Annotated in this window: 49 protein-coding genes (2 of these 49 only partly in view); 19 read left to right on the forward strand and 30 right to left on the reverse strand. The window is 43.8% G+C overall.

Annotated elements, in window-relative coordinates:
* From C0V77_RS09790 to C0V77_RS09820, 7 genes are all read right to left on the reverse strand, one after another.
* A protein-coding gene (locus tag C0V77_RS09790) for an MFS transporter (RefSeq protein WP_101726165.1) crosses the window boundary here: on the reverse strand, positions 1–390 show its 5' end (the start). Its footprint begins 930 nt before the window's first position; only the first 390 of its 1,320 coding nucleotides appear in the window; its start codon is at positions 388–390; its stop codon lies off the left edge, out of view.
* Positions 391–474: 84 nt separating this feature from the next.
* Positions 475–1,230 (reverse strand): LamB/YcsF family protein, encoded by a 756-nt coding sequence (locus C0V77_RS09795; protein WP_101726166.1) that lies wholly within the window; start codon positions 1,228–1,230, stop codon positions 475–477.
* A gap of 250 nt (positions 1,231–1,480) precedes the next feature.
* On the reverse strand, positions 1,481–2,449 hold the full coding sequence (locus tag C0V77_RS09800) for a biotin-dependent carboxyltransferase family protein (RefSeq protein WP_101726167.1): 969 nt from the start codon (positions 2,447–2,449) through the stop codon (positions 1,481–1,483).
* A 355-nt stretch (positions 2,450–2,804) separates the two neighbouring features.
* The gene (gene pxpB / locus C0V77_RS09805) at positions 2,805–3,479 is read right to left on the reverse strand and encodes a 5-oxoprolinase subunit PxpB (RefSeq protein ID WP_143706051.1); all 675 of its coding nucleotides are present in this window, start codon (positions 3,477–3,479) and stop codon (positions 2,805–2,807) included.
* Positions 3,480–3,577: 98 nt separating this feature from the next.
* The gene (locus tag C0V77_RS09810) at positions 3,578–5,590 is read right to left on the reverse strand and encodes a thioredoxin domain-containing protein (protein WP_101726169.1); all 2,013 of its coding nucleotides are present in this window, start codon (positions 5,588–5,590) and stop codon (positions 3,578–3,580) included.
* Positions 5,591–5,599: 9 nt separating this feature from the next.
* The gene (locus C0V77_RS09815; RefSeq protein WP_101726170.1) at positions 5,600–7,252 is read right to left on the reverse strand and encodes a T9SS type A sorting domain-containing protein; all 1,653 of its coding nucleotides are present in this window, start codon (positions 7,250–7,252) and stop codon (positions 5,600–5,602) included.
* A gap of 20 nt (positions 7,253–7,272) precedes the next feature.
* Positions 7,273–7,947, reverse strand: a complete 675-nt coding sequence (locus C0V77_RS09820; RefSeq protein WP_101726171.1) for an NUDIX hydrolase — start codon at positions 7,945–7,947, stop codon at positions 7,273–7,275.
* Between the two features lie 172 nt (positions 7,948–8,119).
* Here C0V77_RS09820 and C0V77_RS09825 point away from each other — a divergent pair, with 172 nt between their 5' ends.
* From C0V77_RS09825 to C0V77_RS09840, 4 genes are all read left to right on the forward strand, one after another.
* Positions 8,120–9,406 carry a hemolysin family protein gene (locus C0V77_RS09825; RefSeq protein ID WP_101726172.1) on the forward strand — a complete coding sequence of 429 codons (1,287 nt, stop codon included), beginning with the start codon at positions 8,120–8,122 and terminating at the stop codon, positions 9,404–9,406.
* Between the two features lie 284 nt (positions 9,407–9,690).
* Positions 9,691–10,320: an orotate phosphoribosyltransferase gene (gene pyrE, locus C0V77_RS09830; protein ID WP_101726173.1), complete on the forward strand. Its 630-nt coding sequence runs from the start codon at positions 9,691–9,693 to the stop codon at positions 10,318–10,320.
* 95 nt (positions 10,321–10,415) lie between these two features.
* Positions 10,416–11,312 (forward strand): hypothetical protein, encoded by an 897-nt coding sequence (locus C0V77_RS09835; RefSeq protein WP_143706053.1) that lies wholly within the window; start codon positions 10,416–10,418, stop codon positions 11,310–11,312.
* A 3-nt stretch (positions 11,313–11,315) separates the two neighbouring features.
* A complete protein-coding gene (locus C0V77_RS09840) occupies positions 11,316–12,167 on the forward strand; it encodes a sulfotransferase domain-containing protein (RefSeq protein WP_101726175.1) in 852 nt (283 codons plus the stop codon).
* Between the two features lie 463 nt (positions 12,168–12,630).
* Here the strand turns inward: C0V77_RS09840 and C0V77_RS23065 are convergent, their stop codons facing one another.
* Complete coding sequence (locus C0V77_RS23065) at positions 12,631–12,774, reverse strand: hypothetical protein (RefSeq protein WP_158237921.1); 144 nt, start codon at positions 12,772–12,774, stop codon at positions 12,631–12,633.
* A gap of 205 nt (positions 12,775–12,979) precedes the next feature.
* On the reverse strand, positions 12,980–14,863 hold the full coding sequence (locus C0V77_RS09845) for an asparagine synthase-related protein (RefSeq protein WP_101726176.1): 1,884 nt from the start codon (positions 14,861–14,863) through the stop codon (positions 12,980–12,982).
* 573 nt (positions 14,864–15,436) lie between these two features.
* Here C0V77_RS09845 and C0V77_RS09850 point away from each other — a divergent pair.
* From C0V77_RS09850 to C0V77_RS09860, 3 genes are all read left to right on the forward strand, one after another.
* The gene (locus tag C0V77_RS09850) at positions 15,437–16,096 is read left to right on the forward strand and encodes a hypothetical protein (RefSeq protein ID WP_101726177.1); all 660 of its coding nucleotides are present in this window, start codon (positions 15,437–15,439) and stop codon (positions 16,094–16,096) included.
* Complete coding sequence (locus tag C0V77_RS09855; protein WP_101726178.1) at positions 16,063–16,848, forward strand: sensor histidine kinase; 786 nt, start codon at positions 16,063–16,065, stop codon at positions 16,846–16,848. The genes C0V77_RS09850 and C0V77_RS09855 overlap by 34 nt, the downstream gene beginning before the upstream one ends.
* Positions 16,849–16,946: 98 nt before the next feature.
* Positions 16,947–17,621: a response regulator transcription factor gene (locus tag C0V77_RS09860; RefSeq protein WP_101726179.1), complete on the forward strand. Its 675-nt coding sequence runs from the start codon at positions 16,947–16,949 to the stop codon at positions 17,619–17,621.
* Between the two features lie 97 nt (positions 17,622–17,718).
* Here the strand turns inward: C0V77_RS09860 and C0V77_RS09865 are convergent, their stop codons facing one another.
* The 4 genes from C0V77_RS09865 to bla all read right to left on the reverse strand — a co-directional run bounded on the left by C0V77_RS09865 (position 17,719) and on the right by bla (position 22,527).
* Positions 17,719–18,816, reverse strand: a complete 1,098-nt coding sequence (locus C0V77_RS09865) for an acyl-CoA desaturase (RefSeq protein ID WP_101726180.1) — start codon at positions 18,814–18,816, stop codon at positions 17,719–17,721.
* Between the two features lie 129 nt (positions 18,817–18,945).
* Positions 18,946–19,962 (reverse strand): zinc-binding alcohol dehydrogenase family protein, encoded by a 1,017-nt coding sequence (locus tag C0V77_RS09870; RefSeq protein WP_101726181.1) that lies wholly within the window; start codon positions 19,960–19,962, stop codon positions 18,946–18,948.
* A gap of 242 nt (positions 19,963–20,204) precedes the next feature.
* Positions 20,205–21,572 carry an FGGY-family carbohydrate kinase gene (locus C0V77_RS09875; protein ID WP_173830534.1) on the reverse strand — a complete coding sequence of 456 codons (1,368 nt, stop codon included), beginning with the start codon at positions 21,570–21,572 and terminating at the stop codon, positions 20,205–20,207.
* Positions 21,573–21,774: 202 nt separating this feature from the next.
* Positions 21,775–22,527: a subclass B1 metallo-beta-lactamase gene (bla, locus tag C0V77_RS09880; protein ID WP_101726182.1), complete on the reverse strand. Its 753-nt coding sequence runs from the start codon at positions 22,525–22,527 to the stop codon at positions 21,775–21,777.
* A gap of 417 nt (positions 22,528–22,944) precedes the next feature.
* On the opposite strand from bla, the gene C0V77_RS09890 reads away from it, so the two are divergent.
* On the forward strand, positions 22,945–23,313 hold the full coding sequence (locus C0V77_RS09890; protein WP_101726184.1) for a hypothetical protein: 369 nt from the start codon (positions 22,945–22,947) through the stop codon (positions 23,311–23,313).
* A 100-nt stretch (positions 23,314–23,413) separates the two neighbouring features.
* On the opposite strand, the gene C0V77_RS09895 is transcribed toward C0V77_RS09890, so the two are convergent.
* The 3 genes from C0V77_RS09895 to C0V77_RS09905 all read right to left on the reverse strand — a co-directional run bounded on the left by C0V77_RS09895 (position 23,414) and on the right by C0V77_RS09905 (position 25,092).
* Positions 23,414–23,758 (reverse strand): arsenate reductase ArsC, encoded by a 345-nt coding sequence (locus C0V77_RS09895; protein WP_101726185.1) that lies wholly within the window; start codon positions 23,756–23,758, stop codon positions 23,414–23,416.
* 92 nt (positions 23,759–23,850) lie between these two features.
* Positions 23,851–24,696 carry an arsenite methyltransferase gene (locus C0V77_RS09900; RefSeq protein WP_101726293.1) on the reverse strand — a complete coding sequence of 282 codons (846 nt, stop codon included), beginning with the start codon at positions 24,694–24,696 and terminating at the stop codon, positions 23,851–23,853.
* Between the two features lie 60 nt (positions 24,697–24,756).
* Positions 24,757–25,092, reverse strand: coding sequence for a helix-turn-helix transcriptional regulator (locus C0V77_RS09905; protein WP_101726186.1), 336 nt, complete (start codon positions 25,090–25,092; stop codon positions 24,757–24,759).
* 293 nt (positions 25,093–25,385) lie between these two features.
* Here C0V77_RS09905 and C0V77_RS09910 point away from each other — a divergent pair, with 293 nt between their 5' ends.
* The 4 genes from C0V77_RS09910 to C0V77_RS09925 all read left to right on the forward strand — a co-directional run bounded on the left by C0V77_RS09910 (position 25,386) and on the right by C0V77_RS09925 (position 29,080).
* Complete coding sequence (locus C0V77_RS09910; RefSeq protein ID WP_101726294.1) at positions 25,386–26,315, forward strand: oxidoreductase; 930 nt, start codon at positions 25,386–25,388, stop codon at positions 26,313–26,315.
* A complete protein-coding gene (locus tag C0V77_RS09915; RefSeq protein WP_101726187.1) occupies positions 26,316–27,233 on the forward strand; it encodes an AraC family transcriptional regulator in 918 nt (305 codons plus the stop codon).
* A 247-nt stretch (positions 27,234–27,480) separates the two neighbouring features.
* Complete coding sequence (locus tag C0V77_RS09920) at positions 27,481–28,461, forward strand: glycosyltransferase (RefSeq protein WP_101726188.1); 981 nt, start codon at positions 27,481–27,483, stop codon at positions 28,459–28,461.
* 244 nt (positions 28,462–28,705) lie between these two features.
* Entirely contained in the window at positions 28,706–29,080 is a 375-nt protein-coding gene (locus tag C0V77_RS09925) for a DUF1573 domain-containing protein (RefSeq protein ID WP_101726189.1), read from the forward strand.
* Positions 29,081–29,860: 780 nt separating this feature from the next.
* Here C0V77_RS09925 and C0V77_RS09930 read toward each other — a convergent pair.
* Positions 29,861–32,713: an outer membrane beta-barrel protein gene (locus tag C0V77_RS09930; RefSeq protein WP_101726190.1), complete on the reverse strand. Its 2,853-nt coding sequence runs from the start codon at positions 32,711–32,713 to the stop codon at positions 29,861–29,863.
* Positions 32,714–33,025: 312 nt separating this feature from the next.
* Here C0V77_RS09930 and C0V77_RS09940 point away from each other — a divergent pair, with 312 nt between their 5' ends.
* Together C0V77_RS09940 and C0V77_RS09945 are read left to right on the forward strand one after the other, a co-directional pair.
* Positions 33,026–33,745: a prolyl oligopeptidase family serine peptidase gene (locus C0V77_RS09940; protein ID WP_229236251.1), complete on the forward strand. Its 720-nt coding sequence runs from the start codon at positions 33,026–33,028 to the stop codon at positions 33,743–33,745.
* A 152-nt stretch (positions 33,746–33,897) separates the two neighbouring features.
* A complete protein-coding gene (locus tag C0V77_RS09945) occupies positions 33,898–34,161 on the forward strand; it encodes a hypothetical protein (protein WP_101726193.1) in 264 nt (87 codons plus the stop codon).
* 80 nt (positions 34,162–34,241) lie between these two features.
* Here the strand turns inward: C0V77_RS09945 and C0V77_RS09950 are convergent, their stop codons facing one another.
* From C0V77_RS09950 to C0V77_RS09960, 3 genes are all read right to left on the reverse strand, one after another.
* Positions 34,242–35,219, reverse strand: coding sequence for a hypothetical protein (locus C0V77_RS09950; RefSeq protein WP_101726194.1), 978 nt, complete (start codon positions 35,217–35,219; stop codon positions 34,242–34,244).
* An 86-nt stretch (positions 35,220–35,305) separates the two neighbouring features.
* Complete coding sequence (locus C0V77_RS09955; RefSeq protein ID WP_101726295.1) at positions 35,306–35,725, reverse strand: VOC family protein; 420 nt, start codon at positions 35,723–35,725, stop codon at positions 35,306–35,308.
* A gap of 99 nt (positions 35,726–35,824) precedes the next feature.
* Positions 35,825–37,540 (reverse strand): DNA polymerase/3'-5' exonuclease PolX, encoded by a 1,716-nt coding sequence (locus C0V77_RS09960; RefSeq protein ID WP_101726195.1) that lies wholly within the window; start codon positions 37,538–37,540, stop codon positions 35,825–35,827.
* A gap of 138 nt (positions 37,541–37,678) precedes the next feature.
* Between C0V77_RS09960 and C0V77_RS09965 the strand changes: the two genes are divergently transcribed.
* On the forward strand, positions 37,679–38,071 hold the full coding sequence (locus C0V77_RS09965; RefSeq protein WP_101726196.1) for a DUF2141 domain-containing protein: 393 nt from the start codon (positions 37,679–37,681) through the stop codon (positions 38,069–38,071).
* Between the two features lie 126 nt (positions 38,072–38,197).
* On the opposite strand, the gene C0V77_RS09970 is transcribed toward C0V77_RS09965, so the two are convergent.
* Together C0V77_RS09970 and C0V77_RS09975 are read right to left on the reverse strand one after the other, a co-directional pair.
* Positions 38,198–38,992, reverse strand: coding sequence for a thymidylate synthase (locus C0V77_RS09970; protein ID WP_101726197.1), 795 nt, complete (start codon positions 38,990–38,992; stop codon positions 38,198–38,200).
* 631 nt (positions 38,993–39,623) lie between these two features.
* Positions 39,624–41,966: an acyl-CoA dehydrogenase gene (locus C0V77_RS09975; protein WP_229236252.1), complete on the reverse strand. Its 2,343-nt coding sequence runs from the start codon at positions 41,964–41,966 to the stop codon at positions 39,624–39,626.
* A gap of 293 nt (positions 41,967–42,259) precedes the next feature.
* On the opposite strand from C0V77_RS09975, the gene C0V77_RS09985 reads away from it, so the two are divergent.
* On the forward strand, positions 42,260–43,093 hold the full coding sequence (locus C0V77_RS09985) for a hypothetical protein (RefSeq protein ID WP_101726200.1): 834 nt from the start codon (positions 42,260–42,262) through the stop codon (positions 43,091–43,093).
* Here the strand turns inward: C0V77_RS09985 and C0V77_RS09990 are convergent.
* Genes C0V77_RS09990 through C0V77_RS10000 form a run of 3 tightly spaced genes read right to left on the reverse strand, consistent with a single transcriptional unit; the run spans position 43,081 to position 44,413 of the window.
* Positions 43,081–43,560, reverse strand: a complete 480-nt coding sequence (locus tag C0V77_RS09990; protein ID WP_101726201.1) for a YdeI/OmpD-associated family protein — start codon at positions 43,558–43,560, stop codon at positions 43,081–43,083. The two genes, C0V77_RS09985 and C0V77_RS09990, sit on opposite strands and share 13 nt — an antisense overlap.
* 2 nt (positions 43,561–43,562) lie before the next feature.
* Positions 43,563–43,973: a TfoX/Sxy family protein gene (locus C0V77_RS09995; RefSeq protein WP_101726202.1), complete on the reverse strand. Its 411-nt coding sequence runs from the start codon at positions 43,971–43,973 to the stop codon at positions 43,563–43,565.
* 17 nt (positions 43,974–43,990) lie between these two features.
* Complete coding sequence (locus tag C0V77_RS10000; RefSeq protein ID WP_101726203.1) at positions 43,991–44,413, reverse strand: OsmC family protein; 423 nt, start codon at positions 44,411–44,413, stop codon at positions 43,991–43,993.
* A 657-nt stretch (positions 44,414–45,070) separates the two neighbouring features.
* On the opposite strand from C0V77_RS10000, the gene gatA reads away from it, so the two are divergent.
* On the forward strand, positions 45,071–46,495 hold the full coding sequence (gene gatA / locus C0V77_RS10005) for an Asp-tRNA(Asn)/Glu-tRNA(Gln) amidotransferase subunit GatA (RefSeq protein ID WP_101726204.1): 1,425 nt from the start codon (positions 45,071–45,073) through the stop codon (positions 46,493–46,495).
* Between the two features lie 270 nt (positions 46,496–46,765).
* Entirely contained in the window at positions 46,766–48,289 is a 1,524-nt protein-coding gene (locus tag C0V77_RS10010) for a lytic transglycosylase domain-containing protein (RefSeq protein WP_101726205.1), read from the forward strand.
* Between the two features lie 144 nt (positions 48,290–48,433).
* Here the strand turns inward: C0V77_RS10010 and C0V77_RS10015 are convergent, their stop codons facing one another.
* From C0V77_RS10015 to C0V77_RS10025, 3 genes are all read right to left on the reverse strand, one after another.
* On the reverse strand, positions 48,434–48,712 hold the full coding sequence (locus tag C0V77_RS10015) for a hypothetical protein (RefSeq protein WP_101726206.1): 279 nt from the start codon (positions 48,710–48,712) through the stop codon (positions 48,434–48,436).
* A 431-nt stretch (positions 48,713–49,143) separates the two neighbouring features.
* Complete coding sequence (gene mutS / locus C0V77_RS10020; protein WP_101726207.1) at positions 49,144–51,771, reverse strand: DNA mismatch repair protein MutS; 2,628 nt, start codon at positions 51,769–51,771, stop codon at positions 49,144–49,146.
* Between the two features lie 338 nt (positions 51,772–52,109).
* Positions 52,110–54,047 carry an ATP-dependent endonuclease gene (locus C0V77_RS10025; RefSeq protein WP_101726208.1) on the reverse strand — a complete coding sequence of 646 codons (1,938 nt, stop codon included), beginning with the start codon at positions 54,045–54,047 and terminating at the stop codon, positions 52,110–52,112.
* A 295-nt stretch (positions 54,048–54,342) separates the two neighbouring features.
* Between C0V77_RS10025 and C0V77_RS10035 the strand changes: the two genes are divergently transcribed.
* Positions 54,343–55,158: a tetratricopeptide repeat protein gene (locus C0V77_RS10035; RefSeq protein ID WP_158237923.1), complete on the forward strand. Its 816-nt coding sequence runs from the start codon at positions 54,343–54,345 to the stop codon at positions 55,156–55,158.
* Between the two features lie 389 nt (positions 55,159–55,547).
* Here the strand turns inward: C0V77_RS10035 and C0V77_RS10040 are convergent, their stop codons facing one another.
* Positions 55,548–56,879: a c-type cytochrome gene (locus tag C0V77_RS10040; protein ID WP_101726211.1), complete on the reverse strand. Its 1,332-nt coding sequence runs from the start codon at positions 56,877–56,879 to the stop codon at positions 55,548–55,550.
* A gap of 50 nt (positions 56,880–56,929) precedes the next feature.
* A protein-coding gene (locus C0V77_RS10045; protein ID WP_101726212.1) for a cytochrome c crosses the window boundary here: on the reverse strand, positions 56,930–57,671 show its 3' portion. 689 nt of this gene lie beyond the right edge of the window; only the last 742 of its 1,431 coding nucleotides appear in the window; the start codon falls outside the window, past its right edge — the gene reads right to left on this strand; its stop codon occupies positions 56,930–56,932.

Raw genomic sequence — 57,671 nt, forward strand, 5'->3', positions numbered from 1 at the left:
AAGCCCAAAGGCAATGACCACCCAGTTGACGTTGTCGCGGGTAAAGAAAAAGAAGTAGGCACAACTGGCAGCCCCCAGATAACAGAATAGTTTCATAAAAAACTTACGCCGCCCGCTCGAGTCGGCCAGTGGAGTAAGTATGGGGTTCAGCAAAACCAGCAGTAAAGTGGCTACTGATATGGTATAAGAATAGAGAACGGAGTTCTGTACATGAAAGCCAAAGAAATTAACCTCGTCGTTGATGATGTTACCCAATGAATCTTTAACAGACGTGGTAGCCAGAAAGTACATCGGAAAAACAACGGTAATAATAACAAGGTTATGCACCGAGTTGGCCCAGTCGTACATGGTCCAGGCGGTTAGCACTTTCTTCTGATTCTTTTGAAACATTGCTTAGGTAAGTGTTTGGTTTAGGGAAAACAGGCACGAATTAGCAAATAATTATTTAATTTTTTAAATCTATGCAATAAATTTTCAGATAGCCCGTATCTGAATCCCCTCCATTTTCAATCTTTCATTCAAAGCACGGGCAAACGCTACTGCATGCGTGCCATCACCATGTACACAAATGGTGTCGGCTTTTATGGGTATCGCCCGGCCTTCAGTCGAAACAACCATGCCTTCTTTTATCATCCTGATTACCTGCGTAACGGCTGTTTCGGTATCTTCAATGAGTGCATTGGCATGAGTCCGTGGGGTCAGGCTGCCGTCGTGCTGATAAGTACGGTCGGCGAAGACTTCTGAGGCCGTTTGCAGGCCTGCTTTCTCAGCTTCACTTATCAGCAGGCTGCCTGAAAGACCGTATAAAATCAGTTCAGGGTCGCTGTCGATTGTGGCTTGGGCTATGGCCTGTGCCAGCGCAGCATCTTTGGCTGCCATGTTATATAAAGCACCGTGCGGTTTTACATGGTGCAATGTACCCCCCAAAGCCCTGGTTACATGAAGCATGGCGCCTATCTGATAGAGGCAGATATCATAGACTTCCTGCGGACTGAGTTGCATATTGCGCCTGCCAAAGCCTTGCAAATCGGGGAAGCCGGGGTGCGCGCCTATGGCTACACCTTTATTGAGCGCCAGCTCTGCAGTTTTGCGCATTGTGGTGGCATCGCCCGCATGGAAACCACAGGCAATATTGGCCGACGATATATAGTTCATCAGGGTTTCGTCGTTGCCCATTGTCCAGGTGCCGAACGACTCGCCCATGTCGCAGTTGAGGTCTATGGTTGGCATTTTGTTGGGTTATAAATATGGCACGTTGAATGGCGTAGAGCCGCATTGAAATGCGGCTTCAGTGGTATTTCCATTCCAATTAAACCATTTTCAGAATCAGTTTACTATCAATTAGACAATACTCATATTCTACGACGAGCCGCATGCAATGCGGCTCTACCAGATTCAACGAATTATTAATATCTAATCCCTCATGCTTCGTTTCACCGACTAAATTCAGCGGCTAATTAAACAAAGGAATAATTTGTGTTTATATGCCGACTGAAGTCGGCAGTTTTGAGTAAAAGTAATACATTGTCGCCTTCAATTTCCTAATCTCCTTCTCTCTCAAAATTAATAATTCTTCGGCTTCTTTGGGTGATATAAACTGAAAACGGATATTATCTTTTGGGCCGCATTGCGCCAGCATAGGTAAATCTACTGAAACTACATTACCCACACGGGGGTAACCGCCGGTTGTCTGGTGGTCGGCCATCAGAATTATCAATTGTCCGTCGGGCAATAGTTGCACCGTTCCGAAATCAACTGCTGATGAAACCAGTTCTATTTTTTCTGATAATTGTAAAGTTTCCCCCATCAACCGGTAGCCCATCCGATTAGATTGTTGGCTGATAGTGAAAGTTTGGTCTTTCAGCAATGTTTTGCTTTCGCCAGTCAATAAAGCATATTCGTTTCCTTTGATGAGCCTGATCATGGGCGATGCCCCGTAGGGTGGCCGGACACTTTGACCCAAATAGGGTAAAAAGGCCGTTGGATTGGTAGAAGATAATGCAAATCTTTGTCGCGAACGTATGGTATTGAAATCCAGCAGGCTATTTGTGCTTTTGCTGCCCAGCCATGTTTGGGCATGAATGCCCTCTTTAACAGCCAGGTAGGCGCGCTGGCCGTTGATTCTCTTTCTGAATTTCAGCGTGTTTCCGGCGGGTATCTGTATGGCTTGCCAGTTATTGATTGGGCTTATGCCACCATTTTCGTTCGACAGATAAGGTGCAAAATCTGCTCCGCCAATGGCTATGACGGCGGCTCCTTCAAATAGTATTTCCGGTGCAGGGAAATGGAATTCTATTACTGCTTCGTTTTCATCATTACCCAGTAGGATATTGAGCAGACGTGCGGCGGTTTTGTCCATTGCACCGTTGGGGTTAATGCCGCTGTAACGGTAGGCGTTACGGCCGGTATCCTGAATTGTGCTTAATATGCCGGGTTTTAGGAATTGCATTCTGGTTATTCTTGAATTAGTTTTTTTGGCTTTCTATCATTGAGGCTTATTGCCAAATAAAAATACTATAAGTTTTATAAACCCGGGTTGTTACTTTTTTTACCTGAAAAAAAGTAACGCAAAAAAGCAGGCATCATTTAACTCGCACAATTAAAAATCCTTCAGACTACTTACATTCTCATCAATTCTTCCTCGATTTTTAATCGTGCACAGACAAGAAATGATGTTTTAAGGTTATTCATTTTTAGTCGTTATTCTTTTCCTCTGTGAAACTCTGTGTTTAACTCTGGTAACTCCGTGGTAAAACTTTTATTGTGGCTAAAAATGCGGCGAACAGGATGTTCGCGCCACAAGTTTAAATTACCCTCACAAACCTAACTAAATCTCCGGCTTTTAAAAGGGTGGGTGGTTGCGCGTTCATATCGAACAAGGGGGTATTGGTATGGCCGATGAGCTGCCAGCCTCCCGGGCTTGCCAATGGATAAATGCCTGTTTGCCGGCCTGCAATGCCTACGCTGCCTGCGGGTACGCTGGTGCGGGGCGATGCCCTCCTGGGTGTAGCAATGCGGGCATCCATGCCACCCAGATAAGCAAAACCGGGCAGAAAACCCATCATATATACACGGTAAGTGGCGGCGCTGTGTATCTGTATCACTTCTTCAATGCTTAGTTGGTGATGTTCTGCCACAAATGCAATGTCTTCACCATTATATATTACCGGAATTTCTATCAGGTTGGGGCTTGTGCTTGTAGCAATATTGAGCTTGTTCAGAGCTTCTACCAGATAGTTTTCAACTAATGCATAAGCTGTTGGGGAATCGGCGTAAGCATTTCTTACCTGAATAACATCATAAAATACTGTCAATGAGGCATAAGCCGGAACGGCCTCTGAAAAACCAACAAATGGGTTTTCTTTACAATAATCTAACAGTTGGGCCACACGTGTATTGACCGCCTCGTCTATTACAGAACCGAAGTCGATAGTGATTGACGAATCACTAAGTGAGAATATTCTATAGGGTTGCTCCAAAAGGTTTAGTTTAAACACGCTCCAACTATGAGGAGAGAGGCTTTTAACTCCCTCCCTATTGTTGGGGAGGGTTGGGACGGTCGCCCGCTGGCGTGGGGTCATTTCAACAATTCCAATGCCTTGCTGATGTTATCTGTGGGCAGTTGGCAGGTTTTATCAAAGCAAACGTAAATCATGGTTCGTCCGTCCTGCGCTGTGCGGCCTTGCAGCAGAGGCAGGCCAGACCCCTCGGCAGTACCTGCAAACACCTTATTAGGGTTGTAGGTCTGGTCTAACAGGGCTCTTATGCCTTGCGCATCTGGCCCAACAATGGCCACTTCGGCGGTTGGCTTTACCAATTGGGTGGCCAATGTAGCCCAGTTGGTGAGCCACTGGGTATCGGTCAGCACCAGTTTTTTCATTTTGGCCAGCATCAGGCGGGCTATATCCACAAAATCGCGGCGGTCGAGCAGGATACCCAGGTTATACAGGTTGCCGGCCATTATAGAATTAGAGGCCGGTATTACGTTATCAAAGAGTTCTTTTTTGCGGGCTATCAGTTGTTCTCCCTGGCTGTCGGTAAAATAGAAAAACTGGTCTTCGGCGTCATAAAAATTGGCAATTACGTAATCAGTCAGCATTTCGGCTTCATGCAGCCACTGCTCGTCGAATGTTACCTGATACAAAGCCGTGTAGGCTTCTATTACGCTGGCGTAGTCTTCCAGATATGCAATAATGGTAGCCTTGCCGTTTTTATAATTATGCCACAGGCCCCTACCCTCGCGGCCGTCTTCGGTTTGTACAACCACACTCATTTTTGTTTGAATAAAATGCGCATTGACCAGTGCCAGGGTTAAAAACGCGGGGTCGTTGATGTATCGGTAGGCATCAACCAGCCCCTTGAGCATCAGTCCGTTCCACGAGCAGAGAATCTTGTCGTCGAGACCCGGTCGCACGCGCTTGCTGCGTTCTTCCAGCAAGGTGGCAAACATTTTATCCCATTGGGTATTGTCAACACCCCACAGGCGGTCTTCCAGATGCAGAATATTGTTGCCGTGTTCCCAGTTGCCTTCTTCGGTTATATTAAAAGCTTCATTAAATTCTGCCGATTTTTCAGCCAGCAGGTAATCAATTTCCTGCTTTTTCCAGATGTAAAATTTCCCTTCTTCGCCTTCGCTGTCGGCATCCAGCGCCGAGTAAAAGCCTCCTTCGGGGCTGGTCATTTCGCGTTGCAGCCAGTTGATGGTCTGGGTAACACGTTCTTTGTACAGGTGGTCACGGGTGAGTGCGTAGGCCTCGGCATAGAGCGACACCAACTGACCGTTGTCGTAGAGCATTTTCTCAAAATGCGGCACTTTCCAGTCGGCATCGGTCGAATACCGCGTCCATCCGCCACCCAGTATATCATAAATGCCTCCAAGCGCCAGCCTGTCAAGCGTCAGGTTCAGGTGCTGCAAGGCTCTTTCATCTTTAGTAAGCTGATAATAACGCAACATAAATTTCCAGATGCTGGGCATCGGAAACTTCGGCGCGCGATTCATGCCGCCGCGTTCGTAGTCGAAATTAGCGCGCATCCGGTTAAAAACAGCTACCAGCTCTTCTTCGCTGAAACTCAGTTCTTCATCTGCCTGTAAACCATATTTTTCCGACTCGCTGAAAAGCATATTCTGTGTAAATCCATCGGCCGACTCCTGTAATTTTTCGTAGTTTTCGTCAAAGGCACGCTTAATGCCCACTACCAGATTAGCCCAGTTTTGCGGCGGAAAATACGTTCCACCATAAAAAGGCCGCGCATTGGGCATCAGAAAAACATTGAGCGGCCAGCCACCCTGCAAGCCCATGGCCTGTAAGGCCTCCATATAAATGGCGTCTACATCGGGGCGTTCTTCGCGGTCTACTTTTATGCACACCAGATGGGCATTCATTAAATCGGCAATCTGCTGGTTTTCGAACGATTCACGCTCCATTACATGGCACCAGTGGCAAGCCGAATAGCCGATACTTACCAGTATGGGTTTGTTTTCGGCCTGGGCTTTTTGCAAGGCTGCTTCACCCCAGGGGTACCATTCAACCGGATTATGAGCGTGCTGTAATAGATAGGGGCTAGTTTCGTGAATCAGTTGATTAGGCATAAAATTGCATTATTTTTTTATGAATTTGGTGGATAAGTTCATGGCTCGTATCAGGTACGTACCTGCAGGCAGGTGGTTGATTTTCAGGGTTTTGATGTTTTGCCCCTGCTGTAGGCCGATGTTTTCTTCATAAATGGTTTTGCCTGCGGCGTTGGTCATGCTGATGCGCGTGGTTTGCGGTTGCGGGCTGTTCAGGCTGAGGTGCAGTTCTTCTTCTGTCGGGTTTGGAAAAACCTTCAGAGCATTGGGCAATTGGCCGGGTTCCTGGCCCAGCAGGCTCATATCAAACCTGCATAGAAAAACCTCGTACCCTTTTAGTGGTATAAACAACTTCTGGTTGTTGTAGGTGGCCTCTACCATTACGGCATCGTTGTCGTCTTTGGCGTAAGGGTTGTGCGCCACCACCAGCAAATGGTTATTTTTTACCACCGCCCGCCAGATAGGCTTGCGGCTGTCAACGTAGGCATGAGCCGGTTGAGGTATTACCAGCTGATAGTTGCCCGTAAACATCTCTTTATAAGCCGACAAGCGGTGCAGGCCTTTAATAAAATACTCGTAGGCAGCAAAGTTTTCGTTGTTGGCAAACAGGTTGGGGTCGTCCCACAGCCAGAGGCCACTGGCACCGGAGAAAAACGGAAAAATGGCTGTAGCTTCGGCCATAAACGGTTTTATGAACTTCCGAGCTGCATTGGTTACGTAACTGTAACGCAGCCAAACAAACGGAATGATGCGTTTATCGGGCGCCCAGGCGCGGTTTACCTCTATCTGAAAAAGCAGGTAGGCCAGGTAGTCGGGCGCCAGCGGGTGCGGGTAGTCATAATAATAATAGGCGGACGGCGCCAGGAAATCCTGCCGGGCCAGCACATCGCCGCCCAGGGTATTCCGGTTGAAATCGTACATCAGGTAATTGAGCAGGCCGGGGTCGGTTGTCCATTTCTGCCAGCTATTACCGGGTATGTTAATGTAGGTATTCAGAATGGGGGTATCTGAATACCCCGCTATGCTGGCCTGTTTATTGTTTTTGGTAAACAAAAAGGCCTCGGCATACAAGGCCTGCAAATCTTTTTTGTATTGGGTTATAAAGGCGTTATTGTCAAGGCTCCGGTAAGCAACGGGGGTTGTGGGGTGGTTTTTCAGAATCAGAATAGAATCGTTGCTTTTGATTTGCCGTTCAATATCCGGCACCAGCAGGTCTACTTCAGGCATGGTACTCAGTTCGTGCTGCCATCTGCCCTTGTAGCCGTCCAGGTTGTTATTCCAGGGGCTGCGCAAGGCCCACCAGGGTTGGTCTGCGCCGTTAAAGGCTACGCCATACCATACCAGCGCTCTTTGATGTTTAGGCAGGGTGGCGTCGGCGTTTTCAAAAGTTGCCAGATGGCTAAACCCATATCTGAGCGGAAGCCGCTGCGCGTCGCCAAAGCGGGGGCCGCCATACACCAGCGTAAAAGGCAGGGTAAATTCGGGGAATTTCTGCCAGTCGATTATGCGGTTCTGAGCTGTGGGGCTGAACGGCGCCTCAACGGCATTGCAGATTTGTGCGAACGAACGGAAAGCGAATAGCTGCAAGGCAGCAAACAGGAAAAACCATTGCGCCCGTTTGTTCCAACCATATAGCAGAGACAAACGGTAGCGTGGCCAATTCTTGTTGTTGCTGTGTATCATGTAAACATAACCGCGAAAAACTATTGCTTGTTCAATTCATCAAAAACATAACGGATAGAACTGTAAGAATTGAGCAGGGCTTTCTGCACCTGTTTTTCGTCCATCCAGCTTAATTCTTCAATGCCCTCTTCTGTCTGGGGTTTCATGTGGGTGTCGTCGATACATTGCATTATATACCACTTGGTGCGTTTCAGTATTTTGTTATTGCCCATGGCGTACGTGTGCCAGGTTGTGCAAATTTTTTCACCGAGTATCACACTTATGTTGCATTCTTCCTCAACCTCGCGCACGGCGGTGGTTTTAGACTTCTCGTCGTCGTCTCGTTTGCCTTTGGGGAGGTCCCACTTGCCGAGGCGATACATCATCAGTATTTTATCGTCGTCATTAAAAACAACGCCTCCTGCTGCTTTAACTACCTTATAATAGCCCTTTATCTGCTGTTCAATGCTGGTTTTGTCGTCTACCACAAACACCACCGACTGGAAGTCGAAGTCTTTCACTGTCCACAAAAGGCGAAAGAATTTCTCAATAGTGGCGGCAGAGGTATTTAAAATGATAACGTGCCCTTTAAACCGTTTTTCGGTAAGTGGCTCCAGTCGGGCATCCAGCATGATATCAAAGTCATTGCCGTGCAAATGATGGAACTTATTTTTACTTATAATCTTTACAGGTTTGTCGTCAATGAAGATAACCATTGGTTTTGTTCAGGCAGATTTGTTTCTGGCAGCAAAGTTCGTAATTTTTTTGAAAGTTATTGAAGCCGTAAAAAAATTATAATACACATTTCGTTCAGAATATTTGTAAAACATATTATTTTGCACTTTAATCACCATCTGGCCCACCTACCGGCGGGCCAAAAACTTCTAAATGGAAATTTTAATTATCCTTTTTTTAGTAATACTCAACGGTATTTTCTCTATGTCAGAGATTGCCCTGGTATCATCCCGCAAAACTAAACTAGAAATATCAAGCAAAAATGGTGATAAAAGAGCGCAGGCAGCGCTAGACCTGGCCAATTCTCCCAATCGTTTTTTATCTACGGTTCAAATCGGAATCACCCTAATCAGCCTCTTAACGGGTATTTTTTCAGGCGACAGCCTGACACTGCACCTGCGCGATACACTGCTGGCATGGGGGTTTCCGGAGTTATACGCCAATGAAGTATCGGTGGGGCTAATTGTACTCATTATCGGCTTTGTGCAGTTGGTACTGGGCGAACTGGTACCCAAACGTATAGGCATGGCAAACCCCGAGGCCATAGCCAAAGCGGTAGCCGCGCCGATGAACATCCTGTCGAAAATTACTTCTCCGTTTATATGGCTGCTCACCAAAAGCAGCGACCTCATTTTTAAGATGTTCGGCATTACGCAGTCTGACTTTGCGGTAACGGAAGAAGAAATAAAATCGATGATTCAGGAAGGTGCAACCGGCGGAGCCATTGACGAGATTGAGCAGGAAATTGTGCAGAACGTTTTTCATCTGGGCGACAGGAAGATTACCACCCTGATGACCAGCCGTAACGAAATTACGATGCTGGACGTAGAAGACAGCGTTGAAGAAAACAAAGCCAAGATTATAGAATACAAGCACTCGGTGTATCCGGTTTGTAAAGACGGTATCGACAATATTATTGGTTTGTTGTATATAAAAAACCTGTTAGGCAAAGACCTGGACACTGAACTGAGAAACCTGGAACAGGTGCTGAAAGAACCCCTGTTTATACCTGAAAACAACCATGCGTATCAGGCGTTGGAGAAATTCCGTGAGGAGCGTATCCATGTGGGTATTATTGTTGACGAATACGGCAGTGTGCTGGGTATGATTACCCTGAACGACATTATGGATGCTTTGGTGGGTGATATTTCGGTAGATAATGAGTTTAGCTACGAGATTTTTGAACGTGAAGACGGAAGTTTTCTGGTTGATGCCTCCCTGCCTTTTGATGATTTTCTGAATCATTTTGATATTCAGATTAACAACCGCCGCGATTACACCGGCTTTGATACCCTGGGTGGCTTTGCCCTGAACATTTTGAAAGAGATACCCGACACCGGCGATAAATTTGAATGGGAAGACTACGAATTTGAAATTATTGATATGGACAAAAACCGGATTGACAAGATTCTGGTTTTGAAGGTGCCAAAAGAGAGTTAATGGGTGAATAATAACCGTTGAGATTAACTCAAAACGTTTTCTGACATTCACCGCTTCGATATCCCCGGGGATGTACAATCGGCAGAATAAATTCCTTAGAAAAAACTCGGGTACCACAGGGACGATGGATAGAAATACCGTCCCGCTTAGACTTTTCATACCAAAAAAAACACAAATTCTCTCTGAAAACCTGAAATTTAAGGTACAAACCACTTAAAAGGCTTTACCAGAAATATATAATCAGTAACATTTTTTGCCTTCAGGCTACCTAATATAATAACTGAATGAACACTTCGCGTAAAATTGCTTCTTATCTGTTATCAACCAAGGCCGTAAAATTAAGCCCCGACCAGCCGTTTCAATGGAGTTCGGGCTGGAACTCGCCCATTTATTGCGACAACCGCGTAACGTTGTCTTACCCGGAAGCAAGAACATTTATTAAAAAATCGTTGGCGAAGGCCATTAAAAAGCATTTTCCTGAGGCCGAACTCATAGCTGGTGTAGCCACTGCTGGTATACCGCAAGGCGCGCTGGTAGCCGAGGCGCTTGGCCTGCCGTTTGCCTATGTGCGCCCCAAACCGAAAGAACACGGCATGGGCAACCAGATTGAAGGCCGTATTGAAAAAGGACAGAAAGTGGTGGTTATTGAAGACCTGATATCAACAGGTGGCAGCTCTCTGAAAGCCGTAGACGCCCTGCGTGCCGCCGGAATTGAAGTGGTGGGTATGGCAGCCATTTTTACCTATGGCTTTAAAGTAGCCGACCAGAACTTTGCCGACAAACAGGTACCGCTGGTAACGCTGAGCCATTATAATGCCTTGATAGACGAGGCCATCAGACAGAATTATATATCGGCAGAATCGTTGGAGTCCCTCAAAAAATGGCGCAGAAAACCCGAAACCTGGGGTAAGTAAGTACAAGAATTGATACAATCTTTTACGAGGCAGAAACCCAATTCTGTCGCTTTGTTTATATGGCAGGTGGTATCTGCCTTTCAGAATCTATCAGAATGGTCTCTTACATTTATAAAGGTTGTGGTATCAGCATAAGCTCTGAACTGCCATTACCTGAACTGGTACCGGGCGATGCCACCCAGGCAGACCTCAGCATCAGAATAGGCCCGGTACCAGACCAGCCAACAGCGCAGGTAACAGACATTGGCCCCGGCTATATGGCAAGTGCCCATGAGTATATTTTCAGGTTACCGAATGTGGCAGGCTATTATGCAAGAGATGGTAAAGAAATATGGATTGAACCGGCTAAAAATGCCGACGCTGAAAGCATCAGACATTTTTTACTGAATCAGGTTTTGCCACAGATACTGTTTCAGAGAAATCTGATACCATTGAAAGCATCAGGTATTATCTATAACAACCAGGTGGTTTTGTTTGTAGGGCGTAGCGGAGCAGGCAAGTCTACCCTTCTGGCATCACTAAAGCAAAGAGGTTATCAAGTATTTACTGATGATATGTGCGTTATGCGCCACAACGCCAAAGGAGAAATAGAAATACTGGCAGGTTATGCTACTATAAAATTATGGCAAGATGCCTACAAAATACTTCAATTGGGGAAGCCGGATGAAAGCATGAGAATACGGCCTCAATTGCCCAAATACAATACGTTTATTCATGAAGAGTTCCTGTCTTACCCGTATCAGGCAGCAACAACCATTTTTTTATTAGAGGCTACCATCCAAAAAAGCGATTATACAGCAGGTGTATCCTATGCCAGCTTGTTTAAAGCACACACAGATAGCCTGCATGGTAAATCTTTCAATAAAAGGCAACTGGTGTTTAGTGTGCTTAGCACTTTTCTTAAAAACAAAACCGCGTACCGTATCAGGCGCTCGGTACACCAGGATTCGATTGATGAAATGGTAAAGTTTATTGAAACCAAAATCTGCTAACCTATGCAAGACACACTTCGTAAAATTGTATGGCTGGCCTCATATCCCAAAAGTGGCAATACCTGGTTCAGATTGTTTTTGTCGGCACTTGCCAATAAAGGCAATTTAGATATTAACCGTCTTCGTTTCCAGATGATATATTCGTCGAGAGATATATTTGAGAGCGTAAGCGGAATAGACTCGCGGTATCTTTATGACGAAGAAGCCAAATTACTGCAGCCGGAGGTTTTTAGAAAAATTGCTGTTGATTCAACAGAAAACCTGTATATAAAAATTCATGATGCTTTTGTGCAGGCAAACGGCACTACACCCATAGTACCAGAAGATGCAAGCCTTTGTGCCATTTATTTTATCAGAAATCCGCTTGATATTGTTGCTTCTCTGGCCAATCATTTAAATAAACCTATTCATTATGCTTTAACTCTGCTTTGCAATAAAGCAGGTTTTTTTGTGCCGCAACATGGTAATCTGAACAATCGTAATCAGTTCAGACAGTATTTATCAGACTGGAGTTCGCATGTGCAGAGCTGGACCAACGGCCCGAATTTTCCTGTATATGTTGTCAGGTATGAAGATATGCTCGAAAACCCCTTTCAGGTTTTTAAGCAATTACTGATTTATACAGGCGTAACTGAATACAGCGATGATGCCATCAGGGCTGCCGTTGAAGCTACTGCTTTTGATAAACTGAAAAAGCAGGAAAATGAAAAAGGTTTCAACGAGAAATTCAGCGTTGAAACCCCTAGTTTTTTTAGAAGCGGCCTGCAAGGTAACTGGGTTAATGAGCTAAGTGCCCAGGAAGTGGAAACCTTAATACAAAACCACAGTGAAGTAATGACCCGCTTTGGCTATTAGTTTATCCGGTCATGAACCGGTTGAAACTCCGCCATCATCATTGCCTGTATTAGATGACCCTTCTATTATGTCCGCCGATAAAAGTTCTATTCTCGGTGTTTCCCAGGTTTTTTTAACAGGCAATTCTGCATTTCCTACAACTGAATCTTCAATAATACAATTATAAAAATTTTATAGATAAATATTTTTTACTTTTTTCCGGGTTAATCGCTTGGTCACTCAAATAAAAATATAATCAACTGTAAATACCTGCTAATCAGTTAATTATAAATGTATTATGCAATAACCAAAGCAGTTTTCGAAAAACCGGGGAAAACAGAAGAAATTCAGTGTTGAAACCCCTGATTTTTTTAGAAGCGGCCTGCAAGGTAACTGGCTTAATGAGCTAAGTACTGAACAAGCAGATGCCATTGTCAATTACCAACATAAGACCATGAAAAGGTTTGGTTACCTGATATAATTATCAGGAAGCGGTATCAGTACCCGCTCCGTCAGTACCTGGTTGACCGCGTCCTTTTATTACATTCTCAGATAAAACAACTATCCTTGGTGTTTCCCAGTTTTTTTTAACTGGCAATTCTTCATTTACTTCTTTTTTAACTTCCATAATAGACCTAAAAAAAATTGTTAATATTGTTAATAATAGATATGAATAATTTTATTTACTAATTAAAAAAAAACCGGCAGAAAATTAAAGTTTAAGATGGTAATGATAGCCAAGCCTGAAAATCTGATAAAAAATGGCTTAATCTCTGGTATAAATGAATCAGAAAAATCCTGTAAAACAAAATTAGAAATTGTATTTTAGAAAACTAAACTTTTTTATAGAAATAATCTTTCGCCTCAAGCCAGTGTAGGTATGCCACCAGTTCAACTGCCCATGCAGCAATACGGCAGTCAGTATTGTTTCGTTTGCCTTCAAGAATAGCCCCATACAACGTCTTAAAACGATTTATATGAAGTGCCTGCCTGCTGCGCTCATAGCTGGCATCTTGTAGAACAGCATCTATATACGTATGCGACTGAATGAATTTTTCGGTGAAATCAAGCACAAATGGCTTCTTGTCTTTTCTCCACTGAATTTCCTTTGGCACAAAACCCTCCATAGCCCTGCGCATTAAAGACCGCTGCCAATTATTTACCAGAAACTGCTCTGGCGGAATATCCATAAAAAACTCCATCAGGTTTTTATCAAGTAACGGAACCGTGCTTTCTATACCGTAAGAGGCACTTAGTTTTTTTTGCGTACTAAAAAGCATCCCACCCAAGGTACCAGTATTGATAATGGTGGCAAGCCTTTTTTTAACTGACGCTGTTGCGCCGAAGGCTACTTTTCCGGCTGCCAGAGGTGCCAGTTCTTTACTTAGCAAAGCCTGCCTCTCAAGCCGAAGGTAAGGAAGAATGGGCTCGTACAGTTTTCTGGCAAAAGAGTTATCCAGTATGCATGTCCTGAAAGCCTGAAGAAATGATATTTTGTTATCGGCGGCTATAAAGGCTAAAGATTTAAATGCCGCACGTAATTGACCCGCTTTAAGCTGGTCATATATCAGGCCATCGCCTTTGTAAGACATGGCGAAGTCTCCGCCAAAACCATTAAAAAACAAACCTATTCCTTTTTGGCTTGCGGTTTCAAACAGGCGTTTATCTGTATAAATAAAAGGATAGGCCAACACTTCGAGGCGTTCAAATGTATCGACCAGATTAGTGAAAGGCCCCGAACCGTCTGAAAAATCAATAAACTCCTGCTGAATATTAGGATACTTTTTACCCATTAGTTCCATATAATAGCGTTCGTCTTTTTGGGTTCCTGTGTAATCGGGGCTTAATACGTTAGAAATAGTATATAATGGCTTATTCTTTTTTTGCAGCTCTGTGGCCAGAATACCAGCCAGAAATGAGGAGTCTAGCCCGCCGCTTAACGAAATCCCCACGGGCTTGTCGGTATCCAGCCTTTTGTTAACGGCATTGATAATGAGTTCTCTCATGCAGGCTGCCCAGTCACTATCGTTAGTAAAGGCATACCTGCCCTGCTTTTTAAGCTGCCAGTATTTGTAAAGCCCAATAGAATGCGGCTCATCACACTGCCAGGTAAGACGGGTAGCCGCGGGCAGTTGTTTGATGTCGGCATCGTAAGTACCGCCATCAAAATTAACCATAAACTTATTTACGGTATTGTTCCTGTCAAATCTTTTCGGGGTCTGGTTTGCGGCTGTTATACCTTTTATCTCACTGGCAAACACAAACGCCTGCCCGTTGTAATAGTAATAAAAAGACCTGAAACCCATGTGGTCGGTAGCTGCAAAGATGGTTCTGGTTTCTTTGTTCCAGATTACAAAGGCAAACTCACCAACCAGGTAATCGGTACAGTTGCTGCCATATTTACGGTATAGCTTCAGTATCAGGCAGGCATCGGCTATTTCATGGTTTTTATGGGGCAGGCCCAGCAGGCTTATGATGTTGCTCTGGTTGTCAAGGCGGCTGTCGCAGGTAATTACATATTCATCTTCCTGATACGGCAATAGCTCGTTATGCTGCCTCACAGACGTAATAAGCTGGTATGTGGCTAAAAACGCCCGGGTATCATGATATGTACCTTTACCGTCTTTGGCCCTGTGTGCCATGGCTTGCTGCATAGCTGCAAAGGCTGAATCAGATTTTGGTGGAGACGTAAAGATGATTCCAAAAATGGCGCTCATGGCTGCAAATCAGGTGGTACCTGTTAAGGTTAAAATAAGACAGGGCGCAAAGATAAATAATAAATCAGAATTAGTACGGCGCAGGTAAACCAAATAAATAAAGGCAGAGATATAAAAAGAAGAAATGTGCCGCTAATGATAAGCAGACATTTACTGACTTAGTTAGGCCAAACCCTAATATACTTTTAATGCGGTGCGTTGAAATGGATTAATATCTGGTGCGTGCCTGGTTGGCTTTCTGTTGCAGGGCATGGTTCTGCTGATTTAGCAACCCTGAGTAAGACTCACAAAATAGCAAAAGGCGTACCGGAAAACCAACATGCAAAAATGGGCATAATTTTAAAATAATTTACGGGTAAAAATACCTGTTTTGCGCTTGCGTAGTTTTACGTATATGCCACAACACCTATAAAACAGGTATTTTTACGGGTATGCAACCCCTTAAAAAAGGGCTACATTTGTTGTGGCGCTTACAGGTAAGCCCCCCAGAACACCTTTTTCTGAAAATATATATCCGGCAGGGCTGTCTGCCTACCTCCGGGTTATATAATTGACTATTAAAAAAGACACCCGATGCTTGTAAAAATTACAACGTGGCTGGTAACGTATGTTTCAGTTGTATTGCTTTTTCCGGTTGCCATTGCTGTGTATAGAAAAAAACACCTTACAAAAGAGCTGAAAGCCGTTGCTGTTTATTTATGCTTTGCGCTTTTTTCTGAGGTGGTGTCAATCGTTACTGCTGAATTGTTAAATAACAACCTGCCGTTTCTGCATTTCTATACCATCATTGAGTTTGCCATTATCAGCTGGTTCTATAAAACCTATCTGCAAAATTTTATACCAAAGGGTGTTTTTTATGTGGCTATTGCGCTTTTTTCGGTGCTTGCTGTGCTCAATTTTATATACGTGCAACCACTTACAGGGTTTAATACTTACCCACGTGGGCTGGAAAGCATCATTTTTGTTTTTTTTGCCCTGGCAACCTATTACAAGATGATTAAATCACTAGAGATTATTTACATAGAAAAATCTCCTTTGTTTTGGATTAATGCCGGTTTTCTGTTTTACTTTGCAGGGAGTCTGTTTTTATTTGTTCTCGGAAATTTGCTATTGAGGATGGACCTCCGCCTGAGTATGTTATCTTGGGCAATTCATGCCTGCCTGTTGGGTTTGACCTATATTTTTATTGCTATTGGTTTATGGTACAGCCCGCAACAACAGGAGCCCCGCTAGATATGTATGTGATGTTGATTGGTGGTACGTTGATGCTTTTAATGATGGCCTGCGGCATTGTAATTTTTATGGTGCTTTACCAACGCCGGATGCTTGAACACCGCATTCGTATTCAGGAAGCAGAAGCCAAGCACCAGCGCGAGCTGTTTTTTAGTGCGATGGATGCCATTGAGCAGGAACGCAAAAGGCTGGCCCGCGACCTGCACGACGAGGTGGGTGCGTCTTTGTCTGTAATGCGCCTGATGGTTAATGAGCTGCCCACCAGGCCGCAAATTACCACCGTGGGCTATAAACAGCTGATAGACAACATCATAGAAAACGTAAGGCGGATATCAAACGACCTGCTGCCACAAGGGCTGGAAGAGTTTGGCCTGCCTTATGCCATTGAAAGCCTGTGCGAAAAAGTGGCGGCCGTTGCCGGAATTGACATCAATCTAACTATAGTAATACCCGAGCAACCGGGCAACACCCAAAGCCTGGCCGTTTACAGGCTCTTGCAAGAGTTGCTGAATAATGCCGTAAAGCATGCTGAAGCCACAGAACTAACGCTATCGATAAGGAAAGAAAATACCTTTCTATACATTAAATATGCCGACAACGGCAGGGGCTTTGATTTTGTAGAAGCGTATCAGAAAAGAAGCCTTGGTCTTAAAAATATAGAGGCCCGAACCCGGCTGCTGAACGGCCAGACCAGGTTTGTTACATCTCCCGGTGCCGGCCTGAGAGTGGATATTGAAATTCCGGATTTGTAGGTACTTGCGTACCTAATATCAGTCTTCAACCTGCTACTGATTAAATACAAATTGAACTTTGTCAACCAGTACCTGTATAGGTTTGCTATACTATACTTATGAAGATGATTAAAATTGCTATTGCAGATGACCAGATTTTATTCAGAAAAGGGATGGCCGCCATCATTAATAATCTGGATAAAATGGAGATTATTTTAGAAGCCGACAACGGCAAGACTTTACTTGATGCCATTAAAACTGCTGAGGTAAAGCCCGATATTGTGTTGCTTGATTTATCAATGCCAGAACTGAACGGCATTGAAACCACCAGGATTCTGCACTCCGACTACCCGGATATCAGGATTATTGTGTTATCAGTGCATAGCGATGACCGCTTTGTGGCGCACCTCATGGAGCTGGGTATTAATGGCTATCTGTTTAAGAATGTTGAGCCTGCCGAAGTAGAAAAAGCTATTGTAACGGTAATTGAGAAGGGGTTTTATTTCAATGAGGTTTTTCTGAAAACCATGAAAGACCGCCTGACAGGCAAGAAACCCCGGCTGCTGATACCCCAGAACATACCATCGACGCTCACGCAGCGCGAACTGGAAGTGCTTGACCTCATCTGCCGCCAGTACACAGCGCAGGAAATTGCCGAGAAATTGTTTATCAGTATTCGTACCGTTGACGGCCACCGTAACAACCTGCTTGAAAAAACGGGTGTAAGAAACACGGCCGGGCTTGTTGTTTTTGCCATCAAAAATAACCTGCTGGACCCGGCGACGCTTTTGTGAATGAGCGGGCGGCGTTCCGCTGATTGAGCGATTGAGCGATTGAGCGGGCGGCGTTCCGCTCATTCACTCATTCAACGGAACGCCGCCCGCTAATTCACTAATTGGCTAACTTCCCGAGATGCTTCAGCATTCTGATGTGCGAGTCGAGGCCGTTAATGAACGATGCTTTGTCGTTATAGAGAATGCCGTATTCTTCGGCGGTGCTGCGTACAATGGGCGATATATAACGGTAATGCACGTGCGAAATATGCGGAAAAAGATGATGTTCAATCTGGTAGTCGAGCCCGCCGATATACCATGATAACAGGTAATTTCTGCTGGCAAAGTTAGAAGTGGTATTGAGCTGATGAATAGCCCAAGAGTTTTCGATATTACCTTTTTCGTCGGGCGATGGCTGGTGTGCGCCTTCTACCACGTGCGCCAGCTGAAAAATGGTGCTCAATATCAGCCCTGCTATGGCGTGCATGGTCATGAAACCAATCAGCCACTGGCCAAAGCTCAAATTTAAAACCACCATCGGCAAAACACCAATTACCAGAATATAAGCCACTTTGCCTATAAGCAGACGGAAAATCTCATTGCGCGGGTACGACTTTACCAGCCCGGTTTTAGACATCTCGTTATATAAAGCAATTTCTTTGAAGTCTTTCCAGAGAAAAGACAAGGTCATGAGGCTATATAAAAAGAAAGCATAAATATGCTGAAATCTGTGGATGCGTTTGAGTTTGTCGCTGCACGATAAACGAAGCAGAAACTTGCCGGTGATGTCTTCGTCTACTTCATGAATATTGGTAAAAGTATGATGCAGGCGGTTGTGTTGAATCTCCCAGTTGTAAACATTACCCCCAAGCAGGTACAAAGATGCACCAAAGAGGCGGTTGATCCAGTGATGCTCAGAAAACGAGCCGTGAATGGCGTCGTGCATGACAGACATACCTACTCCGGCAACACCCACACCCATCAGTATGGTAAGCAGCCACATTTGCCATAAGGCACATTGCCCACTTAAAATAAGCGCAAAAGAACCCAGGTAAAGAGACAACATACAAATTGCCTTTACCATAATTTTTTGTCCGCCTGTTTTCTGAATCTGATTTTCGTGGAAATAACTATCTACTTTTGAACGCAGAACTGAAAAAAAGAGCGATTTATCCTTATTAAGGAATTTCACTCTGCTGTATTTTGAAGGTTTCATTAAAGGGGTTTAAAGGGGTTAGGTAGTCCTTTCACAAGGTACTAACTTTCCCCTGAAGAATCTAGTAATATAACGCTTAAATGAAAAAAAATATTGTACTTAAGGAACTTTTTATTTTTTCATTCGCTTTTAAAGCGTTATTACGGCTTTTACCAGTTCATGCCCCGACTGCAGCAGGTGTTCAAAACTACCGGCCACGTCGGCAAAGGCCACGCGGTGGGTTATCCAGGCGTTGGTGTCTATACGGCCTTCTTCCATCCATTGAATGATATTAATAAAATCTTCCGGCAGGGCATTTCTGCTGGCAAAAATGGTGAGTTCTCGCCGGTGGAAAAGCGGGTCAAAGAAAGTCATATCTCCCTGAAACAAGCCTACAAATATAATTTTGCCGCCAAAGGCCGCCATTTCAAAGGTACGCATCATAGAGCCGGGGTTGCCGGTGGCATCAAAAATGGCCGTGGGCATATCGCCATCCAGTTGCGCTTTAACGGCCTCCAGGCTGTTGTCTGAGGCCACTACGGTGGCATCAGCCTGCATGGTATTTCTGGCAAAATTCAGGCGGGCCTCGTTTACGTCCAGCATCACTACTTTTGCACCTTTAATTTTGGCAAACTGCAAACAGGCCAGCCCTATGGGCCCCGCCCCTATTACCAGCACTTTGTCGGCCGCGGTAATACCTGAACGGTTAACGGCATGGCAGCCAATGCCCAGGGTTTCAACCAGCGCCAGTTGCTCAAAGTTCAGTTGAGCCGACGCATAAAGTTTGGCGGCAGGCAGTTTCAGGTATTCTGTCATGCCGCCGTCGGTATGCACGCCCAGCACCTGCAGGTTTTCGCAGCAATTGGTTTTGCCGTTACGGCAAGACTGGCAATGCCCGCAGTGCAGATACGGCTCAACGGCACAGCGGTCGCCGGGTTTCAGGTTGGTTACGGCAGTGCCGGTTTCTATCACTTCAACGCCCAGCTCATGGCCCAAAATGCGCGGATAAGAGAAAAAAGGCTGCCTACCGCGATAGGCGTGGTAATCTGTGCCGCAAATACCTATGCGGTGTACTTTTACAAGGGCCTCGTGTGGTTGTAAGGGAGCAGGCTCGCTCACCAATTGGTAGGCAAACTTTCCTGCTTCCTGTAAGGTTAGTGCTTTCATTTTATGTTCGATACTTTTTTATTTCCCCTACTCTTTTTAGAGGGGGTTGGGTATTTCCTGATTTTTTTAGCGAAACAACCGGGGTGGCTAAGCAGCCTGTAACACATTTTGAATGATTTGAGAAACCGGTTGAGCTTCAGTTTGGTATAAAAGCGCCTGAATAGGCTGAACTGAATGGTGCCACCCAATCACTTCATTTATTGCAGTTTAAATACCCCGATTCTAAATACTTTGCCGTAATTTTAATAATACCGCTTTAAACGAATAATCTGCTCGGGTATGGGTTGGGAGTTCCAGTGTTCGTGTATAACCAAAGCCGCACCTAATGCCGATGCCTGCGCAATTTCTGAGGCAAAAACCTGCTTGTGAAAAAACGCATCGGCCAGTAGATTCATAAAAATTTCGTTTTTAGAGAAACCACCTTCTACAAAAATCCTGCGTACGCCCTTTCGGCCTATGGTGAGGCGTAAAGAGGCTATCTGCTGCGCCACCAGGTCTAACATAAACTGGTGGTAGGCTTCTTCGTACGACTTAAACAGGTTGATGTTGCGTTCAACAAAGGGGCAGTCCAGGGTTACGTCGGCTGTTTCGGGGGTGGCTTGTTTGTATTTCTTGCGGAGGTGCATAATCAGGTTGGTATCAAACCTTACCTCTTTATAGTAATTAACATTTACATTATAATAATCGGCCAGATGTTTCACCTGCCGTTCGTGTTCATTGCCTGCAAAAATTCTGGATGCCTTCACCGGTTTGCCCTCATAATTCAGGTAAGACAGGCAATCTTTGGCCATTTCGGCACTGGTAAGCGGCTCTTCGTTAAACGGATTAAGGCTGATGGCCCAGGTACCGGTTGACAGCAGCACAAACTCTTCGTCAAAAGAACGCAGGTATGGCACCAATGCCGACGAACTATCGTGCACGCCTATGCCTATGGCCCGGCCTGTGGCGGTATCTACTACTACCTCATTGGTAAGTTTAGGTTTTTGCTGCACCGAGTGCAAGTGCTCTGCCTCTACCCAGGCGTGGTAGTTGTGTTTTTCGAAATCCCAAAGCAGGGTATGGCAACCCACGCTGGTGATTTCGGAAACGGGCTGGCCGGTAAACAAAAAGCTACAGTACTGAGGGAGATGCAATGAATGACGAATGAGATGAAAAAGCGACGGCTTCTGGTTTTTGAGCCAGTATAACTGCATAGCCGAATTGAGCATGCCGAGGTCTGGCGAGGCGGTTTGGCGATAGATATCGCTTCCGTATTTTTCTACAAAATCATTACGAAGCGTTTTAGGGAGGGTTTTCAGGTAATTATATAAGGCTGCCAGGGGTTTTCCGTTGCCGTCAAGGTGTACCAGGCTTGCACCATAGGCCGAGAAATTAAGTGCCCTGATATCATAGTCGGGGTTTTCTGACAGGACTTGAAAGCTGTTTTTAATCCAGTTTGTGAGTTGCAGGAGGTCGTCTGATGGAAAGCCGTCGTCATCGAGCGATTCATCAAGCTGCACCTGTTCTTCGTGTAGAATCTGATAATTCTGGTCGAAAACGAGTAACTTTTTATTTGTTTTACCAATATCAAAAACGGCACAAACCGGAATCGTGGCTTTCTTTTGTGTCATTGAGTTTTCATTTTTTAAGTTTCCAAAATTAAGAAACAGTTTTAATTATTCTTAACAGAACTTGTTTTATTGGGCATGAAACAACGATATTTTATTACTTAGCCACAAAAACAACGCCCGGGCTACTTTATATATAAAAGTAAGCCGGGCGGGCAGTATGAAACCATGAGCAGATTATGCCTAAAAAACACCGGTTGGGGCGCTACTTAAACAATTGAATGGTGTAGTCAAGCAATGACTGATTGCCGTATTCGCCATGCCCGGGTATCACAATTTTTGCTTTCGGGTAAGCGGCTTTTACTTTTTCAACCGTGGCCGACCATTCGGCCACGTTGGCGTCGCCCAGATAACCTTTGCTGGCATCTATTTCTTTGATGAGGCAGCCGCCAAACATGACGTCGTCAGGCGCAAAGTAACCCACAACGTTGTCTTTGGTATGGCCTTCGCCAAAGAACCTGGCTGTTGCCTGTTTTTTGCCAACTTTCAGGGTCAGCAGGTCTTTAAAGCCGTTTTGTGGCACAGGCATTTTGTCTTCCTTTGCCAGCTCAATTGTTTTAAAACTGGCATAAGACGGAATGTTATGCTGATGAAACGCATTGAGCCCACCGAGGCAGTCGGTATGAAAATGGGTAGGAATAACCGCTTTTATCTGGCAATGTAGCGTTTCTGTAACCCATTTTATGAGTTCTTCGGCGCTATTGTCTTTGGTGGGGGTGTCGAAAACTATAACCTCATGGCCGTTTCTGACCACCAGGCCGTTACACGGTACATTGCCGAAGTCGTTGGTTTGGTGATACGATACATGCAGGAAAGAATTATCGGCAATCTGGGTAATGATCAGGTCTTTTGACTGATACACTTCTTTAGGTGTAAATGCCTTGTTTTTTTGGGCATGGGTACTAAAAACAAATACCTGTAGTAGTAATAATAAGAATGTTTGTGAAAGATTTTTCATTTTTTCTTCCTGCTGTTAAGAGTGATTTTTTAGGATAAATAGCACGATTTTTTTTGAGCTTACCAAAGGTACAGAAATTTATAGTCAGCCTCAAAAGACCTGCCAAGAGTTTTTTTTTAAATAATCTGGTGCGTTTTTCTTGTAGATTTTCAGGCAAAAAGCAGGGGTTGGGCTTCGTTTTTGTGGCGCTTCTTTTGTACCTTTGCATCGGCAATTAATGCACCTTTCAATTACCGGCTCACCCATTTTTTTGTTGTCATGGGTTTGCTGCTTCTGTTTGTCGGCAAATGTTTCTCGCTTAAAAGTGTTAAGTATATATACTCACCTTAAAAAAATATTAATACTCATTTTTTCTGCAACTTTTGAGTACTTATACCCGTTATATAGGTAGTACAAACAAAAATTATTCGAAAAAAAATGAGAACTAAAATAAGCACCCTGGTGGTGTTGGCGGCTTTGGCCGTTGCATCTACCGCATACGCGCAAAGTAAGGCTTCGCAGCCGGTTAACTATAAACAGCAGAATATGCTGCTGGCCAAAAAAAGTAAGCAGGCGGAATCGAGCAGGATTGCGATTTCAAACGATTACTCAACCAACCCGTTGGATAATCACCGCAATTACAAAGCACATTCAGGTGCCCCTAAAGCCAACAAAGTTGTTTTTGACGTAAAGTTGGGTAACAGGCACAGAAACTATAAACAAAAGAATTTGCTTACTTCAAACGGCTATAAAGAAGCCAACAAGCAAGCGCAGGAAATTGAACGAGAGGAATTGGTTTTGAAGTAACAGAGCGCGGTAAGAGAATTGTTCAATAAGAAAAGGTAGCCTTTTAGGTTACCTTTTTGCATTTCAGGGCATTGTAAAGAGGCATTGGCCCGCTTATATTTCAGAGCTGTGCAGCCACAAAATTCTGAAGATACTCTTTTATCAGATTACGTACCCGATGGAACTCCGCCTTGTTTGCTTCTTCTGAGGCGCCTTTAAATTGGGATGGGTCCGGGAAATTATGGTGCAACTGCCACACTGCCCCCGGAAAAACCGGACAGCGTTCAAGGGCGTTGTGGCATACGGTAATTACGTAGTCGAAATCAATATGAGCGTATTCATCAACATTGTTTGAGGTATGCCCGCTGATATCGATGCCGTCTTCCTGCATGGTGGCTATGGCACCCGGGTTTAGCCCGTGGGTTTCTACGCCTGCACTTTTTTCATTCGTTAGGGTTATGTTTATATGGTAAAATAAAAATTATTTGGGGGCTTTGTATATGCCCCCCTACGGATTATCAATCCGTAGTACGAAACACGGATTACCCATCCGTGATACTAACAACACCCAGCCCCCGGAGCGCAGCATTTGAGGCCCTCTTTTTCGGCATAAACTGTAATGCTGAAAATACCCGACGTACTGTTTCTGAAATCAGCAATTTCAGCCGGGCTCAGGTAATTGGCCAGAATGTCGTCAGGCACAATAATAGGCTTTTCTTTCTGAATTATGATATTCTGAAAGCCGGAATCTGCAATCATTTGCAGGTACTCATCTTTCTGAATAGCCCCGGCGACGCATCCGGCATACATTTCGGCGGCCTCTTTCAGTTTTTCGGGCAGGTGGCCAGTCAGTACAATGTCTGAAATACTAAAATGCCCGCCGGGTTTCAGGATACGCTTGATTTCAGCAAAAACGGCTGCCTTGTTGGGCACCAGGTTAAGCACACAGTTACTCACAACCACATCGGCGCGGTTGTCTCGCAACGGAATATCCTCAATATCTCCCTGACGGAACTCCACATTGGTGTAATTCAGCTTTGCGGCGTTGATACGCGCCTTCTCAATCATGGCAGACGTAAAATCAATACCAATTACGCGGCCGGTTTCTCCGGTTTCGGCACGTGCCACAAAGCAATCGTTGCCGGCACCCGAGCCCAGGTCAACCACGGTGTCGCCTTTGCTTATGCGGGCAAACTGCGTGGGCAAACCGCAGCCCAGGCCCAGGTCGGCATCGGTAGTGTAGCCGTTCAGATTCGTATAATCGTCGGCCATGATGTTGTAAACCTCTGTTGAGCAGCCGCCTGCTCCGCAGCAAGAGGCACGATTCAGGTCTGCATCCTGCAAGGCAATTTCGCTGTACTTCTCCTGTACCAGTTGTTTCAGGTTTTGTTCTGTGTTTGTCATTGTTTGATTAAGTTTTATGGTGTATGACGTAAACATACGACAAATATGTGCAAAAAATTTTTAACAGCACTCTGCCTGTGAATTAGCCAGAGCCGATTCAAAAAACAATTGAAATAGCGCTTTTACGCGTGCTACCACCTGCATATCCAGACAATAGCAAACATGCTGCCCGCTAACTTCGCCCTGAATAATGCCCAGCTCTTTCAGCTCCTGCAAGTGTTGCGACACCGTGGTACGGCTCAGGGGTAGTTCGTTAGAGATATCGCCCGATACACACACCTGCTTTTTTGCCAGAAACTGAATAATGGCCACACGCGCCGGATGCGACAAAGCCTTGGCAATCTGGGCGATTTCCTGCTGCTGCACATCAAAAAGACTGGTTTTGGCGTATGTCATGGGGTTTGATTTGAATTATGACGTAAATATACGACATTGGCATTTATGTTCCAAGTCTTTTGAAATAATTATATTGTCAACCCGCACACAACCAGCTAAGCAAACTTATTGAAATAAGTTGCTTGTCAGGTTGGTTTCAGAAGGAAACCAGAATGCGTGTTCATAAAGCATTACCAAAAAAGGAGGTAGCCATTAAAAATTACCCAGGATTTGGATACATCATTCAGAGATTTGATTACAAAATCTATTTTTTGTTTGCTGAACTTTGTACCAACAACAAAAATCAAAACAAAATGGCAAAATCAAATTGGAATGCAGACAATATTCCTTCACAAATCGGGAAAACAATACTTATTACAGGTGCAAATAGTGGCATTGGCCTTGAAGCATCAAAAGTTTTATGCAGCAAAGGTGCTTACGTAATTATGGCAGTGCGTAACCTTCAAAAAGGGGAAGAAGCAGCTGGCCAAATCAAAGCAACCAACCCAAACGCAAAAATTGATGTGATGCTACTGGACCTGGCCGACTTTGACTCAATTAAAAAGTTTTCTGAGCAATTTCATCTGAAGTATAATCAATTGCATGTTTTAATAAACAATGCAGGTGTAATGGCTCCTCAGAAACGTGAACTAACGAAACAAGGCTTTGAAGTGCAGCTGGGTGCAAACCATCTGGGGCATTTTTTGCTTACAGGTTTACTGCTTGACGTGTTGAAGAAAACCCCGGGTGCACGAATTGCCACCCAGAGCAGTCTGGTTCATAAAGAAAAACAATTTGGCGGGGCTGACATTTTTTTTGACGACCTGAATTTTGAGAAGTCGTACAATAAAGACTATGCTTATGGACAAAGCAAACTGGCGAACCTTCTTTTTACGTACGAGCTGGACAGAAGGCTGAAAGCCAGTAATTCACCAATAATTGCCACTGTTGCTCACCCTGGTTATACCAAAACCAACCTTCAGAAAAACTATGGTTTTTTTGTGTCAGTATTAATGAATACCCTACTTGCACAGAACGTAGAAACCGGGGCTTTGCCTATTTTAAGGGCCGCTACGGAAGAGAAACTGAGGGGTTCGGAGTTTTTTGGCCCAACTAGAATGAATGAAATGAAAGGATTCCCTGAACTGGTAACATCAAGTGACAAATCGTATGATAAATTACTTGCAAAAAAGCTATGGGATATTTCAGAAAAACTAACCGGTTTTATTTATAATTTTGGCTAAATGAAAAGGAAGGAAAATAGAATTGTTGCTGTTAATTCCATATCTGAATTATACAGAATATCAGGATTGCCAAAGCCGAAACATCCGCTTATTGGATTAATAAATTTGGGCGATGTTGCTACGGAGGCACATCATGAACCTGTAAGTATCGTTTTAAACTTCTATACGGTTTCGCTGAAACATTGTATGGGTAGCAAAATGAAATACGGGCAAAATTATTACGATTTTGATGAAGGCGTTTTGGCTTTTATGGAACCCGGACAAATAATTTCTGATAATGGAGCAGACCACCAACCTGAGGGCTGGTGGCTGGTTTTTCATGCCGATTTTATCAGAAATTACCCGCTGGGAAAAACAATTAAAGACTATGGTTTCTTTTCCTATTCAGTAAACGAAGCCCTGCATTTAAGTGAAGATGAAGAGCGCATGATTGAATCAATCTTAAAAAGTATTGAAGCAGAGTTTAACCATTCAATTGACGCCTTTAGCCAGGACGTAATGGTTTCACAGTTAGAATTATTACTGAATTACTCCAACCGTTTTTATAATCGTCAGTTTATTACACGTAAAACGGCAAACGGCGATTTGCTTACAAAACTGGAAACCTTGTTAGACGATTATTTCAGCGGCGACAAATTAGCACTTTCAGGCTTGCCTAGTGTTCAGTACTTTGCCGACAAACTGAATGTATCAGCCAATTACTTAAGCGATATGCTACGTATTTTAACGGGGCAAAGTACGCAGCAACACATTCATAATAAAATGATTGAAAAAGCAAAAGAATCATTGGCGGCCACAAATCTTTCAGTTAGTGAAATTGCCTACCAACTGGGTTTTGAGCATCCTCAATCTTTCAACAAATTGTTTAAGAGTAAAACTAGTTTATCACCACTTAAATACCGCGAATCATTTAATTAAAAAAAATGAACATTTATTGGTCATTATAAGAATCGTCCCGAATTGGTTTTGCTTTACCAGGCACATTTTTTCTACTTGTTTTGGCCTTCTTTTTTTGCCTGCCTACAAAAACGTATGGATGAATCACAAAGCCGTAGAGACCAAAACCTTAAAATACCCAAAAGCATAACAATAGTTTTACTCCAGATCCGTTACTTATTCAATAAGTGGCTATACTTTTGCTTTCTTAAATCCGCATTTATATAAAATGAACATTCTGATTTGTAGTAACTCAGTTTTGCCTGTGACTAAATATGGTGGTAGTGAACGTATCATTTGGTGGTTAGGTGAAGAATTAACAAAAATGGGCCATAAAGTTACATTTATTGCGCCCAAAGGTACAAAGAGCAGCTTTGCGAAGGTTATACATTACAACCCGGAAATACCGCTGGCAAGGCAAATTCCTGAGGAAACAGACATTGTACATCTCTACGAGAAACCAAAAGAGCCGTTGCCGAAACCTTATATTGTAATGATACAAGGTAACAAAAACGACTTTGAAGCGTGTGACGAAAACACCGTTTTTGTATCCAGAAATCATGCTGAAAGATATGGGTCTGACGCCTTTGTGTATAACGGCCTGAAGCTGGAAGAATACGGCAAACCAGATTTTAAGGCGCCGCGCACACATCTGCATTTTCTGGCCAAGGCTGCCTGGCGCATAAAAAACGTAAAAGGGGCCATAAGCATAGCCCGGGCCAGTGGCAACAAACTGGCTGTGCTGGGCGGCACCAGGCTCAATATTAAAATGGGCTTCCGGTTTACCCCCTACCCCAGCATTCGTTTTTATGGTATGATAGGCGGCGAAGAGAAAAACCAGTTGCTGCGTACGTCAAAAGGTTTACTGTTTCCGGTTTTGTGGCATGAGCCTTTCGGTATTGCTATTATTGAGAGTATGTATATGGGCAGCCCTGTGTTTGGCACGCCGTATGGGTCTTTGCCAGAACTGGTACCCGCCGGAATGGGCGTGCTGTCAGACAAGAAATCGGTACTGATTGAGGCGCTGGCGGATGTTGATAGCTACGACAACAAACGGTGCTCGGAGTACATAGCAGATAACTTTACTATGGCACAAACAACCCGCAAGTATATTGAGTATTACGAAACTGTACTGAACGGCAGGAAGATTAACTCTAAACCACCGAAACTGAAAGAAATGCCGCCCAAGTTTTTGCCGTTTTATGAGTAGGAATATTGAATATATCGATAGCGTATTCAAGATGCTATTGGTGTACCCGGTGGCCTGACGTTTACCGCCACCGGGTATATTTGCACGCCAAAGACTAACGCCGCGCTGCTTTCATGCGCAATGAGCCTGCTGCTTACATTTATCCTGACTATTTATTGAGAGGAATCTGAATTTCTGCTATATTTGAGTAAATTGCTGTGCCCAATAGTGCATAGAGCTTTACTGAAACTTTTCTGAATCAAAAATGAAATACGCTGTACTTTTGCTGGCGGCCTGTCTGTTTTCGTGTAGTGAGGGCGAGAAAATTGCCGAAATAAAGATGGAACGCGATACTATCAACTTTAACACTATCCCGCAGGGAAAGGTTATCCTGATTCCCTTCAAATACAAAAATGTGGGAAATACCGAGCTAAAAATAAAAAAATTAGACTCCAGTTGCCCCTGCATAAAAATAGTATCAACCGGCAATAATATTCTGCCTGACGAAACCGGAGAAATCTGGATTTCATACGATAGCAGCCAGGACTCGGCACAAGTTGAACAATCTGTTGTGATTGAAACTAATACCAAAACTGTACTACATACACTTACGCTGAAGGGGGTGGTTAGCCGAAAGTAATATCTGCATTGGAAAGGATTAAAACCGGATGGATGGCATACTTAAAACGATTGGTCGACAGCCTGCCAGTGGTGTATTGAATCAGTAATTTAATTCTCTAAAAACAAGACCCTCTTCGCCTGATACCTTTAAATAAAAAAGTTATTTATCCCTTGCATTGCTACTCAGGAATTTAATAAATTTATCCGACTAACAAGTTCGTTTAACCTCTCGCTTATATTGCTTGCATTAAGATGATTTGAATTGAAAGAATCGGCAGTATTACTGCTGAAAATCAGCATAGAGCAATTTTCAGCTAACTTGTTGATACGCCAAAACAGGTAAATGCGCAAGTATAGCCTTGTATCCTCTTGTTAACCGCTCGCAACTGAACAAAGCTTTTATAAGCACGGATTTTGTTTTACCAATCGCTTGCTGTTTTGGCTTAGGTGCGTTTATTAATCCAGTTGCATTCCACATCGCCAAGCGAAAGAAAACTAATGTATCGGCCGTTTTTGTCAACACGCAGATAAATAAGCTATCCTTGCCTGCCTCCTACTGTCTAGCCAAATATTCATGAATAAGCTGGTGCCGACTGTTGGATAATAGTTTATCAGCAATTGATTTTGCGTGGGTTATCCTGCCAGAAATTAGTTCGTTCGTTAAGTAACACGCCAATATTTAATTGGCACATAGAACCGGTACTGTTGAAGTTTATAACAACAAAGGGGCTGTATCTTGGTATTACCTGTTTTAGCAAGACTTTTATACAGCCCCTTATTTTATAAACAGTATCGCAGACTACAATCTGAAGTTACGCAGGTTGTAAGTGAAGGTAACCATATAATACCGGCCCAGCACCATGTTTCTTACGTCTTCTACATAGGCCGTTGATACATTACGGCTGATGCTGTTGTTTTGTTTCAGAATATCAAACACATTAAAGCGGAGCTCGGCTGCCTGTTTTTTCAGGAATTTGTAGCCCAAACCGCCATTCCATAAAGTAAAGTTTCTGTTGTAGCCCGCACCCAGACCTGAGAAAGCCTGATTGACCACCTCGGTTTGTAACACAAAGCCTTTGCCAAACAACCAATTCACTTTGGCGTTGGTGTTCTGGGTCAGGAAGTTGCTGTTCAGATTAGCCTGCAAGCTGTTGCGCACAATGTTGTAGCTGGGCGAATAAGACACGGTGAAGTCGAACTTCTCGCTCATACTGCTGCTTATTACCACGCCACCGTTAATGCCATAGTTATTGGTAAAACTTTTCACGTTGTTTATCAGGTTGGGGTTTTTAAGGTAAGATACCCCCGCATTGAAATTAACGTTTGATTTAATGGCCGAAACCGGTAAACCATAACTTACAAAAGAGCGAACGTTCAGCAGGCCATCCATATTAACCGGCTTGGTAAGCTGCGACCCTCTGAAAAGAATGATGCCGTCGGCCAGTTGATAATCTTTATCGGCAATAAAGGTTGACTGCACAATGGCATTGTTTGAGTAACTGAAGTTACCGAATATATTGAAGCTCTGGGCTGTTTTAGACTGTGTTGAACCAAAACGGAAAGAAACCGAGTGGCTGTAGTCTTGTTTCAGGTCAGGGTTACCGGTTGAAAGCTGCGTAGGGTTGCTGTTGTTGATAACATCCTGCAACTGATTAACCGAAGGCGCATTGGTGCTGGTACGGTAAAACACCCTGATGTTGGCTTTGTTCTGAAAACGGTAGTTGAACATAGCATTGGGCAACACACTGTTGAAAGTGTACTTCACGTTCTGAGCCGTTGGGTAGGTTTGCTCGCTGGCCAGCTGGGCGTTCTGATACGCCGCCCCAACCGTGAAAAACGACTGCTGATTGCGGATACGATAACTTACACCAGTACGGTTGGTAAGGTAATCGTTATCAAAAACCGAGCTTAAAGACTGGTTAAGAATAGAATAAGTATCAGTTTTTTCGTCGAAAGCATTGACACGCCTGTCGGAGGTACTCAGGTTGTAAGATATGTTGTGGTCGAACTGAATCTGGCCTGTTTTACCAACAGGCTCGGTATAGGTTGCAATGGCCGACACCCGGTTGCTGTACGTATAAGAGCGCGTTTGCTGATTAATGATCTGGGTGGTGTCGTTCGGTGAAAAATACCGGCTTAGCGAATACTGGCTGCTCAGGCCTGTTCTGTCGCTCAGGTTATCCTGCAGGCTTAACGAGAACGTGCGGCCCTCTTTGGTAAAACGGTGACGGAAAAGTACCTCACCCGATAAGTTATACCCTTTATTGTTTGCGTTACGCGTAGTACTGGTGGTGTTTTGCAAGGCACCCTGCAACATGGTTTTGCCATCCTGCATAGAGTAGGTGTCGTTATCCTGCCAGCTAATACGCGGTGTAAATATAATAGAGTTGTTTTTGTTGATGTTGTATTCCAGACGCATAGTAACGCGGTGGTTCAGGTTGTCGTTTTCCGAACCGTTGATTTCTGTATATGTCTGGGGAATAGTACCCAGGTACTCGCGGTTGGCAGAGCCTGAGTTGCTGTTTTTAGCCGAGTTAAAAAAGTAGCTGGTGTTTAGTTTTACTTTTTTGCCGAGGTTGTCGCTGTAATTAAGACCGATAGATGTAGTGTGGGCAATACCCGGTTGCTGGCCAACCATAAAGTCTCCGGCGTTGGTTCCGCCGCCACCGCCACCGGGGCGTCCGCCGCCGCCGAAGCCTCCACCTCCTCCGCCACCACCTGGACGGGCGCCGCCGCCACCGGCAAAGCCACCGGCACCGCCGCCAAAGCCACCACCGCCTGACGAGCCAAGCACACCCAGGATATCCTGATTAGAAAAATTCTGCTGATTAATGTTATTAGACAGGCCAATGATAGTTAGCCGCTGGTCTTTTTTGAAGAGATTCATACTCACACCCGACTGATAGCGGTCGTTTTCGCCATAACCAGCGTAAACCTTACCAAACTGGCCGTTATTTTTGCCTTGCAGGGTTGTAATATTAATGGTTTTAACAGAGTTACCGTCGTCAAAGCCAGTAAACTGGGCTTGCTCGCTGAGGCGGTCAAATACCTGTACTTTATCTATAATTTCGGCCGGCAGGTTTTTAAGCGCCAGCGTGGCATCGTCGCCAAAAAACTCCTGTCCGTCAACCGTTACTTTTTTTACTTCTTCGCCCTGTGCTTTTACCACGCCGTTTTCAATGGTAACGCCTGGCATTTTTTTCACCAGGTCTTCGGCCGAAGCATCGGGGTTGGTTTTAAAGGCATTGGCGTTAAACTGAACGGTATCACCTTTTTGTTCTACCCTTATCTGCTTTTCGCGCACAATTACCTCACTTAGCTGGCGGGCGTTTTCGCCCATTATCAGCACACCCAGGTTTTTGTTGGTAGTGCCTACGGTTATTTTGCTGCGGAGGTCGTCATACCCGATAGACGTAACGCGCAGCAGGTAGGCACCTGCCTGCACACCCGTGAAACGGAAAAAACCGGCGGTATCAGCCTGTACACCCTTTCGCTGGGTGCTATCGGCCTGGTTTATCAGTAATACGCTGGCACCAACCACTGAAATTTTGGTTTTGGCCTCCTGCACTTTGCCGGTAACTTCTACTCCCTGAGCAAACAAGCCCACCGAAACCAGCAGGGCAATGGATAATAAAAATAGATGCTTCTTCATTGGATATTTTTCGTTGACATCAATTAGAGCAACAAATAGACTTAAAGTTTAGTGACTACCGTTCATTAGGCGACCAATCTGCAACTTGTGTAGATAAAACATATTAAAGCTGTCGATTATAGATACTTGTGCTATTGTATTAATCTAATATAACGCTGAATATAAAATTAAAAAAAAATTAATTTCAATGGTAATGGTTTTAAAGTGGCGTAGCTAATTTGTAATTAAATCAAATAAAAATTGCTAATTTGCAAATACACTTATATGCGCTTTACAAATTACTGATAATCAATTTATTATTATTAAGCTACTATGTGCGTTTTTCGGGTTTTGCTATTGTATTACCGGCTTTTATGCTGTTATCTTTTGGTTTTTGCGGCCAGGCCATTGCTGGCACAAATGCCAGACAAACCCCAGGTGAAGTATAAATATTTATTGTACTTACCCAAGGACTACGACAAAAAAACTGTGCCATATCCGGTTATTATCTATTTGCATGGAAGCTCGCACCGGGGCAAAGACCTCAACAAACTGAAAGGCTACGGCATACCGCAACTGATTGCACAGGGAAAAGAATTTGATTTTATAATTGCATCACCACAATGCCCTGATGGCAAAAGCTGGGGCAGCGACAACTGGTTTGACCTACTGTATGATGAACTGAAAACCCGATACAGAATTGACCCGACCCGTGTGTACCTGACAGGCATAAGCCTGGGAGGCAATGGTACTTTTGTGGCCGGAGCCGCCCACGCCAGTAAATTGGCAGCGCTGGTGCCATTGTGTGGGTGGGTAGGTGAAAATGAATTGGGCCAGCTATGCCAAAACCTGAAAGAAAAACCCATTTATACGTATCATGGCACGGCAGATACTATTGTTGATATAAACGAGACCGAGCGCATTGTAAAAGCCCTGGAGGCTTGCAACGGAAATATTGCGTTTAAAAGGCTGGAAAACGAAGGGCATGGCATTCAGTTTCTCTACGAAAAACCGGAGATTTATGACTGGATGCTGCAATGGCGGTTAAAATAGAAGGCTGAAATTTTGGTACTGCCGTTCTAAGAACAGCAAACAAACTGACTCAATTGAAATGGAGCCAAACAGAGGGGCTTCAAAAAAAAATTTATTGAACGGCACTTAGAACGACTGCAGAAAAGATTTACATTAGTAGAAAAAACAACGCTATGGAATCGCTAAAAAATACGCTCAATTTTTATGAACTGATACTGGCACCATTTATGGTATTGATGCTCTTATCAAACCTTGGCTTGATTACAGCCGAAACTTTTGCCATTATATTGCTGCTGTGGTCGTTGGTGTATCATCCTTATATTTCCGGCAGCAGGTTAGTTGCATTGGGCAAAATCAGAAAACAGGAATTGAAGTACAATTTTATTCCGTTCTGGAATCTGAAGTATTTCGACGTTTTGTTTTTGGGGAAAGGCTAAATCCTTTTGGCATTGGCATTTATTGGTAGCGCATCTGCCCCGGTTTGGCTGAATGTTGATTCAGTCATACCGGGGATTCACTATTCTTCTTTTGGTTTTTCAATTGGTATGCGTTTATCTATGCAATATTCATAAATTTCAGAATCATTAATGAAATATTTATCACAAAATTCATCAAGTTCTTTTTCTGTCGACTTATAATATCTTTCCTCTGCTGTCAAGAGTTTTTCAGCCTGCTCTATAAATTTTTCAAATTCACTATTTATTTTACAAAGTTTATCAATCGTTTTAAAATCTAAATCGTGGTATCGGGCTGTAAATAGAACTCGGCTTTGATATGGGTTTGATTCTATTTTAATTATACCAATTCCAAAAGATTCATTTAATCTTGCCATTTCTTCAGTCAAACTATCACTATATTCAAAAACAACTAAGTATCCATAATTCGCCCAACTTGAATTTGAAACTGCCTGAAAAAAAGCTCTTTTTAGTTCGCTATCACTATTTATTTCTTTCTTAATTTCATACGAACTAAGTTTGAAAGTATCTACCTTATTAATTGCCTTAATGAAATTTTGACTTGCCTTGCTTCTTAAATTTAAGAACTTTATCCCAACTATATCCGGGTGAGTCCATATTTGATTATTATCATTTCCATTGGATTGTTCATGGAAGATTGTTTTAGAATAAATTTCTGTATTCTTTAAATAACTGCTTAAAAGCTTATGTAAATCTCTTTCTTGAAAAGCTTTTGTTTTTACTTTATTTTCAATCTTATCTGGAACTACTTTATTGTCTCCTGAAAGGATTTCAATTTCAACTGATTGCTCATTTTTAGTTAAATAATATAAATAGGATCCCGACTTTTTAATTCTTTTTACTCGCGAATCGCCAATTCTGATAAAATCCCCTAATTGTGCTGAAACCGTTGAAGAAGGTGTTTTAGAATCTTTGAAATCTATATAATTCTTTAAAATAATATGATTTGTTATGTCATTATAATTCGTCAAACCTCCAATTTCTTCTAAACTTTTTAGTATTGCCTCTTTTATAGTCATTTGATATATTTAATTTATTAGGCGATAAACTATTTTTTTCTAAATAAAAGGTAACATTTCAAAATTTTGCGCTCGGGCAAACTGATTCATTTATTACCCAAACCCCAACTCAACTGCCAGCTCAATCCAAATTTATCGGCAATGAAGGCGAATTTCTTGCTGAAGGGGTACTCACCCAGGGGCATCATAATCATGCCGCCTTCCGACAGACTGCTGTAAAGGGCATCTATTTCTTCTTCGGTTTCACAATTGACGTAGACCGACACCGCTGGCGTAAAACTGAACTGGTGCGCAAAGCTGCTGTCTATGGCCATATAGGTTTGCCCCGCCAAAGTAAAGGTGGCGTGCTTCACTTTTCCTTTATGGCCGCCCGGTTCGTCGGTTTCATAATGTTCTATGTGCTGAATGGCTGAATCCTTAAATAAGGATACGTAAAACCTGATGGCCTCTTCGGCTTTGCCGTATTGCTCACCGACAAACATCAGAAAAGTAATGGTTTTTTGCATAGCTTTCATGTTTATTGCTTCTGCTGTTAACTTTCAGGAAATTTTATTTATTATTTTTTCTTAGTGAGACGCTGCGTCTATAAAAAACCCAAACAACTTTCATTTTACCCTTTGTTTCCGTTGCGCCAAAAAAGCTTCTATTTCCGCCAGGCTCAGGGCATTGAAGGTCATGCTGGTGGTAAGGCCGCCTTTGCGGGCTACTGCTACGCCATAGTGCATATCCATGTAGCCATCCATTTCGTGGGCATCGGGGTTTATGCTCAGCCTTACGCCTTTTTCAAGGGCATATTGTATCCAGCGCCAGTCTAAATCAAGGCGGTATGGGCTGGCGTTGATTTCTATCACCACGCCGTTCGCCGCACAACTGTCTATAACGACCTTGTAGTCTATGGGGTATCCTTGCCTTGATAGCAGCAGCCTGCCTGTTGGGTGCCCCAGAATAGTAGTATATGGGTTTTCGATGGCTTTCAGGAGGCGTTCGGTGGCGCGTGCTTCTGTCATGTTCAGGTTCGAGTGGACCGACGCCACCACAAAATCAAAAGTAGCCAGCACCTCATCGGGGTAATCCAGTGAGCCATCGCCCAGAATATCCGACTCAATGCCTTTCAGAATTTTAAAGGGCTTGCCTCCGCCTGCATTCAGTTTTTGGTTCAGTTCTTCAATTTCGGTATGCTGTTGCATTACTTTATGCACACCCAGCCCCGATGCATACTGCGCCGACTGCGAGTGGTCGGCGATGCCGAGGTACTCAAAGCCCAGTTCCTGACAATAGCGCGCCATTTGCTCGAGCGAATGCCGGCCGTCAGAATACGTAGAGTGGTTATGCAAAATACCTTTCAGGCCCTGCCAGGTTATCAGGTCTTCGTTTTTGTGGTTGTTTATCCACTCAAACTCGCCTGCGCCTTCGCGCATTTCGGGTATGATGTATGGTATGCCGTATTTTTCGTAAATCTCTTCTTCGGTGCTGATACCCTGCGCTGCGCTTATCTGCATCAGGGTTTTGCCCTGCTCGTTTTTATGTTTCAGGTGGCTGATATCTGCCGAATATATAAACTGCTTTTGCACCAGCTGGCTGGCAGGCACAAACCTGATTTCGAGGTCTATTTTGTTATCCAGGTATTTACCGCGCCAGGTAAAGGGCGACGATATGCGGGGGTTTTCAGCAAAACTTTCAGGCAAATGTGTAAAGAAACCATGCGCTTTGGGTGCTTCGTCAGTTACCAGAAACAGCAATGAATCAACGATTTCGTTTTTACGGCGCACCTGTCCAGATACCTCTGCCTTGCTGAAATACTTTTTCAGATCTGCTGCAATGGTTTCTGCCAGCGCTTCGGCTTTATCCATGCGAAGTTTACCTGCCTGGCTTTGCAAAAAAACGATTGATTCCAGTATAGAATCCTGCGTTTTGCCGCCAAAGCCTTTTACTTTGCCCAGGGTGCCGTTTTCGCAGGCTATCTGCAAATCATTGATATTGTCTATGCCCACTTCTTTCCATAGCACTTTTATTTTCTTAACCCCTATGCCCTTTATTTTGAACATGTCAATCACGCCCTCGGGGGTATTAGTCAACAAATCCTGTAACTCTTTCAGGGTTCCGGTAGTTACTATCTCAAGCACTTTGCCTGCCACGGTTTTGCCCACGCCCTGCACCTGTGTAAGTTGGGTGAGGTCCATACCGGCGAGGTCTCCGGTAAATTTGTCGAGGTAATAAACGGCGTTGGTATAAGCTCTTATCCGAAACTCGTCGGCATCGTGCAATTCCATTAACTTTGCAGTCAGTTCAAGTGTTTCAACTATGTATTCGTTAGTAACCATTTGTAGCCCTTGTTAGAATAGCGTATATGTTCTATATTTTTGAAACTCAAAATAAATAATAAATTGTGAAACTGATTGTAATTATCTTGTTTCATTCGTTAATATAGCTCTGGTTTAAAAGTAAATTCTGAAAATCTGATGAAAAAAATGCTGTTTCTGTGGTTGCTGAGCTTTGGTGCGCTGGCACAGCAACCCGTTTTAAAAGTAAAAGTAAGCGGTTTTGAAAACACAAAGGGGAAACTGATGCTGGAAGTAGTAAATGCCAGCCAGCAACCCCAAAGCCGGATGATGGTGCCCATAGGCAACAAGCTGGCCATGGCAGATATACTGGGCCTAAGCCCGGGGCAATATTCGGTGCGGGTGTATCATGACGTAAACGGCAACCAGAAACTGGATACCAACCTGATAGGCATACCGAAAGAACCCTGGGGGATGTCGAACAACGTAAAGGCTGTGCTTGGCCCGCCAGATTTTAAAGAAAGCCTGTTCTGGCTGAAAGAAGATAAAACAATTGAGATTGTACTGCACTAAGGCTATGCTTTGTTTTGAAGTAGCATGCAGAAAGATGTTGGGGTGTTTGCAGAAAGATTTGTTTCTGCCCACAGGCAAAGCCAGATGGCAGAAACAAATTGTTATAGCCCACCAAAAAATTTGATTTTATACCGCCACAGGCGCTTTAATGGCCGGGTATGGGTCATATTCTTCCAGGCGGAAGTCTTCAATTTTAAAGTCGAAAATGCTTTTCACCTCGGGGTTTATCCACATTTTGGGTAGTTTGCGTGGCTCGCGCGATAGTTGCAGTTCAACCTGTTCCAGATGGTTCAGGTAAATGTGGGTATCGCCGCCTGTCCAGATAAACTCATGTGCTTCCAGCCCGCACTCCTGCGCTATCATCATGGTCAGCAAGGCATAAGAAGCAATATTGAAAGGCACACCCAGAAAAACATCGGCACTGCGCTGGTATAACTGGCATGACAGCTTGTTGTCGGCCACATAAAACTGAAACAAGGCATGGCAGGGCATTAAAGCCATTTGCGAAAGCTCACCGACATTCCAGGCAGAAACGATAATCCGGCGCGAATCAGGAGATTTTTTAAGGGTATTGATTACTTCCTTCAGCTGGTCTATACTCCTGCCGTCGGCGGTTGCCCAGCTGCGCCATTGCTTGCCGTAAATGGGCCCCAGGTTGCCATCGGCGTCCGCCCATTCGTCCCAGATAGATACGCCGTTTTCTTTCAGGTATCCGATGTTGGTTTCGCCTTTGATAAACCACAACAACTCATGAATAATAGACCGCGTATGTACTTTTTTGGTAGTTACCAACGGAAAACCCTCTTGCAGATTAAACCGCATCTGATAACCAAAAACGCTAATGGTACCGGTGCCGGTACGGTCGGTTTTTCTGGTTCCGTTTTCTAGTATATGTTTGAGTAGGTCCTGATACTGCTTCATGGTATTGCGGCTATATAGAATTTTTGCAAAGGTAATGAAATTATTAATTTAAACCCGTAGTGCATTTGGAATCGGAGAATTTAAGCTGCCAATAATATTCAAAAGGGTTTGATTGAACCATTCAGTTCAACATCTTCAAGTCTTTTGATGCAGAAATGAATCTGCACTTGCTTTGGATTGCTTTTAGATTGATTCTGCATTTTTTGAAAGATTGGGTATCCCGTAGGGATGATATATTGGTTGAAAATATGGCTGATACACTTCTAAAGTCCCATCGGGACGATATATTAACTACTCAACAATAAATATATTATCCCTGACGGGATACGCAGCTATAAGCCCAATCTACGTCTACTGATATACCATCCCTACGGGATTCCGTTTGAATGGAAGGTTAACTGATTAAATGCAACCATCTTTGATTATGGCTAATTTGAGGTGTATGCTTCTTAAATGCACTAAGAGTTAATTTAAGTAACGCTGATTTAACCGGTGATTTGGGAGAGGGGGCTGTCTTAAGAAGAAATTCACAAAAAAAAGCCTTGCAAAAACCGCTTTAAGACAGCCGCTCTCCAAATTTTCATCTAACTAAACATGGCTGCGACCAGGATGTCCGCGCCACAATAAAGGCTTAACCTAACACAATGGGCGCTGCCAGGCAAGAGTCCGGAATATTGAATGCCTCAACCAGTGGTACGGCATCGGCTCTTATATCCCAGCATAACTGGTTCACCAGCTTGCGGATAGCCTTGGTTTTGGCGGCTTCCATGTAGCCTTCTTCCAGATACCAGCCTTTGTTATGCTCAATTTCCGACAAAGCAAATAACTGTTTCAGTTTGGTCAGAATCACCTTCAGGCCTTCGTCTTCTACTCCGTTTACAGCCGTTTGAAACTGCTCCAGCATCAGCCTGTCCAGATACGCCCGCGCCACATCCTGCATCTGGTGTTGGGCTACGTTAAAGGCATCGTAGGCATCAAGCCCGCTTTCAATGAGCTTTTTCATACGGCGCGCCGCCGATGCCAGAATCACCTTCTCGCGGTACTCAAAAGCATTTTTATGGAAGGTGTCGTCTAGCAGATGTGCCTCATCGGTATTGCGGGTAGCCATTGGGTTTTTCTGCATTATTACCGTTTTGGTTTGCTCATACACGTAGTTAAGCATACCAATGCTATCCATCTGCTCAAAGGTTTTTCTGAACTCGGCCAGGCGGCTTTTGGCTACCAGCTGCATCAACACGGTGTTGTCGCCCTCAAAGGTGGTATAAATTTCGGTATCGTTTTTCAGGGCATCAATGCGGTTTTCAGACAAATAACCCTTGCCGCCGCAGGCCTCGCGGCATTCCTGCAAAATATCGCGGGTGCTCCAGGTTACATACGACTTCATACCGGCAGCCAGCGCTTCAATTTCCTGCATATCAGCCTCGGTTCTATGCAAAAACCGATGGGTAAGGTATTGCAGGCCAAAGTGCATGGCATAGGTTTTGGCCAGCAGGGGTATCAGCCTGCGCTGGTGCATGCGGTAGTTCAGGATAGGCACCTCAGAGCCACCCTCGGGGCCAAACTGCCTGCGTTGGTCGCCGTATCTGATGGCAATGCTTAACCCCGATTTAGCCGCCGAAAGCGCCGAACGCGGAATACCGATTCGCCCGCCAACCAGCGTACCCAGCATGGTAAAGAACCGGCGGTTGTCGCTCGGAATCGGGCTTTCAAACAAACCATCTTCATTAACGGTAGCGAAGCGGTCGAGCATATCGTCTTTGGGTATCACCACGTTATCAAAACTGATGGTGCCGTTATCTACGCCGTTCAGCCCCATTTTAGGGCCGCAGTCGGCAATGGTTATGCCCTTTAGGGTGTTGCCTGCTTCGTCGCGCAATGGCACTACAAAAGCATTAACGCCGTAATCTTTGCCATCAATAATCAGTTTGGCAAAAACGGTGGCCATGCGGCCATGTCTGGCGGCGTTGCCAATGTATTCTTTTTGTGCTTTGGGGTGCGGTGTATGTATAGTAAAACTCCGCGTGCTGTGGTTATATGTAGCGGTAGTTTCAATGCCCTTCACGTTTGAGCCATGATTGGTTTCTGTCATCGCAAAGCAACCGGGGATTTCGAGCGTACCTATTTTTTGCAGGTACTTTTTGTAGTGTTTTTCGGTACCTAATGAATACACGCTCATGCCCCAAAGCCCAAACTGCACGCCGAATTTTATAACCAGGCTGAGGTCATGGTAACTGAGGGTTTCCATAATGGCAAAGTAGTCGGCAATGTTGTTGCCCCCGCCATATTCTTTGGGGTAGGCCATATTACCCAGATGCTCGGCAGCCAGTATTTTGCACCATTGCAGCACTTTTTCTCGGTACACTTCTATATCGGTTGAGGTCTCGTAGGCAAATTCAGGCCTGCTGATAACCCCTTTTACCAGATTGATGACAGGCGCATAGCTGCCATCAAGCAATTCGGTTAGCTTGCGGGTATCAAAACTATGGGTAGTATGGTGTATAGACGTAAAAGTTTTACCGGCTGTTTTAAACTGGCTGATGGCCTCTTCACCGGCCAGGCCCAGGTTCAGCTCAAGGGTTATAAAGGCCGGTTCCAGTTCGGCCACGTCTTTATCATTACCCGACAACCAAACCGACACATCAAAAATATCTCTGGCCTGTGGCAATGCCTGCAAGGCTGCTTCAATTTCGGTTTTCCAGTTGGCCAGTTGCTGCCTGCCGGGCGGTGTGGCTATATTAAGCTGGGCCATCAGGTATTGCTGCTCGGTTGCTGTAAGCCAGGGCTGGTTGTCTATAAAGTCTTTGAGTGTCTGTAATTCTTTTTGGGTCAGGAGGTCGTCTGACCAGACCAGATAAAAAAGCGGAAGAAAAGCCTTCAATTTTTTGTTCTCCATCATGCAAATCAATTGTGGTGGTATAGTGGGTAAATATACCGGTTTCTGCAAAGCCCCAAACGGGTTATACGGTTTTGCCATTTCGGCAAAGGTTACAGGCAACCGGGGTGTTTTATGCCATAACAACTTTGAGCGCTATTTGGTTAATGAGAAAAAGAATATTTTATCATTTTTTTGCAATAATTGTATAATTTATTTTATTATTCTAAGTTTTTTGTTAGATTAGCTTACGCTTTGACCCGTAAACAGTATGCAGCCTAAAACCTAAAGGAGTGTCTCGCACCGACACCACAACCGATGCTGTCTTTCAATTCTACTGCTCTGCTAATTTTCACCAAAAGCAGCAAAAACTTATTATTTTTTAACAGGTTGACATGGCAGACCAAAATCAGGAAAGGGAGGTAATCCTGCTTACAATAGATATAGCCACACTTGTTTACCTGACGGGTTTTGCCTTGATTTTTGCACTGATACTAGTGCTTAAGCTAAAACACTGGAAAGATACGCTTGAAAAACTGGAAACCCGGGCGCAGCAGGTACAGGCTATATTATTAGAGCGATTGGCACATCAGAATAAATTTCTGAATCAATTAAGAAAAGAATTGCATGAGAGCCCTTGCCAGCTGCTCTTTGTGGCGCAGATTAACCTCAATATGGCAGAGGAAGACCAACCCACGGGCGATGAACACATTCTTCTTTTTACGAATACCAACCGGCTGATAACCCAGACGATTCAGGAACTGCGGAATCTGATGAGAAGACTGGAAGAGGCTGCCGCCCCGGCTGAAAGCCTTACGGCGGGTATCAGACATGAACTGGATAAAATAAGTAATACCAGGCAAACAAATACCCGACTGATGATTACAGGCAGGGCTTACGCGCTGGAATCGGCGAAGGAGATTATTCTGCTAAAGATGATAGAGCAACTTTGGTGTGCCATACCGGCAGAAACCTTACCTGAAGAATTGCGGGTTGAGATAGACTATGCTACCCGAGGCTTTTCGTTAAAGATAATTATGGCCAACCTTAAGCCTTTAAATGCCGGGCAGGCACCTATTTATTTAAGACAGGCCGCAACCCTGCGGCAACAATGCCGGTTAATAGATTTTGAGTACCACCAGCAGGTAGAAGATAACGGTAGTGTGGTACTGCAACTTTTTGCCCCTAAGCCTGTAAACAAACGCAGGTACAAACATTATTGTTGGTGAAACTTCTGCCCGCTTGCCACTTTTTCAATGGTTTTTACGATTCTTGCCGCCCGGGTTTCGTCGGTTTTGGCAGAGTAAATCCACTCAATAAAACCTTTTTTTTCGCCTTCAGAGTACGCCATGAATTTTTCATACAGGCCGGGTTCGTCTTTCAGGCAGTCGGCCAGTTCTTCAGGCACATCTGTCGGCAGGTTGTCAGCATATAAAATAACCCTTACGGTGTCGCCGAGTTGTTTTTTGATTTTCTTTCTGATTTCTGCCTTTACCGGAAAAAACAACCGCCCCTGCCCCATGGGCATCAGGTTATAGCCGCGTATCTCATAGCCGTCAACCGTACCCCTTACCCGCACCCAGCCGAAAGGCCCTTTGCGCGGGGCATCTATTTCTTTTATTTCAACGTATGTCCACCCACCGGGGGCGTCCATTTTTTCGAGGCGATACTCCTGGTCAATCAACGGTTTTTCCATAGCTATTTAGATTTTTTAGCCAAAGGGTTGTAATTGAGGCAAAGCTGCAGCCAGTGTTCAAGGTCTTTCCGGGTTCTGAAACCCCGCCCGGTTAAGTACACGTAGCCCTTCATGGCCTTACCGTTAAAGTCCATTGGCAGGCAATCGGGGTTTTCTATGGCTGTGGCAAAATCTTCGGGGCTCAGGCGGCAGAGCACCACGTCTTCCCCTGTCTTTTTATTGGTATGCGTGGCACAGCACATCTTGTCGTCGACCATGATACAAACCCCGCTGAACATGGTTTTTTCAGTAAAACTTACCTGTTTTTCTGTAAGAATGTCTCTGATTCTGTTCAGAACGGCTTCGTTGTAGGGCATGGGCGAAAAAGAATTATTGGTAAATTGCAGAGAGATGGCATGGCCTTCTCTCTGCACCAGTTTTCAGTTTTACCTTACTCATTCAAAGAATAAGAATGGGTTATTTCGGCAGTGGGCGACAACTGCGCCGTGGCCGAACAATATTTCTCCATTGATAACTTGATGGCTCTTTCTATCTTCTCGGGGTCAATGGTTCCCTTAAATGCGTAATGAATATTAATTTTTCTGAAAGGCTTCATTTCTGTACCTTCTATCTGAGTACGCTCGCCTTCTACACTTATCCGCAGGTCTTCAATCAGCTGGCGTTGTTTTTTAAGTACCAGTATTACATCAATGGCAGTACAGCCACCCAGGCCCATCAGCAGCAGCTCCATGGGTCTGGCACCGGCGTTATGCCCGCCTATCTCCACGTTGGCATCAATGTGGTTGGTTACTCCTGATACTCCCGTTGCCTCAAAATGAAAGGCATCATCCACTCTTACTAATTCTACTTTCATATTATTATTTTGTTGTAGTATTCTTTATTCACTTAATAATTCAATCTTTCCATTGATTAAATCCACTTTTTGTTAAGTTTTTTGGATTTACTTTTTTTTGAAAAAAAGTAACAAAAAAACATTCATCATTTAAACTCATACAATTAAAAATCTGATATTTCACTTCTTTTTTGCAAAATTCTCTACCCGATTTTTAACTCTACTCAAACAGAAAATGATGTTTTATTGTCTTTAATTTTAGTTGTCACTCTTTTTTTGAAATTTTCACGTTAATCATCTCTTCGTGCAACTCTGTGCCAAACTTGGCGTACCTCCGTGATAAAAATAAATTGTGTAACATTGAGCTACTTTGTGTACATCGTGGCAAAATTTTCTAGCAATCGGATTTTCAAAAATATAAATCAATTATTTTATACATACGAAAGCAATAAATCCTTATACGAGGTTTCCTGATTGCGACGTACTGAAAGTTCGCCTTAAAGAGTCAATTCGACAATCTGCAACCGATATTCGACAATTACTTGGTTTTAATTCTGAAAGTTTTTTAAGAAATTGCAGTTTCAAACAGCGCATAGCCATTTTAAACAGGTTGTGGCACACCAAGGTACTGGCAATTCAGTAACAAATAAAACAGATTTTTAAAGAAAAACCGATAAAATGGCGAAATACAATTCACTGAGAGAAATTCAGGAGGCAATCAGAAAACAGGAGACGTCTTGTGTAGCGTTGGTGAAATATTATCTGGAACGAATTGAGGAAAATAAAAATCTGAATGTTTTTTTGGAAGTGTATGCCGACGAGGCATTAAAAAAAGCCACTGAGGTAGACGAAAAAATAAAAAACAACACCGCCGGCAGGCTGGCCGGAATGGTCATAGGCATAAAAGACGTACTGGCTCACCAGGACCACGGTTTACAGGCAGCCAGCCGGATTCTGGACGGCTTTGAGTCGCAGTTTACGGCAACGGCGGTGCAAAGGGTAATAGACGAAGACGTAATTATTATAGGCCGCCAGAACTGCGACGAATTTGCGATGGGGTCGTCGAACGAAAACTCGGCGTTTGGCCCGGTACGCAACTATGCCGACCCTACCCGTGTGCCGGGTGGCTCGTCGGGGGCGTCGGCGGTGGCAGTACAGGCCGATATGTGCCTTGCTTCGCTGGGTTCAGACACGGGCGGTTCTGTTCGTCAGCCGGCTGCTTTTTGTGGCGTTATTGGTGTAAAACCTACCTACTCGCGGGTTTCGCGCTGGGGTCTGATTGCGTATGCGTCGTCATTCGACTGCGTGGGGCCCATTACCCGAGATGTAAACGATGCCGCGCTTCTGCTTGAAATTATTGCCGGAGCAGACGAGTACGACAGCACCGTATCAAGCCGCCCTGTGCCCGCTTTTACCAAGCAACTAAGCCCCAAAAAACACTACCGCATTGCCTACATGCGTGAGGCGCTGGAAAGCGAAGGGCTGGACGAAGACGTTAAACAACGAACTTTTGAGACCATAAACTGGTTAAAAGACCAGGGGCATGTGGTAGAGGCTGTAGACTACCCATTGCTAAAATATCTGCTACCTACTTATTATATACTGACAACTGCCGAGGCCAGCTCTAACCTGTCGCGTTTTGATGGCGTTAAATATGGCTTCAGGGCAGGCAGCAAAATTGACAATCTGGAAAGTCTCTACAAAAAAACACGGGCAGCAGGCTTCGGGGCTGAGGTTCGGAAGCGCATTATATTAGGCACTTTTGTATTAAGTGCAGATTATTATGACGCCTATTATACCAAAGCACAGCGGGTTCGTCGTTTAATAAAAGAGTCGACCGACAAAATCCTGTCGGCTTATGATTTTCTGATTTCGCCCACTACCCCAACGCCGCCCTTTAAAATAGGTGAAAAATCGGAAGACCAATTGCAGATGTTTCTGGCCGATATTTTTACGGTACAGGCCAATGTAATCGGGAATCCGTGCGTTTCGATTCCGAACGGACAGAGTTCAGACGGCCTGCCGATTGGAATACAGGTGCTTGGCAAAAATTTTGAAGAAAGTGAAATGCTGGCCTTCGCTAAATTTTTGCAGCAACAGTAAGCCCCTGAAAGCGGTTTGAACAGCCCTGCGCCTGGCTTAAAACAACTGTTTTTCAAGGTTTTCGGAAAACCCCGATGGTTGTTTCAAGGTATAAAAGTTGCCTCAAACCGGCTTCCAAATGCTTATTGTTTTTTCAGAAAAATTTGAAAATATCAAAAAAAGTTTTACAATTCCTTGACAAACAAGCGGTTGTGTTCTATTTTTGACAAACATTGCTTTCTTAGTGCCATTACAAAAGCTGAAATCCCTTAGTAAAAAGATATTGAAATTATGACATTACTCAAGAAGTGCCTCGTCATTGCGAGCTTTATTGGCTGTGCCTCATTTACCGTTCAAGCCCAGTCTGTAATTCCAAAAGAAGCCACATTGGTATCGTCTGAAGACACGCTCAAAGAGCAACCTGTAGAAGCCTTTATACCAAGCGCCGATGCCAGAAAGGTACGCGAAGGGTTTCAGAAAATGCAGAAGACTATTCCTTTGGAGTACAACGCCACAGTGCAAAGTTTTGTAGAATACTTCATTTACAAGAAGCCCAGTTTTACAAAGCGAATGCTGGAGAAGAAAGATTTCTATTTCCCGATTTTTGAGAAATATCTGGCTAAATACGAAATGCCCGACGAGCTGAAGTATTTGTCGATGATTGAATCGGCCCTGAATCCGAAGGCGGTATCAAGAGCCAAGGCAGTAGGTTTGTGGCAGTTTATGAAACCAACCGGCCGTGAACATGGCCTGAGAATTGATGAATATGTAGACGAACGCATGGACCTTGAGAAATCGACTGATGCCGCCTGCCGTTATTTCAGACAATTATATAAGATATTTGGCGATTGGGAACTGGTGCTTGCTTCTTACAACACCGGGCCGGGTAACCTGAGAAGGGCCATTAGACGTGCCGGAAACATTACTAACTACTGGGAGCTTCACCCCTACCTGCACCGCGACACCCGCACTTATGTACCGCAGTTTACTGCCATTATGTACATGATGCACCATGCCGATGAATATGGCATTGCCGGTGATGATTCGTTAAGAATGGCGCCAAGAGAATACCAGACCATAACCGTAGACGGCTATGTAGATGTAGAGGCATTCAGCAATGCCAGCGGTATCAGCCTTGATGATATACAGTTATTAAACCCCCACCTGCTAAAAGACCATGTACCGGCATCGAGCCGTGGCCTTGACCTGAGGATTCCGGCTGAAAGCTATGCTTATTTTGAGGCCAACCGAAATACTATTCTGGAGGCGGCATCTAAAAAACAAGGCAATACGATGCTGGCGTCTAACGAAGCCAGAACCGAACCCGGTGTGGTAATTATAGGGGGCAACAACAGCGGCTATGCCCAGGCTGAAAGTGAAAGTGAAGAAGAAGAAAACGTAAAACCCGAGCGCCAGGAAGACGAGGTAAGAAAGATTAAGAAAGTAAAGAAAAGATACCACGTAGTGAAACGGGGCGAAGTGCTGAACAGAATAGCCACCAGGTATAATGTGGAAATGTATGACCTGAAGGTTTGGAATCACCTGAAGTCGTCTAAAATACTGGCTGGCCAACGTCTGGTGATTCTGGATGACGACAACGAGGAAGTAACAGAGGTGGAACGCATTGTTAAAAACGAAAGAAAAACCAGAAACCATATTGAAAACACCAAGCCGAAGTATCATGTGGTGCAAAGAGGAGACACCCTCTGGAAGATATCACAACGTTATGGTGGCATTTCGATAGAAAAGCTGAAAAAATTGAACGGATTACGATCTAACAGCGTAAAAGCCGGACAAAAACTTAAAATAAGCTGATTGGGTTAATACCTGAGCCAACAAAAAACTCCCTCACTAGCTAAGCGGGGGAGTTTTTTGTTTTCTGTGCGTTTGCTGGCGGGGTATTTTTGGTTGAATAAGGCTTAAAGAGCCCGGCCAGCCAATCAGACAGAACGGAACCCATTACTTCATAAGAAAAGAGGCAATGGTGCTTTCGATTTTCCGTATCGGAACCAGAAAAGGTTTATCGGTAATAGTTACCTCAATCTGGGTTTCGGGGCTACCAGGCTCAGAGAGCACCAGATAGCTGCCCTTTACGTCGCCTATGGGTGTGTCAATACTGAACGTACCTTTGGTGTCGTTTCCGTTGAAAACACCACCTTTACCGGTGATGGCATTTCCGGCAGCGGAAGCGAACTCGGCAGAAGTACCGGGGTAAGCAATGTTGAATGATGATGCCATAGTTGAAAGAGTTTAAATTAACAATTGTGTGAAATTTAATAAAAGTTTTTGAGGTTTCAAGCCTCATATAAATTTAAAAAACGAAATAATATTTGGCAAAGTTCCGCCAATGAACAGTTGCGGCTATTTAAAGAGGGCGTGTAGAGACGCACTGCGTGCGTCTCCGGGGGCCTGTTTATGGAGTAGAATTTTGTTTAAAAAACAGTCTGTCAAATATCAATTCGGAAGTAACCAGATTCGGCGATGAGCCGCAAGCATTGCGGCTTTTCCGTTACAACAGCTCGTTCAGATACAACCACACGAATCGAATCACTTACTACAGATGTATCATCCCGACGGGATTTTAATTCCAAAACAATCTCTTAAAACTGTTTCGGGAAAATCCAGATTCGGCGATGAGCCGCATGCACAGCACCTCTACAAACCTTCCGTTACAATAGCTTCACCAGCTCGTTCAGTTTCAGAAGCGCTTCAATGGGCGACAGGGTGTTGACATCCAAAGCCTGTAATTTCTTCTTTACGGCTTCCAGCTTCGGGTCTTGTGGTTCAAAGAAACTGAGCTGGATATTGTTTTTGGGTGCCTGCTGGATTTTCTCCTTATTGTTTTCTTTGATGTGGTCTTCTTCCAGATGATGCAATATTTCGTTGGCTCTTAGAACCACCGATTGTGGCATACCAGCCATTTGTGCCACGTGGATACCAAAGCTATGTTCGCTGCCGCCTTCTTTCAGCTTGCGCAGAAACACCATTTTGTTATCCACCTGCTTTACTGCCACGTTGAAATTCTTGATACGCGGAAAATCATCCGCCAGTTGGTTCAGCTCATGGTAATGCGTGGCAAAGAGTGTCCAGGGCTTGCTTTTGGCGTGGTTGTGCAGGTATTCGGCAATGCTCCAGGCTATGCTCACGCCGTCATAAGTGCTGGTTCCTCGACCAATCTCATCCATGATTATCAGGCTGCGGTCGCTCAGGTTGTTCAGGATACTGGCCGTTTCGGTCATTTCAACCATAAAGGTAGATTCACCCCTCGACAGGTTGTCGCTGGCCCCTACCCTTGTGAAAATCTTGTCTACAATGCCCAGTTCGGCACTGGCGGCAGGCACAAAGCTGCCTACCTGCGCCATTAATGAGATGAGGGCCGTTTGCCGTAACAAGGCCGACTTACCGGCCATATTCGGCCCCGTAATGATGATAATCTGCTGGGTTTCGTCGTCCAGAAACAGGTCGTTCGGCACATAGCTTTCGCCCAAAGGCAGTTGCTGCTCAATTACGGCGTGGCGGCCTTCTTTAATGTTCAGCACCTTGTTTTCGGTAACTGTTGGCTTGCAATAATTATTTTTTCGTGCCACTTTGGCAAAAGAAGCCAGGGCATCCAGCACCGATATCACCCGGGCATTTTGTTGTATCTGTGCTACAAACTCGCCGGCAGTGGCTACCAAAGCATTAAAAATTCGCTGTTCAATCTCAAAAATTCTGGTCTCGGCAGTCAGAATTTTATCTTCATAAATCTTCAGTTCCTCGGTTATATACCGCTCGGCGTTTACCAGTGTCTGCTTTCTTATCCATTCAACCGGCACTTTGCTCTTATGGGCATTTGATACCTCCAGATAATACCCGAATACCTTGTTATAAGAGATTTTGAGCGACGGAATCCCCGTGCGTTGCGCTTCGCGGTTCTGAATTTCAATCAGGAAGTCTTTGCCCGAAAAAGCAATCTTATGGAGTTCGTCCAGTTCGGCATCTACTCCGGTTTTTATCATATTCCCCAGATTGGTAACAATCGGGGCATCGTCTCGTAGTTCCCGGTCTATTTTATCGAACAGATACTTGCAGTCGGTCAGCTGGGCTACATATTTCTGCAGCACATCAAATGTCTGGCTGCCGTCTTCCAGCAGTTTTTTGATGGGCGGCACCTGTGCCAGCGCCCGTTTCAACTGCCCCAGCTCGCGCGGACTAATCCGCCGAACGGCCACTTTAGAAATCAGGCGTTCCAGGTCGCCAATGGGTTTCAGCAGGGTAGTCAGGTTTTCGGCTACCTCATCTTGCTGCACAAAAAACTCAACGGTATCCAGGCGTTCCTGTATCACGCTTTTTTCTTTCAGCGGTAGCACCAGCCATTTGCGGAGCAGCCTGGCACCCATCGGCGTAATGGTCTGGTCTAGTACCTGAATGAGTGGTACGCCGCCTTCATGTTGTGCAAAAACCAGCTCCAGATTGCGGATAGTGAAGCGATCGAGCCATACATATTTATCTTCGTCGAGGCGGGTAAGGCGCGAGATATGCCCCATTTCCTTATGCTCGGTATCTGACAGATACCGCAGAATAACCCCTGCCGCCACTATGCCTTCGGTGAGGTTTTCTACACCAAAGCCCTTGAGGGAAGCAGTACGAAAATGATTGATGAGCAGGTTATAGGCGAAGTCGTACTGGTAGGCCCAGTCTTCAAAACAAAACTCGTTGAATTTATCGCCGAAAGTGCCATGAAATTCATGGCGGTACTTTTTGCAATAGAGTACCTCTGCCGGAGCAAAACTTTGCAGCAGTTTATCGATATAGGCCGTGTTGCCTTCAGTAGTGAGGAACTCGCCCGTTGAAACGTCCAGAAAAGCCACCCCGAAGTAATCGGGACGGGCGAAATGTATAGAAGCCAGATAGTTGTTCTGGCGGGTATTGAGTACGTTATCGTTGAAAGAAACGCCCGGCGTAACGAGTTCAGTAACGCCCCGACGCACAATGCCCTTGGCGGCTGAGGGGTCTTCAAGCTGGTCGCAGATGGCTACGCGCTCGCCTGCACGCACCAGTTTGGGCAGGTAGGTATCCAGCGAGTGATGCGGGAAACCCGCCAGTTCTTCCTGCGCACCGCCGTTGTTGCGGCGTGTTAAAACAATGCCCAGTATCCTGGAGGCCTTGATGGCGTCTTCGCCGAAAGTTTCGTAGAAATCACCCACACGGAACAGCAACACCGCCCCCGGGTACTTGGCCTTTATCTGATTGTATTGTCGGTTGAGAGGAGTCTCCTTTGGCTGTTTTACGGTTTCTTCTTTTGACGGACGTGCCACTTTATTCGGGATTTTATCTGCTAAAACAGCCAAAGTTACGCATTTTTATTGATGGATGCTAAGGTGGGTGAAAGGAAAATGCGGGGGGGCGAGTGTGTTGGTCCGTTCGTAAGAGTATGGGTGCTATTCGTGTGTAGAGACAAGGCAATGCCTTGTCTCTACAGTAGCATTGACGAAAACCAGTTGTTTTTTTTAGTTTTGGCTAAATGTTTATTATTTAGTTGGTGTGTATGGCGTTCTTGGAATGCTTGTTGGTAATGATGTTTACACACGGACTGATTGTATGGGATGGTTGACATATTATAAACTTGCATCTAATGAGAAATAAAGCGAATTCTTTAATTATTATTCAATTTTTCAAATGCACTAATAATGTTACTATCAATATGTCTGCTATCAACTAAATACTTTAAAATCATTTTTGCTGAATCACTACCTTTACTATTTAATATATCGTAGTCTACATCTTCAATATTATTTTCCTTTAGCTTATTCCTTATTTGAGTTTGGAGTTTTATGTAAAACTTATCCATCTTAGCCCCTGCACGATCCGTAGGAATCGATGACTTGATATGCTCAATATCCTCTCTGGTAACTGTTACTCCAAAATCATGAAGCTTTTCATTACAGATTTGTACCCAAATACTTGAATCGATAGAATCTTCTATATCTTGTTTACCCACAAAAAACATATTCGAAGTAATAGCTCTTTGACCTAAATCATAAGAAAAATCATTATCAAAAAGGAAAACAACATTATTGGTATCCTTTTTAAACCCATTGAAAACACTCTCTAGAATTTGTTTTACCTGCAGCCAACCATTTTTCCCTTTTATATTGATAATCTGAATATTATCTTCCTCATGAGAATTACCTTTCCATAGTCTATATAGTCCAGGAATAAGATGAGCCTCAGTGTCTCCCTCAATTATTAAAAACTTATTGTAAAATAAAAAATCACTATTTCTAACATTTAAATTATCATAAATAGAATCTATGCTGTCGATACCATACAATTCACTATAACCGATAGAATTTTGCATTACACCAGTTATAGTATTTAGTTTTATTTTATCAATAAATATGGTAGAATGAGTGCTTAAAATAGTTTGTACATTACCAAATGAAATATTTTGTATAAGGTCAAACAATTGACGCTGTGCAGTAGGATACAAATGAGTTTCTGGTTCGTCAAAAGCCCATATAAACTTCTTCAATGTTTTTTCGTTTCCTGAATTTACGCTAGCTGCTGTTTTTAACATTGCGAACCAAATTTGCCTTTTTACACCTTCGCCTTGAGCATCCAAATGAATATCTCCATCTGCATTGGATTTATTTATAATAATGTCAGTTATTGACTCTTTCAAATCTATAAATACTTTAGTTTTAATTGCAGTTATATTGGGAAAATCTTGGCCTATAATCTTATGTATGTTCTTAAGTTTTTCATTAATACCATCAGTTATGCGCGTAGCCGTACCTGTTACTTGAACCTTAAGTGGATTTATATGTTCTTCTAATAATTCACGCATAGCATCACCTGCAAGTCCCTTAATCTCCTCCAAGGAATAATTCCAATCCAAATATCTAAAAGTAGGTAAAATTTCCTTATCCCCTTTATCAAACTTAAACTCACTCCAATATGCAGAAGAACCTAGGAATGAGTATATTGCCCTTACTTTTTCTATGCTAGAAAGTGGGCCAGAATTGTTTTTATTAATAAGGTGTTCTTTAGGGACTTCCAATTCTTTAACCTTATTAGTTAATTGTGAGCTAGTCAAACTGAAAGCCGATAATCTTTCTTCTTTTATTTTGCAATCCTTTAATAATACTAATGATTTAATTGAATTATTAGTCGTATCAAAACATTTGGTAATCCATATATAATTTGAATCATTTGATTCTATAATCCATCGCGCTGTGGTTGTTAGAGATTCAAGTATAGGTTCAGATAATTCACCATCATGGATATTTAGTTTACCTAATACGTAACATTGATTTCCATTATATTCCAAAGAAGGTAACCCTTCTTGAGCAATAAAATTTTCAAATTCATTAATCTCCAAAGGAGAATTAGAAAAATCTCTCCTAGCACTGTTATCCTTTGAGAAAGAAAAAATTGCCTTATCATTAAACAATAATTCAGCAGCTTTTAGAATGGTAGATTTACCACAATCATTGACACCAATTAATATATTTGGCTGTTGAGCTTTAAACTCTATTTTAATTTTTCTACAACTTCTGTAATTTATTACTAGCAATTTTTCTAATATCATGATTTAAGAGAAGGATAAGTTAAAAGAACCTAGGGCAATTTGCAAAGCAATTCGACAATGCCAAATTGCATCTTCAATCGACTTAGAGTTCTATTTGTTAGGTTAGAATTTCAATATTAGAAGATTGATACTTTCCCGGCAAGAATTTCTTATTTAACGGCACCCTATATACTAACACCTCTATTATTTTTTCGCTCTCTGCGAATCCAGCTATGCCCTCTGCAAACAAATTTTCCTTATTTTTGCCTACAAACAGTTCCGCAATAATACTTAACATTATAAATATTTCATGCTGATGACCCGCTACTTTTTGAATCGCTGTGTAATTACCCTTATTGTGTTGCTTGGTACTGTCTTTCATGCCTCGGCGCAAACGGCTGAGGAGTATCTTAAAGCCGGAGAAAAGAAGTTTGCCAACAAGGCTTATAAAGAAGCATTGATTGACTTCGACAAAGCCATTTTGCTGAATCCGAAAAGCATTGAGGCTTATAATGCCAAAGGTTCGTGCTTGTATGAATTGAAACAATTCAAAAAAGCTGCTGAGGCTTATGGGTATGTCATAAAGTTTGACTCCACCAATGCCGACGCTTATAATAAACGCGGGGTTTGTTATGTGTATGGGCCTTTCCGACTGAGAGAGGCGATAAAAGATTACACGAAAGCAATCAATCTTAACCCTGATAATATTAAGCCGTATTATAATCGTGGTTTTTTGAGAAACTGGGGAAGAGGCTCTGCCTGCGCTATCGGCGATTTCACCGCGATATTAATGATTGATTCTACCAATTCAAATATTTGGATTAACCGGGGTAACAGTTTTAAAAAAGACAAACAATTTACTGCTGCTATACTAGATTACACCAAAGCTATTAGCAAAGATGCCCCAGATAAACTTATGGCGTATTTCAACAGAGGGATTTGCTATGAGGCCATCGGTAAAAATGACGACGCAGCCCAGGATTTTAACACTGTCTTGAGGCTAGACCCCTCTAAGCCAGACAATACCGCTTACTTAAAACAACCCATGCAGCTCAAGCATCTGCATCGTAAGGCCAAAAAAATCATTAAAAAGGCATTTCCAAGTAACAAACAGTGGCAGTTAAAGGTTTAAAGCAACTGGATCTACCCCTACCCGAATGTAATTTTGTGCATAAAACTACGCAGTACTAATCCTTGGTTATACCAACTGTCATAAGTTTGGGATTATTGTTAAGCGGGCATTAAACAATAAATTTTATTGAATAGCCGAAGCGTCCGGCTCTGCAAACGCCCCGGCTATCATAAGGCAATTATCATTTTATAAATCCGGTCTATTAAACCTGTTTTGCCTCCAATCATTTTACACCGATATAAATACCAGTATCATAGAAAGTATAAGCAAAAGCAACAGTATAAGTATGCCTACCTGCTTTCCGGATGAAAAACCACTAGTTGCTTGTCGTTTAGATTTCTTCATAAGGCTATCATAGTTTAAAAAGTGCAAAAAACCTTTTTTCTATACTAATGAAGAGAAAGAATCCATTCGGCCACCTGCTGTACCTGTTGGTCGGTTAGTTGGGTTTGTGGTGGCATAGGTGGGCCTTCGCGCTTTTTACCGGGCTTTTTAATCCAGCTTACCAAACCAGCCTTGTTTCCCTTATAAATACCGGCGGCTTCTTTCATGGCGGGGCCTACCAGTTTTTCATCTACCTGGTGGCAGGCTATGCAGTTATTATTGAAAATATCCTGGCCGGGTAGCTTGGGCGCATCTGCTGAAACCACCTTAGCTTTACCGGCTTCGGCAGTGGCTTCTTTTACCAGTTTCTCGTAAGCTGCAGTTTTGGCAGCTACCAGCTTGCGGTGCGGGTTAAGGGCGTTAGAACGGTAAAGCTGCCTGCCAGACCCCATAAATATAACTACAATACTCATGGCAATGGCTATCCTGCCAAAATATCTGCCAAATTGGGTTTCGTCGGCATTAATTTCTTTCCAGAGCCACACCATTGCTACTATGGCTACCGCCGCACCACTCAGAATCACCAGCAGCACATTAGAAGCCAGCCCTTGCGAAGGCAGGGTGATAAGTATAATGGGTCCTATAATAAACTGTATCAGCGAACCATAAAATGTAATGGTGTACAGATTTTTACGGACTCTGAAACGGGAAAGCGTTGGATAGCGGGACTCGAAATCATAGGTTTTCCGCCCCCAGTACCACACCAGAAACAAGCCCGAAGCGGCCATACAGGCATTCAGGAAATGCAGGTATCGTGGAAAAACATTGGGAAGCAGTAATGCTGAAAAGAACCCCTCAACAACCGACCATTTATCAGGGAACATCATGAGATTGACATTGGTAAGAAAAATGAGCGGTATAAAAAGAAAAATTAGCACGGCCGTAGCCAGAAAACTGATATGAAGCAGCTTGTTATGTTGTAACCGTTGCCATAAAAACTTATGCGCATAAAGCAGCAGTAACGCAATAGTTACCAAGGGTATAACCATAATCCACATCAGGCCGGTGAGGGCATTGGCCGTATAAAAATAAGTGGTATAAAGCGTATTAATGACCAATAGCGGAGCAATGCCCATAACAATGGCCAGCGACTTATTGACTGTAATGGTTTCGGCAACTGAGTAGGCCAGTTTGTCGTAGTCGGGTTTACGAAGCCCGAGTATCTGATAAAAAAGAGCAAGAACAGAGCCTCCAACCATTAGATTTATAAAAAGAATGTGTACCAGAAACGATACAACCAGTAACAAAACCAGTAGCCACTCTGGTAGCGGCAATGGTAGAGGCAGGTCTTTCTGCACTATTTGCGGTGCTGCCTGCAATAATATATAATAAAACATAATGAATTGCTGATTTAATGAGCGCCATTAAAGGCGCATAAAAATTTAAGTTACTGTCCGGCTGAAACCTCAGAAGGCTTTAAGAGTCCCAACCCGTTTTGCGAACCTTCAACCGGCAGGGTGTAGTCTTGCTGAAGGGTTTTAATAAACACACAAAGCGCCTCAAGCTCCTGATTATTGCCGGGAAACGGCGGCATAAAATAGCGTGCCCGATGCATATTTTTTATGTAGGCTTTCATTTGCGCGGTATCCCAGGGTTTATTGCCAAACATAGCCGTAAACTTGCCTTTTATTGGGTTTACCATGCCATTGGTTGTATGGCAGCGGCTACAGGTAATAATAAATACGTCTCTTCCTGCTTCGGTTATGTTGCCAGCTGTTATCTGTTTGGTAGGCACAAAGTTTGCGTGCTTCAGAACGCCGTCTCGCTGCAAAAGGGGGTAATCTTCAACCCTTATACCATTAGAGTACATATACTCGCCAATTACATAAGGTTTGCGGATAAACTCGCGCAGGCGTTCAAAGTGGCCCATCAGCACTACTACCAGCAGTATTGAAAGCCCCGCCAGCCACGATGGCACCGTGGCAGGCTTAAAAAACGACCAGTTGGCGGTTATCATAACCAGCCCAATAGCTATGCCCACTATACTAATTATCTGCGAGTACCAGTTCTGAAACTCCATAGTACCCATAGCCACAGGCAAATTTCCAATCAGGTTATCAGGAATCACATAGTAATAAAAAGCCGCGCTCAACGCTGCCAAAGGGGCCCAAACCAGCACCCAGCGACTA

The organism is Emticicia sp. TH156 (assembly GCF_002855535.1).
Classification (GTDB): Bacteria; Bacteroidota; Bacteroidia; order Cytophagales; family Spirosomataceae; genus Emticicia; species Emticicia fluvialis.

What these genes read in the sequence shown, in the direction of transcription:
- C0V77_RS09795 (WP_101726166.1), bottom strand. Translation starts at nt 1,230, where the DNA reads ATGCCAACCATAGACCTCAACTGCGACATGGGCGAGTCGTTCGGCACC.
- C0V77_RS09800 (WP_101726167.1), bottom strand. Translation starts at nt 2,449, where the DNA reads ATGCAATTCCTAAAACCCGGCATATTAAGCACAATTCAGGATACCGGC.
- C0V77_RS09810 (WP_101726169.1), bottom strand. Translation starts at nt 5,590, where the DNA reads ATGCCTAATCAACTGATTCACGAAACTAGCCCCTATCTATTACAGCAC.
- C0V77_RS09815 (WP_101726170.1), bottom strand. Translation starts at nt 7,252, where the DNA reads ATGATACACAGCAACAACAAGAATTGGCCACGCTACCGTTTGTCTCTG.
- C0V77_RS09820 (WP_101726171.1), bottom strand. Translation starts at nt 7,947, where the DNA reads ATGGTTATCTTCATTGACGACAAACCTGTAAAGATTATAAGTAAAAAT.
- C0V77_RS09825 (WP_101726172.1), top strand. Translation starts at nt 8,120, where the DNA reads ATGGAAATTTTAATTATCCTTTTTTTAGTAATACTCAACGGTATTTTC.
- pyrE (WP_101726173.1), top strand. Translation starts at nt 9,691, where the DNA reads ATGAACACTTCGCGTAAAATTGCTTCTTATCTGTTATCAACCAAGGCC.
- C0V77_RS09835 (WP_143706053.1), top strand. Translation starts at nt 10,416, where the DNA reads ATGGTCTCTTACATTTATAAAGGTTGTGGTATCAGCATAAGCTCTGAA.
- C0V77_RS09840 (WP_101726175.1), top strand. Translation starts at nt 11,316, where the DNA reads ATGCAAGACACACTTCGTAAAATTGTATGGCTGGCCTCATATCCCAAA.
- C0V77_RS23065 (WP_158237921.1), bottom strand. Translation starts at nt 12,774, where the DNA reads ATGGAAGTTAAAAAAGAAGTAAATGAAGAATTGCCAGTTAAAAAAAAC.
- C0V77_RS09845 (WP_101726176.1), bottom strand. Translation starts at nt 14,863, where the DNA reads ATGAGCGCCATTTTTGGAATCATCTTTACGTCTCCACCAAAATCTGAT.
- C0V77_RS09850 (WP_101726177.1), top strand. Translation starts at nt 15,437, where the DNA reads ATGCTTGTAAAAATTACAACGTGGCTGGTAACGTATGTTTCAGTTGTA.
- C0V77_RS09855 (WP_101726178.1), top strand. Translation starts at nt 16,063, where the DNA reads ATGGTACAGCCCGCAACAACAGGAGCCCCGCTAGATATGTATGTGATG.
- C0V77_RS09860 (WP_101726179.1), top strand. Translation starts at nt 16,947, where the DNA reads ATGAAGATGATTAAAATTGCTATTGCAGATGACCAGATTTTATTCAGA.
- C0V77_RS09865 (WP_101726180.1), bottom strand. Translation starts at nt 18,816, where the DNA reads ATGAAACCTTCAAAATACAGCAGAGTGAAATTCCTTAATAAGGATAAA.
- C0V77_RS09870 (WP_101726181.1), bottom strand. Translation starts at nt 19,962, where the DNA reads ATGAAAGCACTAACCTTACAGGAAGCAGGAAAGTTTGCCTACCAATTG.
- C0V77_RS09875 (WP_173830534.1), bottom strand. Translation starts at nt 21,572, where the DNA reads ATGACACAAAAGAAAGCCACGATTCCGGTTTGTGCCGTTTTTGATATT.
- bla (WP_101726182.1), bottom strand. Translation starts at nt 22,527, where the DNA reads ATGAAAAATCTTTCACAAACATTCTTATTATTACTACTACAGGTATTT.
- C0V77_RS09890 (WP_101726184.1), top strand. Translation starts at nt 22,945, where the DNA reads ATGAGAACTAAAATAAGCACCCTGGTGGTGTTGGCGGCTTTGGCCGTT.
- C0V77_RS09900 (WP_101726293.1), bottom strand. Translation starts at nt 24,696, where the DNA reads ATGACAAACACAGAACAAAACCTGAAACAACTGGTACAGGAGAAGTAC.
- C0V77_RS09905 (WP_101726186.1), bottom strand. Translation starts at nt 25,092, where the DNA reads ATGACATACGCCAAAACCAGTCTTTTTGATGTGCAGCAGCAGGAAATC.
- C0V77_RS09910 (WP_101726294.1), top strand. Translation starts at nt 25,386, where the DNA reads ATGGCAAAATCAAATTGGAATGCAGACAATATTCCTTCACAAATCGGG.
- C0V77_RS09915 (WP_101726187.1), top strand. Translation starts at nt 26,316, where the DNA reads ATGAAAAGGAAGGAAAATAGAATTGTTGCTGTTAATTCCATATCTGAA.
- C0V77_RS09920 (WP_101726188.1), top strand. Translation starts at nt 27,481, where the DNA reads ATGAACATTCTGATTTGTAGTAACTCAGTTTTGCCTGTGACTAAATAT.
- C0V77_RS09925 (WP_101726189.1), top strand. Translation starts at nt 28,706, where the DNA reads ATGAAATACGCTGTACTTTTGCTGGCGGCCTGTCTGTTTTCGTGTAGT.
- C0V77_RS09930 (WP_101726190.1), bottom strand. Translation starts at nt 32,713, where the DNA reads ATGAAGAAGCATCTATTTTTATTATCCATTGCCCTGCTGGTTTCGGTG.
- C0V77_RS09940 (WP_229236251.1), top strand. Translation starts at nt 33,026, where the DNA reads ATGTGCGTTTTTCGGGTTTTGCTATTGTATTACCGGCTTTTATGCTGT.
- C0V77_RS09945 (WP_101726193.1), top strand. Translation starts at nt 33,898, where the DNA reads ATGGAATCGCTAAAAAATACGCTCAATTTTTATGAACTGATACTGGCA.
- C0V77_RS09950 (WP_101726194.1), bottom strand. Translation starts at nt 35,219, where the DNA reads ATGACTATAAAAGAGGCAATACTAAAAAGTTTAGAAGAAATTGGAGGT.
- C0V77_RS09955 (WP_101726295.1), bottom strand. Translation starts at nt 35,725, where the DNA reads ATGCAAAAAACCATTACTTTTCTGATGTTTGTCGGTGAGCAATACGGC.
- C0V77_RS09960 (WP_101726195.1), bottom strand. Translation starts at nt 37,540, where the DNA reads ATGGTTACTAACGAATACATAGTTGAAACACTTGAACTGACTGCAAAG.
- C0V77_RS09965 (WP_101726196.1), top strand. Translation starts at nt 37,679, where the DNA reads ATGAAAAAAATGCTGTTTCTGTGGTTGCTGAGCTTTGGTGCGCTGGCA.
- C0V77_RS09970 (WP_101726197.1), bottom strand. Translation starts at nt 38,992, where the DNA reads ATGAAGCAGTATCAGGACCTACTCAAACATATACTAGAAAACGGAACC.
- C0V77_RS09975 (WP_229236252.1), bottom strand. Translation starts at nt 41,966, where the DNA reads ATGGCAAAACCGTATAACCCGTTTGGGGCTTTGCAGAAACCGGTATAT.
- C0V77_RS09985 (WP_101726200.1), top strand. Translation starts at nt 42,260, where the DNA reads ATGGCAGACCAAAATCAGGAAAGGGAGGTAATCCTGCTTACAATAGAT.
- C0V77_RS09990 (WP_101726201.1), bottom strand. Translation starts at nt 43,560, where the DNA reads ATGGAAAAACCGTTGATTGACCAGGAGTATCGCCTCGAAAAAATGGAC.
- C0V77_RS10000 (WP_101726203.1), bottom strand. Translation starts at nt 44,413, where the DNA reads ATGAAAGTAGAATTAGTAAGAGTGGATGATGCCTTTCATTTTGAGGCA.
- gatA (WP_101726204.1), top strand. Translation starts at nt 45,071, where the DNA reads ATGGCGAAATACAATTCACTGAGAGAAATTCAGGAGGCAATCAGAAAA.
- C0V77_RS10010 (WP_101726205.1), top strand. Translation starts at nt 46,766, where the DNA reads ATGACATTACTCAAGAAGTGCCTCGTCATTGCGAGCTTTATTGGCTGT.
- C0V77_RS10015 (WP_101726206.1), bottom strand. Translation starts at nt 48,712, where the DNA reads ATGGCATCATCATTCAACATTGCTTACCCCGGTACTTCTGCCGAGTTC.
- C0V77_RS10025 (WP_101726208.1), bottom strand. Translation starts at nt 54,047, where the DNA reads ATGATATTAGAAAAATTGCTAGTAATAAATTACAGAAGTTGTAGAAAA.
- C0V77_RS10035 (WP_158237923.1), top strand. Translation starts at nt 54,343, where the DNA reads ATGACCCGCTACTTTTTGAATCGCTGTGTAATTACCCTTATTGTGTTG.
- C0V77_RS10040 (WP_101726211.1), bottom strand. Translation starts at nt 56,879, where the DNA reads ATGTTTTATTATATATTATTGCAGGCAGCACCGCAAATAGTGCAGAAA.